The following is a 54598-nucleotide window of genomic DNA, read 5'->3' as shown; positions in this document are numbered from 1 at the left end:
CAACATATCTGCTACCCTGTTTCATCGTCAAGCCAGCATGGCCCGGAAGCACCATCAGCGGTTCCGGCGATCCGGCTTGACCGGCAAACCCGGCAACCCTAGGTGGACGCGCGGACGATAGGTCCGCCCCGTGGGGGCCCGTAGCTCAGTAGGTAGAGCAGCTGACTTTTAATCAGCGGGTCACAGGTTCGAATCCTGTCGGGCTCACCACGTTTTCAGATACTTATGCGGCTGCGAAGATCGCGAATGTTCTCGAGTTTACAGGCAGCAATCAGATAGCAATCAGGCCGACACCATTGGCGAATTTCCCGCGATTTCGATTGGCGATGATCTCCCCCCGTTGCAGTATGGACGAATCAAGATGGGGGGCAGATTATGGCAATGGTCAAATGCGGGGAGTGCGGCGGACAACGCCCGGATCGGCGGCTTCCGCGTCCCGTATCTGGCGGGCCTCGTGGATTTCTTTGTGCGAAAGGCCAATGTCGGCGACGGAAACCGCTTCTGTATTGGAAGTGGTTTTGGCGTTGTTCGCAGCCTTGACCTCCCCCCGCTCCTGCGCCGCGTCATATTCATCGGCAAGCCGACGCTTGGCGGCGCTTTCGATTTCCAGCGCATCTGCCTGTGCCCGGTAAACCGTGGTGATGATTTCATCATGCGCACAGCGACTTTCACCACTGGCGTAACCATGGGCTCATGGTCAGGCGTCTCGGGCACAATCTCTTGGGATGAGACTGCCCCGTACCGCTTCAAGGTGACGGGCCACGGCAAGCAGAATGTGCAGGGCGGGCAGGTCGTGGCGATGAACCTGTTCGATGAGGCCAATGCGAAGGCGACCAATGTAGTGCGCGAGATGGTCAGGCTGGCGGGTGGCCCGGCGGATGCTGTGCCGCAAGGCTCCTGCCTCGTCCTGCTGCTTGGTATCGGCGCATCCACCGTCGCGCTGGTCCACGCTGCATCCGGCATGATCTGACCCCTCACAACGGCGGCAAATGCTCTCTCCCTGCCAGCGAGCGGGATAGGGATTAACAACAGTTCCTGACAGTCTTGGACCTATCGGGATGGGCGAATCCTGAGTGTCGGAGCAAAAGTGACCCCACCGTCACTTTCGGCAGGGACGTTGGCAACGCGGACGGCGGTTTTGACTTGTCTTTGGGACATACCGGCATCGGCGGCGGCTTCGGAGCGGGTCGGGAACAAACGGTCGCCACCGCCCTTTTGTTTTGCGTTTTCCTGCCTCCCGTCGAACTGCTTGAGCAGTTCACCGCAGCGCCGGATCGCCCGAGCCTGAATGCGGTCGGCGTGGCAGAAAACGCGGGTCCTACCGGGGGAATTCTGGCGGCCAAAGCGCATCGAGACCGCTTTTTTCCACCCTGACGCCTATGCGGGGATTACCGATAGATAGAAGTTCCAGTCTTCATGGGCGACAATTTCACAGCGACAGGAGAGCAACGTGCATCAATCCATCAGCCCTGAAGAGTTGATCGGGAAGCTTCGGGCCATGGCGGCACGATGGCGAAATCTGGTGCTTGATGAACCGAGGCCCATCGCAAATGCTGGCCCCGAGGAGGCGAATTGGGATGTGTCCGCTCGTCCCACGAGCAACCCTTCCATGCCTTCTCTGACGAGCGTTATGGACGAAATCGAGGCTTTGCGAGCCGAGTTCCCCAAGGTCGCTTGGCCAGCCTGACTCTTCTCCAAGAAAAGGGGGCCGACTGCGATCCCTGCAGTCGGCCCCCGCCGGGCACCCGAAAGGACAAACAGTTGCCCGGCAACCTGGGCCTCAGGGCATGGACACGGTCTCCACGAACCTGAGCTTGAGTGCTTCACTCTTGCCATCTAGGCGACGGAGCACCGCGGCGACATCGGCCGGCACTTCCAAATCGCGGTGGTACTGGGCAATCTTGTGAGGCCATTCGCTCGTCTTGATGATCTCGCCAACCGCGCTCCGCTCGATCGCGCCGGCACCGGTTGAGATATTCACCGCTGCCATTGCCGCGTAAATCGATGCAAGCTTCTGCACCGCCTCACCTGCCTGAAGTGAGAGATCATCGATCAAAGGCTTCGCTGCGATACCAGCCTTGTGCTTTGCATCTCGCTCGATGGCTTGCCGTTCGCGATCAGCATCATCCAGCCGCCGCCGCAGTTCCACAATGCCTTGGCGAATACTTGCCCGCTCCGCCTCCATCGCTTCCACGGTCGTTTCGGCGAAGGTGGCGGTCGAACCGGCGAGAAGCGCGTCCGCGATCTCGGCACCCTTCGGCTTGCCCCCGTCGCGTATTGCGTTGCTGAGCGCTTCGAACCTCTCCTCGGCGCGGGCGGAAGCGGCTTCGAGTGTCGCCACGGTTGAGCGCACCTCTTCCAGCCGTTCGCATTCGCTCGAGGTGTCGAGCCGGTCGAACTCGATGCCTACCTGTCTGATAGTCGCGGCGTCCATTATGCCTGCCCCCCATTGAGCGAGCCGATTGCCCGATCCCATGCCGCTGCACTGGCGGCCTTGCTGGCAGCCGTGCTCGCGGCAGGGCTCGGCGGTTGGATGCCTTGGCTGCGAGCGATGGCCTGGCGCATCTCCTGTTGCGCATTCACGCTGCCATCGCTCGCACCGCCCGCCTGAAGCAGTTTCACGAGCCCGCTGGCCGGAACTCCGGCAAGTTCATCATCGGCGAGCATCTGCAACGCGAGTTCGGCCTTGCCCTTGCAGGCCTTGTCAGTCGCCACAGCCGACGCCACCGCCTGAATCCGGGTGCGAGGGCCTTGTTGCCGAAGCTTGGGCATCGAGACGCCGCATTCCTGAGCGAAGGCCTCGCGCTGTTCATCGTTCATTGCCGCGCCGATCTCATCGGCAGACAATTCCGACAGCGTGACAATGCTCCCATTGTGCCTAACCAGTTTCGGCGTTCCGGCGCGCGACTGGCGATCAAATTCCGCGGCCGCTTCTGTCGCGGGCCGGGCGCTTCTATCAGTTTTCATTGGTCTTCTCCGTTTGGTTTCGTTGAGATTGATGGAGTGGAAGAGGCGCGCATCACCAGCTTGCCTCCCTGAGTCCGAAGTCGAGGCTCCGGCTTCCGCCGCGGCCCTGGGCGAGCAGCGCGCCGAGGTTGGCATTCACTGCATCGAGGCGCGCGTTCGTCCCGTTGGCAATTTGATCCACGATACGATCCACGCCCGCGATGATTCCGGCGTTGTCGTTCGGCTGGATGCCGCCAGCCCCAAATGGGCTGTCACGATTGGAAGCGGCGAAGGCGGCGCCCTCCGCGCCATCAAGCGCAGATTGGCTCAGCCCGGTGACTTGATCCAGCCGCTCGAAATAATCCTGTGTCGAGCCGAACAATTCGCGTTCGATGTCGAGCAGCACCCGAGCCGCTTCCACGAAGTCATCGAAGGCCGTCGCATCCCCAGCCGCCACGCGCTCGGCCAGCGGATCGAAGTCGGCAACGGCCATTGACCGGCGGTTGCGCAGCGATAGCGCATCATTGCCCACGGTGATTTCATCGAGGAAGCCGCGAAGCTGGCCCAGCGACCGCTCCATTGCTTCCTTCACGATTTCATCGCGTTCCAGCCAGTACAGTTCTTCGAGGTCGGCCCATTCCTCAGTGCTCGCCCCGGCGCGTTCGAACAGGTCTTTCAGGCCCTCGAATTCGGTATCGAGTTCATCTAGCGCCGCGCCGACCGGATCCTTGTGGCGAGCCAGCCGGGTGAACACGTCTTCGAAGTCCAGAGCATCCTGCAAGGCGGCTTCGAGATCATCTCCGGCCAGCAACAGGCGCTGTGTAGATGCGCGGATGCCAGAGATCACGCCATCTCGAACGAGGTCCATCACCGCCGCGCGAACGGCGGCTTCGGCATCCTCGCCGAAATCCATCACCTCGGGATTGCCGCTCAGCTTCGTGTAGCCCCGGCCTGCACGGTCCACCCGGTAGTTCCCGTCGCGGATGCCGATGGAAACCCGGCCAGCGGATCGATTGACCTGCGCGCCCAGTTGGTCGGCGATGCTGTCGATGCCTTCGAACACGCTCCCGGCCAGCGTTCCGGCCGTATCCTTCCGGCTGCTGGAATTGCCGTAGTACCCGGTGATGCCGCCGCCATCCAAGATCGCAGAGCCGCGCTTTGAGCCGCCGAACAGCAGGTGCCCGGCCAGCCCGCCAAGGATGGGGAACTTTTCGATGAGGCTCCCACCGATGGAACCGACAAGGCTTCCCACCGGGCCGCCGAAGATCGAACCCACCGCGCCGCCCAGCGATGCGCCAAGGCCGGAAGTGTTGATGCCCAGAGCATTGCCCAGGCCGGAGATGAGGGTGCCGGTCTGCGCGCCCTGTAACGCCCCGCCAAGATAGGAATTCAGAGTGGTGGCAAGGTCTCGCCCGATCGCGCTTTCGCCGAATTGGGCCAGCAAACCCTGCGCACCGCCCAGGATGCCGCCGATCGGGCCCGCGGTGGAGAAGCCGTAGAAGGCCCCGCCAATGGCCCGCTCGAACTTGTCGAAGAACTGGGTGCCAAAAATGGCGTTGAGCTCATCAACGATCGGCCCGGCGATGGCCTGCGAGAGCATTGCCGCATATGGCTCCGGCGTCATGGCCGCGATTCCGGTTTCCAGCCGCCGACTGGTGCCATTGACCACAATCGTATTTTCAGCCGCGCCGAACTGCGCGTCGAAGTTGGCCTGAAATGCCGCATAGGCATCGGCGGCAGCGGGATTGTTCATCCGGTACGCCGCCGCGCTGGCTGCATCGGCCAGTTCGCGGAAGGAGAGGGTTGCCCGGTCCGCGCCGAGTTCCAGTTCGGTAACAGCGCGATCGAACTGAGCCTTCACGCTATCGTCCAACTCTTCAAGCGCATCGCCGAAGATCCGGTCTGTCAGGCTGCGCGCTTGCAGGTCGCGGAATATCTGCTGAAAGTTGCCGATGTCGCCGCGCCCGGCGAAGATGGCTTCGATCTCGCTGCGAACGCTCTTGGTGGCGCTGAGATAGCCGTCCTGCTCCTCGCGCAGCCGCTGGATGATTTCGAGCTCATCCTGTCGGTTTTCGACAATCTCCGCCACCGCATCGGCTTGTCGCGCAGACAGAGGGCCAAGCTGGCTTTCGATCCGCCATATCTCTTGCAGGATGGTGGCCTCGCGCTCGCGCCCGCCCAGCAGCAGGGACTCAATCTCGACCTGTCGCTGTCCGCTTTGTTCCAGTTCGGCGAAGGGGCGGACAAGGGCCTCATCGATTACGCCCCGTGCGGCTTCCGCGCTGGCGATGAGCGCTTCGAAATCCGGGGGGCGGCGCTCGGCCAGTTCCGCAATGATGGTCTCGAGTTCGCGAGTCGATCGCGCGGCCTGATCGATCAGTTTGGGCTGCCGGTCAAACTGCTCGTTCAATCGCGCAATTCGCTCGGCTGCTTGCTCTCCGAATGTGGCGAGACGTTCCGCTTCGCGCTCAGCGCGGCCCGCGCCGCTGCTACCGCCCCCGCGGCTGCTCGGCGGGCGAAGGAACTGGGTAAGGGCCGATCGATCACCATCCAGCGCCGCAAGGGCATCGGCGAAGACTGCTTCGTTCTCTGTGCCCAGCGCCAAGCTGGTGATGGCTTCAGCAGTGTCGAGCATCACCTGTTCGGTAATCCTCCCGGCTTCCTGCAGCCGTTCAAGTTCGCGCACCGCGGCGTCCGCTGTTCGATCCCCCGCAAGGAATTCCTCTGCGATGGTCTTCTCCGCGCCACCACGTTCGCGAAGTCGCCCGCGCAGTGCCGCGCCAAGGTCGAGCCCGGGCGCTTCGATGTCCTGCAACGCCGTGCGGGCCTCTGCCTGGCTTCGGCGCGCTTCAACCTGTCCAGCCAAGGCCTGCGCTCTGGCAAGGCTCAGGAGGGCTTCGCTCTGGGTGTTGATCTTCCCGGTGGTGAGATCGATCACGCTGCCAAGGATGTTCTGGGCATCGGAGAAACGATAGGTGGCGAACTCGGCTTCGCTGGTGGCCTCTTCGGCTTGCAGCAGCCCATAGACGAACGGGCCCAGGATGGCCGTCGCCGCGAATATCGCCGCGCCCCATGGGCCGGCCATGAAGGTCGCAAACCTTCCGATTGATGCCTGAGTCTTGTTCGCACTGTCAGCAAGCCCAGAGAGCGCAAATGCGGCCTGCGGAACCTGCTGCGCAAAGATCGTGAACGCATTCGTGCCCATCTGGGCCTGCACCGTCACGTCCTGCATCTGCTGCCCAAGTTGCACAAACGCTGTTCGCGATGCGCCCGATGAACGGGTTAGCGCACCCTGCGCGGCACTTCCCCGCGCGCTGGATCGAACGACCTGATCGGTTGCGGCGGCCGTCTGATTGAGTTCCGCCTGAAGCTGTTCGACTGCGGCGGCATGGGCGCGGGTCGCTCGTGCGGCTTCCTCCTCTTCGATCGCCAGCGCCTGCATCGCAGCGGCCGACAAGCGGGCCTGCTGGCTGGTGTCGCCTTCGGTTTGGCGAAGGTTCTCCATAGCCGCTGCAAGTTGCCGTGCCGTTGCAGCCCGCGATTCCTGCGCCTGGGCAGCCGCTCGCATCCCGGCAACGTCGAGGTCGAAACTGCCGCCAGCATTCCGCTGGACCGATAGTGCTTGGTCCACCAGCCGCTGGGCTTCGGCACTGAAGTTCTGGAATCTCTTTTCGGCAGGAGCGAGCGCACTGTTCACTTCCGCAAGGAAGCTGCTCTGGGCGTTACCGCCGGGCTGATGCTCAAGCCTGAGATAGGCGGGAAAGATGGTCGACACGGTCAGGTCTCCAATATGGCGAGCAGGCACTCAGCGCGGCTCATGACCGGCTCGCCTGTGGATTTCAGGGATGGATTGCCCAACGGCGGGCGATGCCCACTCCGCTTGGCAGGGAAAGTCAGCGCGTGGGCTGGCGCGTCCGCTCGACAGGGAACCGGAGCACAGTGGGCGCGTGAAGGGGCCGGACGTCGGCATGGTCGCGACCGATGGAAAGGATCCGTTCGGCGTCCCGAAATGCCATTCGTGGGGTCATCATTGAGCGGGCTCCCGGTGTGTTGACCATGTATAACACCATGCAGGTCGATCAGCAATCTCATGAGCGCATCCCCCCGGATGCGCACGTGCGAAGCACGGCATCGTGCATAGCTGACTCACTGGAAACATTGAGGTCACATTGAGGTATCGTTGAAGTCGCATTGAACTCGCATTGAAGTCTGCTTTTCGCCCGTTCCAGCGCATCCAATTTATCGCTGTTATGGCCGATAAGCACCTTCCGGAAGTAATCCTCCCACTCGCTGCAGTTCGCCATTCGATCAGCCATCCAGCGCTTTGCATTCTCCGTGCGGGCGCGAGCGCGCAGACGCGGGATGCCGATCAATGAAGCCTGTCGGTAGAGCCGGTCTGTGGTGAGCAGGTATCGACCGGGTTGGTGCCAATAACCGGGTGCCTCGCCACGTTCGGCGATCTCCACAGCCGCGGCTGTGGCGAATTGTCCGGTGAGGCTTTCTGGCTCCTGCAAAACAATCTTGCCGTGCCGCAGGATTGCTACGGGGTAGATGATTGTTGCGTTGTGCGCCTGGTCCTCGGCGAGCGCGATCAGCCATTCGATGGCGCCGGCATCTTCAAGTAATTGAACTCGCTCGAAGTATTTCTCCCCTCTACCTTCGCCTTTGCCACGGTGAGGGATCGTTTCAGTCGTCCAATTTACCCAGTCCCGCCCGCCTTCGAACTTCCATACGATCTTGTCTGCAGTGGCGAATACCTGCTCCTTGTCGAAGGTTTTCCGGAGAAGGCGACTGTCTACCCCGCCAAGGTGAGCGAGATCCTGAGCAGCATACAGGTGCGCCAACAGGTGGAAGGCCATGGCATCGCGCCCCTTCCGAATTCTCTCGATGATGCAGGGTGTTTCTGTCGCGATGCCTTTCCCATCGCCAAGAAGCGAGAGAGGTAGAAACGCTGCCACGATTTGTCGCTCATCGATCGCGCACCAGCCATCCTCTATCGAGGCCAGCCAACCCATGCCGCAAAGCCGAGAGGCTGCGCGAATTTCCGTGTCGCTTTTCGGGTGCATGCCCTCTTGGACTAGGTTCAGGACGCGGCCTTCGGCGACGGACGGCTTTTGGCGCGTTTCATAAATAGGCAGTTCCAGGCGCGCGCGCCGCGAAGATTTGGTTATCCACCTGACAAAGCCCCGATCGACCAAGCGGGCGACACATTCATCTGCTTTGCGCCAGTTGAAGCCAAGACGCGTTGCGATTGCCTCGCGGCTCCATGATGTGACTTTTCCGGCCCCTTGTGTCCCGGCGGCGAGCACCAGATAGGCGGCGGTCGCGTCCGGGTCCTCCATTTTGCAAACCGCATCGAATGTTGGCAGGTCGACAATGAAGAAGTGCCCCTGTTTCTTCATCAGGTGAACTCGACAGGGCTCAGGACGGCGCCAGCGCACATAAGCGCGCGCTCCGCATCATCCCTGCTTCGAAATGGTGCCAGCCGAGCAGCGAAGCGGCTGGATCGCACTCCCGGCTCGACATGGGCAACGCTCGGGTTCCAGGCGGCATAGAGATCGCCGAACTCGGCATGTGATGCGCGAAGGTGATGCGTCGTCATCAGTGCGCGCCCTTCGAAATGAAGCGGATGAGTATCGGCAAGCCGTGCATCATCGCGAGGCCTAGCGCGCGCTGTGTGGCCAATGCGGTATTCGGCTCATCGCCGGGCAATGTTGTATTCCATTGCTCAAGATCGCGGCGACCAAAGACCTCAAGACTGACCTCTCCCGGCCGCCCGGTGATGGTGATGAGCCCCGGCGCGATCCCGATGGCATCGGTGATTTCGCAGGCTTGGCGGCTGCTCATCTCGCCCGCGCGCGCAGCCATGTCAGGCGGCTTCGCTGGTGCTGCTTACGAGGCGGCTCTCGATCCATTCATCGAGATCGGCTTTGCGGTAGCGAACGGCACCGCCGAGCTTCGAAAAGCGGGGGCCATCCCCGCTGGTACGGTAGTTATTGAGGGTCGACTGGCCGAGCCGGAGATAGTTGGCGGCTTCGTCGGTTTTGAGGATGTCTGGCATTTTCTGGCCTCATCTGTGGTTTGATGAGGTCGGCATAAACGAGCGATCAGACCGAAAAACGGGACAACAGTTTCAGTTCTTCCGTGGTCGCCCTTTTTTATCGCTCAAACCATGCGCAGCCTCTTCAAAACTCACTTCGTTGAAACGGAGTGCCTGGGCGTCGAAGCGGAAAAGCGGCCGGCTTCGAAGCTGCTTTTTGAAGCGGCAAATTGACTTGTGGACACGCTCGTAATCCTTGGACGGATCACCAGCCGAATCCACCATCCTTTTGTAGTGATGAGTGAAGGAGGCAATCCATTCTTCTTCGGTCGCATCGGGTCCGACTTCATTAATGGTTTCGATGAAAAGGTCCGTCGCCGATGCGGCGCGCTCCATTGGTGTGTCGCGTTCGCCATTGAGCGGTAGGCTGAATTCGGCTCGTCGGAGCGCCGCGGCGATTAACGCGCGCTGCTCGCCAATCGGGATTTCGTCCGGTTCACGCTTCATCCCAGCATTCACCTCGGCTACGAGTGCACCTCTCCAAAGGGCGGCGATCTCGCCAAAGCCTTCTTGGTGTAAAATCTGCAGCAATCTCTCGAAGCGGATCAGCACTTGGTTCATTGTGGCGAGACATTGCCGGGTATCGGTCGGTGGTTCATCCGGCATGAGGTCGGCCGCTTGTGACAATTCAGAGAAAGCGGTCGCAAGTGCCACTGAAATCTTATTGCACAAGGTCCGCCTCCCTAGCGGTCCCAAAAAAGGCGACGGGCGGCGCGTGGGAAGCGCGCTATTCGGCCGCTAAGCCTAGCCCGTCGTTCGCGACTATCGCGCCGCTTATCCCAACTGGCAATCCTTGCCTTCTGGATTCAGTGTTTCGGCTGGTTGAATTGGCATCTCGAAATCCGCGTCTTCGTCGGCTGGCCCCCAATGGACCGTTCCAGCTCTCAAAAACGGTGCGCAGCCATCATCGCCAGCCGGGCACCCGTCCGGGTCGCTTATTGGGCAGCCTGGCCCCCGATCCCCGAGGAATGTTCGATCGCCAAGCAAGGTGTTCGCGCCATCCTCGTCATGGACGCCGGAAGGGTCATCATCCTCAAGATCGGCATCTCCGTCCAAGGCATCGACAATCTCAATGCCGATCGCAATGAAGGCAGACAATTCCTGTCGATCAAAGCCGCTCAGGACGCGCGCGACAACCGGGTTAATCGTGACGGGCTCTGAATTCGCCCCTATCTGTGTTTCAGCCATTCTGTCGACTCCTAGTGTCGGTGTTGGTTAGGGGGTCGGAGAAGTAGCCGCTTCTCAGACCCCCGCTTTGTACCGGCTTACGCCGATTTCTTGGCCTCGCTGATCGACACGACCTTGTTCGCATCGATGGGGGTGGCGAGGGAAGTCACATGATGCGCCCATGCATCGAGGGCCGTTCGCTTCTCGTCCTTCCACGTGTGGCGCTGATAGATCCCGGCAACGCCGCCTTTTGCGCCGCTCACATGGTTCAGGACAGCCTCTGTAACCTCGTAACGCACCCCGAGCCGTTGGAAGCCGGTGGCGAGGGTTCGGCGCAAGTCATGGATGCGCCAGCCGGGAATGGGCTCCTCGCAATCCTTCGCGATCCTGTCATCCAGAGCCGCCTTCGCTTTCGTTATGCCACTGATCGGAGTGATGCCGGTGGTGGTAAGCACGAGGCCTGTCTTGGGCCATTTCTCGGCTGGTTCATCGGTCTCGCCATGCTCGGCTCTGGATAGTCGATCGAGTTCGGCAACTGCGGCGGGAGCGAGTGGCACGATATGGGCGACGCCGTTCTTCGCTCGCGCGGCTGGGATCGTCCAAGTCGCGGTCGACCGGTCCAATTCGGCCCAGCCGATGCCTGCCACTTCGGAGCGTCGCTGGCCGGTGAGGATCAAGAGCCGGAAAAAGGCGCCGAAGGGGTTGGCTAGATCGCTCGCGCCCTGCCACACCGCTGCAAGTTCGAAGTCTGACAATACCCGGTCGCGGGCCTTTGGTGCATCGGGCTTCACCATGCCAGAAAGCGGGTTGGCTGCAATATCACCGCGCTTATGTGCCCAGCCGAACAGGACGGAGGCATAAGCAAAAACCGCCCTGCGCATGGCGCGCTGGCGAGCGGGGATGGCGTCGATAATCGGCTGAATCTCCTCGCGGTCAATGTGAGGCATCGGCTTGCCGGTGAGGACGGGCTTAAGGTGGCCATTCACTACCAGCTTGGCCAAGCGCACACTGGAGGGGCGGCGCTCCTTTTCGTGCTCGTAATGGTCGAGCCAGAGGTCCGCTATCCTTTCGAAGGCCAGTTCGCCTTCCAGCCGTGCATTGTCAAAAGCTTCGCGCTGGGCCTCATCCGCCGCCGCAAATGCATCGCGGTCCCGCTCGCGCGGACATATGCCGCAATCCACAAGAGCCGCCAGTTCCTTCGCGCGGCGGCGCGCTTGCTCCGGTGTGAGGCTCCCATGCCTTCCGATCGTGTAGCGGATGGGATGGGTTCGATCAGCTTCGCCGGGTCGCGCAATTCGATATTGGAAGACATAGGTCTTGCGGCCGGCTGGGGTCACTTTCAGCCCGAAACCCGCCGTCGCGGTATCCCAAACGAACTGGTCGCGCGGGCCTGGCTTGGCATCATCGACAGTTCGTTTCGAGATCAGCGCAGTTGCCATTGGACCCCTTTCAGCAATCAGATAGCAATCAGGATCGCTATAACTTCTCATAACGTTTTACAACAGGAGAGAAGAAGAATGCTTGAAAACCGTGGGTTGTGGGAGTGTGGTTGCTCCGCGCCCCCGGTAGCAATACTAACTTTTAATCAGCGGGTCACAGGTTCGAATCCTGTCGGGCTCACCACGATTTCCATGGCTTATGAGGTGATCCGTTGAAGTGATCTGAACAAGGCAGCAGATAAGTATCATCTGCCGAATGTTCCGCTTACGGAGGGGTGCCACCCTTTTCCGGGTCCAATTTTGCCTTCGCTGTGTCGATGGTCAGATTTCACACACTCGAGAATTTTTCGGTTATAGAAGACTAGGCCAAGGCAATTGTGCGTCGCCTCTGAACGTTCGCGATCCCGCGTGCTTGCCGTTGCGGCACAATGCTCTCCACCCCGGCTTTTCTCTAGCTGCATCATGCCTCGGACAGCTTTGTCCATCATGAGTTCTGATCAAGATAAGCGGAGGATGCCGCCGGTCTCGGGCAACCAACAAGTGAATTCGGCTTTTCGAACATCGGGTGGTCATAGCTCTCGATGGGTCCGCTCTATATTGGCCTCCCGGGCGCAATGAAACGCCACTGCAAGGTAAACCCATCCAGACATGCACCCCAGCTGAGTCTGCTGGGAGGAAAGAAGCTCCGCCGGAGCAGAATTTCACTTCTGATACCAGTCTAGGCTGAGGCGCAAGAAAGCAGCCCCGACCCAGCTACCGGCTCCCAGCAAACTCACGTAGCAGTTCATTGAGCCATCGCGAGGCACGCCGGTGATCTCCGGGTGTCGGATCTCCGAGCAACCGGGTGACGTGTCTGGACACGAATTGGCTGGGGCCAAAGTAGGCTAGGCTCCAATCGGGAAAGCGCCGTTCTTTGATCGGCATTTGATCGACTATCGCGACCTGTGCGTGTCTCGGATCGCGGTCGATGTTCACCATCAGTCGATCGACAGTACCCTTGCTGCCTTCGAGAACTTGCGCAAAATGCTCGCCCGCAAATAGCAGGGCTCCCGTTACCCCGGAGCCAGGATTTCGCGCGTGAGCCGTGGCGACAATCCGGGCAATCTCTTCCTCTGCTTCGGCCGAAGGGATGGTGCTTTTGCTGACATACAGGAGCGATGTAAGTGCTATGCAATCCTCCTTTTCCGTGCGTCGTTCGGCAGTGGGAAACGGTAAGATCATGCGGCTGCCCTTTTCGCAAACTGCGAAACGAGGAGGGGAACTCTTGCGCGGGGTTCTGCAGGGCTGAAAAGGTACCCTTGGCCCACGTCGCAACCATGCGTCCGCATGAATGCGGCCTGCTCGTTGGTCTCGATACCTTCGCCCACAGTTTCGATACCAAGGCTGTTCCCTAGGCCGATAAGCGCCCGCACGATTGCCGTATCATCCGGATTCTTCCCGATCCCCGCGACAAAGGTTCGATCGACCTTCAGCACGTCCACACGAAATTCCCTCAGATGGGTAAGCGAGGCGTAACCGGTGCCAAAGTCATCGAGTGCAATGCGCACGCCGGCCTGGCTCAGAAGGGAAAGAGCACGTGCCACATGATGGGAGCCCCGGCCAAGAAACACGCCTTCGGTAATCTCCACCTCGATCACGCTTGGGTTCAATCCGCGCCTCTCGATTTGCGCCAGCAGGCTCTCGGCAAAATCATCAGAAAGAAAGTCGGCAGCACCGGTGTTGATGGCGACATGCCCGAATTTTATTCCACGACTGACCCACCCGCAAACGTCATCGAGGACCCTGGCAACCATCTGCCGACTGATTTCGACGGCCAACTCGCGGTTTTCAAACGCGGGCAAGAAGCTTTCTGGCAGCATCGGTGTGCGTTCGCTGCTCCTACATCGGGCCAATGCTTCAAAGCCGACGAGTGTGCCTGAATTGAGGTCGATCTTGGGCTGATAATGGGCAATGACATTTTCTTCCGCCAATGCTCGCCTGGCAACTGAGAGCTTCTGGGTTTCGAGCTCGAATTCCTCGGTCATGTCGCGCCTGAAGGTTTCGGCACAACCGCGCGACTGTTTGGCCTCGCCAAGCGCAAGATCCGAACATTTCGTCAGGCCTTCGGCAGTGTCCGAATGGTCGGGATAAATGGCAATGCCGATGCTGGCCCTGCATTCAACCAGTCGCCCACGATGCGTGATCGGTTCGTGCAAGCGATTGATGAGCGATTGGACAATTTCGGTGACCTCCTCTTCTCGACTGAACTCGCCAAGCAGGATGCCAAATTCGTCTCCCCCAAGCCTTGCCACGGTATCGCTCTTGCGGACGGTGGAGCGAAGTCTTCTGGCAAAGCTGCGCAGGAGAGCATCGCCCACATCGTGACCCAGCGAGTCATTGATCTGCTTGAAGTGGTCGACATCGACCATCATCAATGCCACGCGACTCTCGTCTTGGTCCGCCTTCCGGATGGCATCCGCTAGCCGCTTCTGGAACAGTCCACGATTGGGCAATCCAGTCAGTTCGTCATGTTCAGCAACATGTCTTAGTCTTTTTGACAAGGCCGATTGGGCGATGACCTGACCATTGCGCTCCATCACCAACCGTCGCATTTCCAGCAGGACTTCGACCTGTGAGGCTAAAACTTTTAGCGTCCTCCTTTCCAGGTTTGTCAGCCCTTCCGGGCGGGCCTGTGGATCGAAGACACACAAGGCCGCGATCGGAATGCGGTCAGAGGAAAAAATGCGCACTCCGGCGTAGAACCTTACGAACGGTTCAGTTGTGACGAGCGGGTTGGTGGCGAAACGCGGGTCTGCCCGCGCGTCTTTGATCACCAGAATGTCGTCAACTTCGATGGTATGCGCGCAGAACGAAGCTGAGATAGGCGTTTCGCTTGGCTTTATGCCACACCTGGCCTTGAACCACTGTCGGTCGGTATCGACGAAGCTGATCGCAGCCGATTGCGTACCGAATATCTGGGCGACAAGCATGACGATGCTGTCGAATTCTAGCTCAGGGCCGCTGTCGAGGATATCGTATTCGGCAATCGCATTGCTGCGCTTTTCTGCCCTTGAGCGCAGGCTTGTATCCTGCTCGTGCGGTACATCGCGGACAGGGGAATCCACCGGACAATTCATCTAGCTTTCTCCAGCTATTCTCTTGAAAGTGCGTTTGGACGGAACGCGGCCCGTGCCGCTTTCATTCTCGGAAATCCCATATCTTCGGTCTCTCAGCGCTTAGATAACTGCGCAAAAGATGGTGCAGCCTCACAAACGGAGGCATAAGGTGCGCAGCTAGAGCTTCTTGGCGGATCCAAGTTCCTGCGGACTGAAGGGGTCTAGCAGCATAACGCCCGCAACGTCGTTCTTGGTCCAGCGCACTACCCCGCAACGCTCGAGGCCTGAAGGAAGCGTAACACTGACGCGCAGGCCCTCTACAAAGCGATCGTCGTGCCTGAGTTTCATACCACGTTGGGAGATGTCCTCGACCACGGTTCGGCGCAGCCCTTGCTCGCTGCGGATCACTGCTGGCAAGGAAATCGGCAACCTCACGGCGCGGCACGCACCGCTCTTGCTTTGGCTTGCCAGTCGCCCGAGCAAATCAGCGCAATCGATTTCTTTGTCGAAAACCAGGCCGCAATTGCCTTCCGTGGACCAAACTACCCGCCCCGACATCATCGCGTCGTCGGAAAGCTCGAGCGTCAACAAATCTCCAATTTCCACGGGAATTTGCAGTTGGAGGCGGGCACCCTGATTGGATAGGTTCCGAACCCGTACCAATCCCTCATCTCCTTCTGCAATCACGCGACCCACGCGCAGAACGGTTTGAATCCGAATTTCACTGCGACGGCCGGCTTCTTGCGAGAACTCCCCATCAACCGGATCAACTACTCTTCTCGAACAAACAATGCGCATAAGTGCCCTCCCTGGGCTCCAGATCGCACGGGTGGGGAGCCGACGGAAGTTGTTGAAACTACTGGAATGTTATTAACCTATGTAAATCCGATCCAAGCTGGAGGGCCGGTTCGCGGACCCAATGCATGTGCCAGCTCGCCCTCAAGCGCCGGAGAAGCACCGACGCACGCCGCCTAATTTGATGCCCGAGCTTCCCTCGACCCAAACAGTGCATCGCGCATGATGTAGAAGATCGTGTGCTGCTCCAACGTGCCGCTGAAGAGGCGCGCGCCCGGACCGGAGGCCCGCACCACGACGTCCTCACCGCCATGGGTCTCGCTGGAAAGCGGGATAAGAGCCTGCTGCCGGTAATCGATCGCCCCGGTATCCTCGTGGGCCGGGTCTGAACGTGTCTGACCGACTTGAGAGCCTGGCCCGTTGGCATAAGCCAGCGTGGTGTAGGCCATGCCATCGCGCGCAAGGATCGGCTCGCCGAAGGCCACGGTCCCCATGATCGAATTGCCGCGTTGGGGGTAGCCACTCATGGTCAAGGTGTGGCTATGGTCGGCTGTGGTGACGACGAGGGTATCGTTCAGATCCACCATGCCCATCACCCTGGCGACGGCTTCGTCCATGGCTACCGCATCGCTCAAGGCGCGATAGGCGTTTCCGGCATGATGAGCATGGTCGATCCGTCCGCCCTCGATCAGCAGGACATACCCTTGGGGGCCGTTTGAAAGCCGCCGCACGGCGAGCTCCACCATGTCGGCCAGCGATGGTTCGCCAGCAGGGTCTGCCGACCGGTCGGCTTCGTATTGCATGTGGCCTGGCTCGAACAGGCCCAGCAGGCTCTCACTTCCAGCCACGTCGAAGCCGGACAACTGCGCGGCGTTCCAGGCAAAGGTTCCGCGCGGATTGGCGGCCTGCCATTGCGCGACCAGATCGCGTCCGTCACGCCGATCACCGGACCTGTCTGCATATTCGGGATCGGCCACTGTTGCCGACATGAATGCGCTGCGACCGCCGCCCAGAATCACCTGAAGCCGGGAGCCGACCGGTCCTTCGACGAGCTGGCGGGCAATATCGACGCATCCTTGCTCCAAGGCTTCGGCGGGCATACGCGCATCGGACTCCCAGTCGCGTTGCGGGGTGTGTGCATAACCTGCGGCCGGGGTCGCGTGGGTGATCGACGTTGTCGTGACGATACCGGTAGCGAGCCCTGCCTCCTGCGCCATGCCCAGCAGCGACGGCACCCGGTGTGCCATTCCCGAAGCGCAGTCGTCCACCACGGCTTCCGGTCCCAGGCCGATCACACTGTTGCGCGTCTTGACGCCCGCCAGGATTGCTGTCGCCGTTGGAGCGCTGTCGGAGACCTGCCCGTCATGCGAATAGGTTCGCACCATCGCGGTGTGTTCGAGCTCGTCCATGGCGGTGATATAGGACTCGCCATCGACCCCGGCCTGCTGGCCAGCGAGGATGCGCGCGGCGGTGATGGTGGAGACTCCCATCCCGTCGCCAATGAAGATGATCACATTGCGCGCCCGATCCGGGCGGCTCGCTGCTGCACGGCGCGCTTCCAGTTCCGCTTCGCCCTGCTGGCGATAGGTCTCGGTATCCGTCGCTTGCTGTGCGGCAAGGGGGCCGGGAACGAGAAAGAGAAGCGGCAGGGCCAGCTTCATGAATGGATGCTTCAAGATAAGGACTCCATGTGGGATGGCGACTTCGTCACTTTGCCGATCGACTAGCGGGCTGCTGCGGCTCATTTATGACTCCTCGCTGCGCCGAGCCTGCGGGAAAACGAATCTATGACCGATCGGCGCTACTCCCGGACCAGTCCGGCCGCCTCGACCTGCGTCTCGACGGGCTGGTCCTTGTCCTTGCGCTCCGAATACCGATCGACGAGCTGGTCGGCGTGGGGGCGAAGTAGCACGGTGAAGCGGACCAGTTCCTCCACCACATCCACGATGCGATCGTAGTAGCTCGACGGCTTCATGCGTCCGTTCTCGTCGAACTCCTCATACGCCTTGGCGACCGAGGACTGGTTGGGGATGGTGAACATGCGCATCCAGCGGCCGAGAATGCGCAAGGTGTTCACGCTGTTGAAGCTCTGCGATCCGGCGCTTACCTGCATCACTGCCAGCGCGCGGCCCTGTGTGGGGCGGAGGCCCTTGTAGGCCAGCGGCAGGTGGTCAATCTGCGTTTTCATGATGCCGGTGATCTGACCGTGGCGTTCGGGGCTGCACCAGACGTGCGCCTCGGACCATAGCGAATGCTCGCGCAGCTTGCGGACCGCAGGGTGGTCATCGTCCTTGACCTGATCGGGCAAGGGAAGATCGGATGGATCGAAGATGCGGGTCTCGCAGCCGAAGTATTGCAGCAGGCGCGCCGTTTCCTCGACTGCCAACCGCGAATAGGACCGCTCTCGCAGAGACCCATATAGCAGCAGCACGCGCGGCGACGGATCGAGCGGGCCGAGCCCGACAGCAGGTCGCCGATAGGCATACTCCGGCTGGAGCGCAGGCAAGTAGTCGGCATCGGCAAGCGTGCGAAGGCGCTGCCCGCTGTGTCCAGCACTCATGCCGCTCCTCCCGGAAAGCGGGCGCGCGTGTGGTTGGCGTAAGCAACGAGCGAGAGCATCACCGGCACTTCGACCAGCACACCCACTACCGTTGCCAGCGCTGCCCCGCTCGAAAGCCCGAACAGGCCGATCGCCACGGCGACGGCCAACTCGAAGAAGTTCGATGTTCCAATCATGGCGCAGGGCGCAGCGATGTTATGCGGGACTTTCCAGGCGAAGGCCCAGGCGTAGGCGACGGCGAAAATGGCATAGGACTGGATGATGATCGGGACGGCGATCAGCGCGATCAGCAGGGGATTGGAGACGATGATGCTCGCCTGGAATGCAAACAGCAGCACCACGGTGGCCAGCAGCCCGATTACCGACCACGGCTTCAGCTTCGCGGTGAACATATCGACCGCCGCCGCGTCCCCGCCATGCGTGGCGATCACCCGCCGCCGGACTAAGGCACCCGCGACCAGCGGAATCACCACATAGAGCAGGACCGACAGCAACAGCGTTTCCCACGGCACCACGATGTCGGTCACGCCCAGCAGCAGGGCGACAATCGGCGCGAAGGCCACGATCATGATCAGGTCGTTCACGGAGATCTGCACCAGCGTATAGGCGGGATCTCCCCTGGTCATCTGCGACCAGACGAACACCATCGCGGTGCAGGGGGCTGCGCCGAGCAGGATCAGCCCGGCAATGTATTGCTGGGCATCGTCTGCCGGGATGAAGCCGGCATAGAGGTAATCGAAGAACAGGACCGCGAGTGCCGCCATGGTGAAGGGCTTGACCAGCCAGTTGATCACCAGGGTGATGACCAGCCCCTTCGGCTTGCGACCGATGTCCCTGATGCTGGCGAAATCGACGCCCACCATCATCGGGAAGATCATCGCCCAGATCAGCACCGCAACCACTAGGTTGACCGAGGCATATTCAAGGTCTGCCAGCACGGTCACGGTGCCGGGAGCGAGCAGGCCAATGGCCAAGCCCGCAAGGATGGCGAGCATCACCCAGAGCGAGAGGAAGCGCTCGAAAGTGCCGAGCGGGGATGCAGCAGGTGCAGCGGCTGCGGATGCCTGGCTCATGATGGCATTCCCCACTGGCTTCGGATCACCCGGCGACTTTCGCTTACGTCGCTGCCCATTGCGCGTCCTTTGCTAACGTGCTCGCGCCTTGCTCACGGCCGATCGCCGCCAGCTTTCCGCGCATCGCCATGTCGTCGATTCTCGCATAGGGGAGCATCAGGAACAGCTCGATCCGGCGCTTCAGATAGCCCAGCGCATCAATAAACGCCTGCCGCTGGCCATCGCCTTCGACGGCGGCGGGATCTTCCAGACCCCAGTGCGCGGTGAGGGGTTTTCCGGGCCAGACGGGGCAGCTTTCTCCCGCCGCGTTGTCGCATACGGTGAAGATGAAATCGAACTCCGGCGCGCCCGGCTGGGTGAACTCGTGCCAGTTCTTCGAGCGCAGCTCGGCGGTCGGATAGCCGAAGCTGTCGAGCACCTCGATCGTCATCGGATGGACTTCGCCCTTGGGCTGGCTGCCCGCGCTGTAGGCGCGGAAACGTCCTTCACCCATGGCGTTCATCAGCGCTTCGCCAAGCACCGATCGGGCCGAATTGCCGGTGCAGAGAAACAGCACGTTGTAGGAAGTGCTCATGCCGCCACCTGCCCGCAGCAGGTTCCGCTATCTGCGACAGCAGCGAGATCGCTGGTGTTCCCGTAAACGGTCGAGCCGCCGGTGGTATGGAACGCCTCCCACAAGACCCCGTCAGGATCGGCGATCCAGCTTTTCTCCGACCTGGCATAGCAGCAGGTCGTGCAGCCTTCCTCGATCACCGGCCGGTCAGCGGACTTGAGGCGGCCGTAGACTTCGGCCAGTTCTTCGCCGTCGTCCACCTGGATGCCGAGATGCTCGATACCCTTGGTGACATTGCTTGCCGAGATCGCGAAGTTCACCCGCGGATCGTCGAGCATCCACTTGGCGTAATCGGGCTTGGTCACGGTCGGCCCGGTGCCGAACAGGGTGGAGTAGAAGCCGATCGACCGGCTGATGTCGGTCACTCCGACGTGGACGTGCAATCGCTTCATGCGGTTTTCCTTCCCGATTGTGATGGCTGGGCCTCGCTGTCAGCCGGTGAAGCGCAATCTTCCCCGCCGCAGCAGTTTTCCATGAGAAATCCAACGAGGGCATTCATGGCCGCATAGTCGGCAGTGTAAATCAGTGAACGCCCCTCCCGACGTTGCTGGATAAGTCCAGCCCGCGCGAGGTGGGCGAGATGAAACGAGAGCGACGAGTTGGGAACGTCGAGCGCCGTCGCGATCGCGCCTGCCGCCATACCGTTCTCTCCGGCCTGAACGAGCAACCGGAACAGCTTCAGGCGGTGTTCCTGGGCGAGAGCGGCGAGGGCTTCGACCGCTGCTGATGATTTTATTTCCATAAGAATCGAAATATTCCCAGACCCCCATCTCGTCAAGCGATAATTCGACAATAGTCGAAATAAAGCGGTGAGGCTTCGAGGACCTCGGCGCTGCGGATACGAGCCGTTCAGGGACCCGTTGGATAATGGGGATACCCTAGTCCCCCACGCGCTCATAATTGCCGTGGCCGGATCCCTTGCCGTGCGGGCCCGAAAGCGAGAGCGAGCCGATCCCAGCGTCGGCGAATGCGTAAATTGCAATGCCCACCAGATGGCCGAAAGATCCTGCCTTGACCGCGCTGCCTCCCCTGCGTAACTGCGCTGCTTCGCAGCACAGGGGCGGTTAGCTCAGTTGGTAGAGCATCTCGTTTACACCGAGAGGGTCAGCGGTTCGAGCCCGTTACCGCCCACCAGTTTCGACTGCACGAAACCGTCCGGGGGACGGTTTCGAGTCGAAACTCCCGAGCGCCAGCGAAGGGTTACTTCGAGCTTGGTCCCTAGCCGTTGAGTCCCCTTTCCATCGCTATCGCCGGATGCGGCATCGGCGGACTGGCTGCCGCGCTGCTGCTGGAGCGGCAGGGGCATCGGGTCACGCTCTACGAGCGATTCGCCGAACCGCGCCCGGTCGGTTCCGGGCTGATGCTGCAACCCACCGGCATGGCGGTACTCGCCGCTCTGGGATTGGCGGAAGCGGTGGTCGCTAGGGGCGCGCCCGTCGATGCGCTGCTGGGGCGCAACACCGAAGGCGAAGCGGTGCTGGAGGCGGCCTATGCCGACCTGCCAATCCCGGATGCCTTCGGTCTCGGTATTCACCGCGCCAGCCTGTTCGGGACGCTGTTCGATGCGGTGCAGGCCAGCGGGGTGATGATCGTCACGGATCACGAGGTTACGGGCTCTGCCTGTGTCCCCGCTGGGCGATACCTCACCTTCGCGGACGACACGCAATCGCCGCCGCACGACCTGGTGATCGACGCGCTCGGCGTAGGCTCGCCGCTGGTGCCGCACCGGGAGGCGACACTGCCCTTCGGCGCCCTGTGGGCGACGGTGGACTGGCCGGGCGGCGGCGCATTCGATGCGCGCCTGCTCGAACAGCGATACCGTCGCGCCGATCGCATGGTCGGCGTGCTGGCAGTCGGTGAGGGAAGGGCGGCCTTCTTCTGGTCGCTGCGCGGGGACGAATATCCGGGTTGGCTTACCGCCGGAATGCCGGGATTTCGAAGCGAGGTGTGCCGCCTGTGGCCCGCGTGCGAGGCAGTCTGCGACCAGTTGACCGATCCCCACCAGCTCACCTTCGCCCGCTACGCTCACCGTACCAGCCCCGCTGCTACGGGCGAGCGCACCGCGCATGTGGGTGACGCCTGGCACGCCGCAAGTCCGCAGCTAGGGCAGGGCGCGAATATGGCGCTGCTCGATGCCTTTGGACTGGCCCGAGCGCTGGAGCAGGCAGACACGCTCGATGTCGCGCTCGCCCGATACGTCTCGCTGCGCAAAGAGCACGTGCGACTCTACCAGTGGCTGACCTGGGGCTTCACTCCGCCGTTCCAGTCGAGCTCGATCTGGCCCGCGCTGTTCCGCGATCTGCTGATGGCTCCCGGCTCGCGCATTCCGCCGGGGCCGAAGTTGAAGGCCCATCTGGTGGCCGGGCTGGCGGGTGCGCGGCTGGACGAGCTGGGACTGGGCCTGCCCGACTATTCCGCGCTGGCGGCAGTGTCGGCCGTCAGTGCTTCATCGATGACCGCTCGCGCTTCTTCGCCATCCCATTCCCACGCGCCGATCACCCGCCAGACTTCGCGCCCCTCGGCATCGTAAAGCACTGTCAGCGGCAGCAGGGAGCCACCACCGAACGCCCCGGCCAGCGCATTGTCCGAGTCGATCCAGCGCGGGAGGTTTTCGAGATCATTCTCGGCGAAGAAATGCTCCACCGGCTCGGCGCCGAATCCGTCCTCGTTCACGGTGATGACCTGCAAACGCCCCTCGTAGTCGGCAGCCAAGTCGTCCAACAGCGGCATTTCGGTGACGCAGGGCACGCACCAGGTGGCCCACAGGTTGAGCAGCACCGGCCCCTCGACTTCCGCCAACGCCAGTTCTGCGCCAGCGGGGTCGACCAGTGTCACCGCGGGGATCGCCTCGCCCGCCAGGATCGGATCGGGCTCGCCCACAAGCGGCACATATTCGCTTGTTGCGCCCGCAGCGGGGGTTTCTTGCGCTTCCCCGCCCGCGCCGTTATCGCACCCCGCCAGCAGGACCGCCGCTGCAAGTAGGGAAAGACGCATTTTGGCCACGGACAATTCCTCCAATGCCCAAGCGGGCAACAAGATGTGGGGCGGCAGGTTCGCCGAAGGACCTAGCGCGATCATGCGCGAAATCAACGCCTCTATCCCGTTCGACAAGGCGCTGTGGCGGCAGGACATCGACGCGAGTTGTGCGCATGTTGCCATGCTGGCGGCTTGCGACATCGTGAGCGATGCCGATGCCGAGGCGATCATTGCCGGGCTCGAGAAAATCGCCGAGGAATATCAGCGAGATGGAGTTCCCGAAAACTGGGACCTCGAAGATATCCACATGACCACCGAGGCGCGGCTGGCGGAGCTGATCGGCCCCGTCGCCGGTCGCCTGCACACCGCGCGCAGCCGCAACGACCAGGTGGCAACCGATTTCCGCCTCTGGGTGCGCGACACGATTGAATCTACATTACAGGGACTTGCAGCGCTTCAACGCGCACTCGTTACCCGTTCGGCAGAGCACGCGGGCAGCATCATGCCCGGTTTCACGCACCTGCAGGTCGCCCAGCCGGTGACGCTCGGCCATCACCTTATGGCGTACTACGAGATGCTTTCCCGCGACGTATCGCGCTTCAGCGACGCGCACAAAAGGCTCAACCAGTGCCCGCTCGGCTCTGCCGCACTTGCCGGCACCGGCTTCCCGATCGATCGCGAAATGACCGCGCAGGCATTGGGTTTCGCCGCTCCGACTGCCAACAGCCTCGATGCCGTATCGGACCGCGACTTCGCGCTCGATTTCCTTGGCGCCGCCAGCATGTGCGCGCTGCACCTGTCGCGGCTGGCGGAGGAATTCGTGATCTGGGCCAGCCAGCCGTTCGGCTTCGTGCGGATGCCCGATGCGCTCAGCACCGGTTCGTCGATCATGCCACAGAAGAAAAACCCCGATGCCGCCGAACTGGTGCGCGGCCATGCGGGGCGGATCGTCGGCTGCCAGGTGGCGCTGATGGTGACGATGAAAGGCTTGCCGCTCGCCTATTCGAAGGACATGCAGGACGACAAGCCGCCGGTGTTCGAAGCGGCGGGGCTGCTCCACCTCTGCCTTGCGGCGATGGAGGGAATGGTGGCAGGCGCCGACTTCCGCACCGAACGGATGCGGCAAGCGGCCGAACTGGGCTATGCTACCGCCACCGATCTGGCCGACTGGCTGGTGCGGCAGGCGGACATTCCGTTCCGTGAGGCGCACCACATCACCGGCGCAGCAGTGAAGCTGGCCGAGAGCCGGGGCGTGGCGCTGGAGGCCTTGCCGCTTGCTGATTTGCAAGCCATCGATGCGCGGATCGACGAACGGGTGTATCAGGCGCTGTCGGTGGAAGCATCGGTGGCGGCGCGCAGCAGCTACGGCGGCACCGCGCCCGCCGAAGTGAAGGAACGCGTAGCCGAAGCGCGCAAGGCATTGGGAATGAACGCATGACGAAACGCACTCTCGCCGTAATCGGTACTGCGCTGCTGCTTTCGGCCTGCGCCCAGCGCACGCCGCTGCAGCCGGTCGCCCCGCAAGCGCTGCCGCCCGCTCCCTATGGCGCAAGCGAGCCGCTGACTGCAGACGAACTGCTCGCCATCGATCCGCAGGCTGCGCCCGAACGCAGCGTGGAACTGCGGCGCGAGAGCGAGGAACGCGCGGACGATCCCTTCGATCTCCCGCCGGAAGAGTAAACCGTGGACCATTTCCATCTCACCGAAGGCGAACTCCACGCCGAAGACACGCCGCTTTCGCGCATTGCGGAGGAGGTCGGCACACCCGTATACGTCTATTCGCGCGCCACACTGGAGCGGCACGCGCGGGTGTTCCGCGAAGGGCTGGCACCGATTGCGGCAGCGTCCGGCCGCGAGCCGCTGATCGCCTTCGCGGTCAAATCGAACCCCAACCTTGCCGTGCTCAAGGTGCTGAGCCGTGAGGGCTATGGCGCAGATGTCGTTTCGGGTGGTGAGCTGATCCGCGCGCTGACGGCGGGGGTTCCGGCTGACAAGATCGTGTTCTCCGGCGTCGGCAAGACTCGCGCAGAGCTGCTGCTCGGACTGGAAAAGCGGATCGGCCAGTTCAACATCGAATCTTCCGAAGAAGGCCGCGAGCTGGCGGAACTCGCCGCAGCACAGGGCCGCGAAGTGGCGGCGACGCTGCGGATCAATCCCGATGTCGATGCCAAGACCCACGAAAAGATTTCCACCGGCCGCGCGGAAAACAAGTTCGGCATCCCGCTGGTGCGCGCGCGGGAAACCTTCGGCGAACTGGCCGCGCTCGAAGGGCTGAACCTGCGCGGGGTGGCGGTGCATATCGGCAGCCAGCTGCTCGATCTGGCGCCGCTCGAAGCCGCTTTCGTCAAGGTGGGCGCGCTGGTGGCGGACCTGCGTGCTGACGGGCATACCATTACCCATGTCGATCTCGGCGGCGGGCTGGGCGTGCCTTACAAGGCGGGCGAGAACCCGCCATCGCCTGCCGAATACGGGGCGATGGTGGCGCGCGTTACCGCCGACTGGGACGTGCACCCGACTTTCGAGCCGGGGCGCGTGATCGCGGGCAACGCCGGGGTGCTTCTCACCCGCGTGGTGCGGGTGAAGCGCGGCGGCAACGGCCCGCCATTCGTGATCGTCGATGCGGCGATGAACGATCTTGCTCGGCCAGCACTCTACGGCGCGTGGCACGATTTTGACGCCGTGAATCCCACGGGCGAACGGATGACGGCCAACATCGTCGGCCCGATCTGCGAGACCGGGGATACCTTTGCGCGCGACCGTGATTGCGACGCGCTGCAATCGGGCGACCTCGCGGTGTTCCGCACCGCCGGAGCCTATGGCGCGACGATGGCCAGCAGCTACAATTCGCGCGGGTTCGTGCCCGAAGTGCTGGTGGATGGCGCACGGTTCGCGGTGGTGGCGGACCGGATTCCGGCGGACGCGATCATGGATGCCGAGCGCGTGCCCGACTTCCTGCTCGACTGATCCTGCTGTCATGCAATCGCTGCCGCTCTTCCACCAGATCACCGGACAGCCGGTGATCGTTCTGGGCGAGGGGGGCATGGCCGAACCCAAGCGGCGGCTGGTCGAACGCGCTGGTGGGCGGGTGGTGGCCGACATGCAGGAGGGGCTGGACCTCGGTGCACGGCTCGCCTTCATCGCGCATGACGATCCGGCGATGTGTGAGGCCGATGCGATCCGCCTGCGCTGTGCCGGGCTACTGGTGAATGTGGTGGACCGGCCAGAACTTTGCGATTTTACCACGCCGAGCATTCTCGATCGTGATCCGGTGCTGGTGGCGGTGGGAACCGGCGGGGCTTCCGCCGGCCTTGCCAAGCAATTGCGGTTGCGGCTCGAAAAATTGCTGCCTGCCGATCTGGGTGCGCTGGCGGACCGTCTTTCGACCGCGCGAGACGCCATCCGCGCCCGCTTTCCGGACATGCCCGAACGCCGCCGCGCGCTCGATGCGGCGCTGGGCGAGGGCGGGGCACTCGATCCGCTGGTCGAGGGCAATGCGGAGCGGGTGGATGCTTGGCTGGAGGCGGCGGGCGAGCCGGAAGCGACGCAGGTCCACGAATTCACCCTGGCGAGTGACGATCCCGAAGACCTTACCCTGCGGCAGGCGCGGCTGCTCGGCACGGCGGACGCCGTGATCGCCGATCCGGCGGTCAATCCCGCCATCCTCGCCCGCGCCCGCGCTGATGCCGAGCGGCTGGCACTGCCGCACAGCGGGAACTATCCGGCAGGGATCGTGGTTGTGCTCAAGACCCAGACATCATAATAACTAACTGTATTACAATAATTTAATTTCCTGCCTGTGCTTGCACAAGCCATGCTCTCCAGCGGATCGACATTCGCGTCGCATCCCTGGAACGGAGAGCAATCGATGAAATTCCCAAAGCTCGATCTGAGCAGCCTGCCCGATCTCGAAACGCTGACCGGCGTGTTCGGAACCACTACCACGCCGGGCGGCCCCGGCCACAACGACACGATCATTATCCTCGCCACGCTGGTCTATGACAGCGCTCCGCCGACCGGCGGTCTGCTGTAACATTCGGGTCGAGCGAGGATGGAACTGAACCCTTTCATCGCAGCGTTGCGGACCGATCGCGGTCCGCAACGCCAGGCCCAGACCGCAATGGACGCGGCGCGGACCGCGTGGCGTGCGGAACCGGGCGGTGAGCAATTGGCGGAGGAGCTTTACCGCTACGGCAAAGGTGCTCCGCTGGAAATGTGCCCGCTGCTCGAAGCCATGTTCACCGAGGTGGGCGAGGCCGAGCGACTGATCGCGTTGCTGGTGCGGCACTATTGCGCAGCGCTGAAAGCCAATCCGATCGGTCACCCGCCGTTCCGCCACGGTTTTGACGGTGCGGCGGGCACGCTGTTGCTAGCGCGATCAGGCCGGGTGCAACTGATGATCCAGGCGCGCGAGCCGGGGCGGCTCGATCATCGCACCTATACATTCTCGGATGCCAGCCGCTTCGATGCAGTGCTTGCAGGCGAGGGGCAGGCCCGGATCGTGCGGGCGCGACCGGCGGGCGGGACGGCGGTGCAGTTCGATCGCGAGGCGCTTTCCTTGCGAGGCGGGGAGCGGATCGCGCTCGATTCGGCGAGCGAGACGCTGGTGGTCGATTCGGTCGAGCGCCGACTGGTGGTGCTGCGGCTGATGCGCAGCGCCGCCGAGCCTGAGCCGGGGCGAGAATATGATGCGCAGTCCGGAGCGCTGCTTTCGCAGAGTGCGGGCACCATTGCCACCAGCCGGCAGGAAATGATCGTCGCGCTGCTCGGCCGCATGGGCCGCAGCGATGCGGCTCCGGAAATGGCGTGGCTGGCTACGGGTGAAGGCGATAGATCGCTGCGCTGGCAGGCGCTGCGCGAGTGTCTTGCCCTCGATAGTGCAGAGGGCTTCGCGGCGCTGGGCAATATGGCGCGTGCCGCCAATGATCCGCTGGCGGCGAACGCCGGGGCACTGCGGGCGCAATTACTCGAAAACTATCCTGAATTCGCCGAACTGGGAGCCACAGGATGCCGCGCGTAGTCGATTGCCTGGACCAAGCCGCTTGTGAACTCGGGGACTGCATCGAAGCCCTGCACGCCAGCGGTTTCCACCCGTGGGAAGAGGAGAGCCTGCTCGGCGCGGCGCACTGGCTAAGACGGCTGGGCAACAACCGTGACTTTCTGGGCGATATGCTGCTCGATGAATTGAAGCGCGGGGTGAAGGCAGCCGAAGATGCGAGTGATTACGGGCCGCAGGTCATCATGCTGTCTACGCTGGGTAGCGAATTCTACATGCGCGCCAATTTTTGGCCGAGCGTCGATGAACACATGTTTCGGGCAAGCGGCAGGGGGGCCTTCAGCTACGAATTGCCGCACGATCACGACTTCGATTTCCTCACCTTGGGTTACTTCGGACCGGGCTATGCCAGCGACTACTGGGAATACGATTACGAGCGGGTGGCGGGCGCTATCGGCGAGGCGGCGGGGCTGCAGTTTGTCGAACGCTCGACGCTGACGCCGGGCAAGCTGATGCATTACCGCGCGCATCTCGACGTGCATTCGCAGCTGCCGCCCGAAAGCCTCTCGGTGTCGCTCAACGTGATGCACGCTGGCGGGGCGCAAGGGTGGCTCGACCAGTACCGATTCGATGTGGAGAAGAATGAAATTGCGGGTGTGATCAGCCCCGGCGGGAGCGAGACGTTCCTGCGGGTGGCGGTCGGTCTGGGGGGCGAGGAGGCGCGCGATCTGGCGCACCACTTCGCCGGGTCGCACCCCAGCGACCGGATGCGGCTGACTGCGCTAGAAGCGCAGGCGGGGGTGCTTGGGCTGGCGGAGCGGGATGCGCTGTGGCGGCGCGCGGAAGCATCGAGCAGCAGGCTGGTGGCGTTGGAAGCGGCGCGAAAAAGGAGAATACTCGAATTCAGTTCATAACTTCGTCATTGCGAGGAGCCGAAGGCGACGTGGCAATCCATCTCCTGCGCTTTGCTGAAATTCCTACGTCAGGGAATGGATTGCTTCGCTTCGCTCGCAATGACGAGAGGTTACAAAATCCCCCCCGCCAGCCGGTCGATTGCGCCTTGCAGGATCACGGCGGCGGCGTGACTGTCGATCATCGTCGCGCGCTTGGCCCGGCTGAAATCCTGCGCGATCATGTCCCGCTCGGCGCTGGTGGTGGACCAGCGTTCGTCCCACAGCAGCACCGGCAACCCCAGTTGCAGCAGGTTGCGCGCATAGCTGCGGCTCGCCTGCGCGCGCGGGCCGCTGGTGCCGTCCATGTTGAGCGGCAGGCCGATAACGATCCCTTTGACCCCGCGTGTCTTGCAGATCGCTTCGAGCGCGGAGCGGTCGGCCCCGAACTTGCTCTTCGCCAGCGTCTTGCCTGCCGTGGCGAAGGACCATCCGGCGTCGGCTATGGCAATGCCGATGGTCTTGGTGCCGAGATCGAGCCCCAGCAGCACGCCGCCATCCGGCAGCGCATCGCGGAACTCCCCTGCATTCTCGGTCAGGAGCGGCCCTATTGACGATTGGCGTTCCATGCTTCCACCCGGCGAACGACGTCTTCCTGCAGGTTCCGCCAGAACAGCGGGATATCGTAGACGTGATAATTGTTGCCCGGCAGCACATACTGGCCAAGCTCGGGCGGGTCGCCCACCAGCAGCAGGCCGTTGCTGCTGCATCGCGCCGGGACGGCCCCCGCCACCAGTTCGCCGGACGACAGGTCGTTTTCGGGCACAAGCGTGCCGAGGTTCTGCGCCATATCCGCCTCGCCGTTCAGCACCCCGCTGAGCGGATTGACGCACAGGATGGCATCGTCGCCCCGCGGCTCGCCGTCGTTGCCGGGAATCGCGGAATAGCGGCGCAGGAACTGACCGGGATCGGCGGGTTCGGCAAAACTGGCCCAGCTGACAATGCAGCCTGCCTGCTGAGGCGAGCCGCAGGCGGGCAGACCGAGGGCGGGCAGATCGTGTTCGATGGAGATCGGCCAGCCAACCGGGTAGGCCATCGCCACCCGCTCTGCCAGCGGGGTTCCCGCGACCCGCTCCTGCAACAGCCGGGTGACGTGATAGCCACCCTGGCTGTGCCCGGCGAGCACGATCGGCATGTCTTCGGGGATCGAATCGAGGAAGAAGGTGAAGGCCTGATCGATGTCGCGGTAGGCGGCGTCCAAGGCCTGCGTCGCTTCGGGCATGTCGGTGATGAAAGCGCCGAAAGTCGCCTGCCGGTAGCGCGGCACCCAGATCTCGCTCGCGCGGTTGAAGGCGCTGGCCATGCCGCGCACCATCAGCCGGGCGCGGTTCTGCGATTCCTCGTCGGCGAGCGGGGCGTTCCATTGCCGCGCGTCGTAAAAGCTGGTCGGGTGAATGAAGAACACCGCGAATCGGGGGGTGTTTCCGGTAGTAGCAGGCTCGGCTGCCTCAACAGGAACTGTCGCCGCACTGGCAGACCCGACCGGCGCCACTTCCGCCGCGAAAGCCGGTTGCCAGCGCGCCGGATCGTTCGCCACGCCGATGCCGGGCCTGCTGAACCACATCGCCGGGTCCTGATAGGCATTGGTGTCGAGCGGGTCCTGCTCGACGAATTCGGCGCTCGGCACCAGCGCGATCTCGGTCAATTCCTCGCCGAAGGTGCGCAGCGCGAAAAGGCCGGCGATCACCAGCACGATCAGGAACACGATGGTGTAAAGGAACTTACGCAGGGGAATTCTCCATTGCCGGACTGCCGGATGCCTCCTCGTTTCCGGCATCCTCCTCATTATGGCGCGCCCGCTGTTCCAGCGCCACCTTGATCATCGCCAGCAGCGGATCGGCAAGGAACAGGCCGAGAATGCCGAACAGGATGCCCATCACCAGCTGCATTGCCAGCACCAGCGCGGGGGCGAGGTCGACGGTCTTGCGGGCGATCATCGGGACCACGATGTAGCCATCGATATTCTGCACCAGCAGATAGACGACGATGGTGTATATCCCCATCTGCGACCCGCCTGAAAAGCCCACCAGCACCATCAGCACGCCGGAGATGATCGCCCCGATGTTCGGCACGAAGGCGAGCAGGCCGGTGAGGATCGCCAGCAGCGCAGCCATCGGGATTTCATCGCCGGTCACGAGGCCGTAGCCCACGAGTGCGGCGTAAGTGAAAATCCCTTCCACCACCATTCCGACGATCCGCCCGAACATCAGGCGGCGCATGGTGAAGCCCATGCGGCTGGCGGTCTCGTAGAATTCGCTCCGCCGCGCGGTGGGCAGCATCCATGCAACGCCCCGTTCGTAAAGCCGCGGTTCGAAGGCGACGTAAATGCCGATGATTGTTATCAGCAGCAGGGTGGTCAGCCCGCCGAGCAGGCCGCCTAGCGCCCGCGTCACGGTGCCGAAGCCGCTCGCGGCTTGGCTGAACATCGATTGCACCATGCCCATGTCGATTTCGAAGCCTTGCGCCTGCATCCACCCGAAGATGCTTTGCGCCTGCTCCTGCACGATCTGGGGAAACTGGGCAGCTTCCTGCGAAATGCTCGACCCGGCGAAAATGCCGAGCCAGACGAGGAATGCGGTGGTTGCGATAAGCACGATGCTGACGCGCCACACCCGAGCCAGAGGTAGCACCCGCCCCAGTAATCGCGCCCCACCGTCGATCATCGACGCGAACACCAGCGCACCGAAAATCACCAGCAAGCTTTGCGATATATAGACCCCAAGGATGATTAGTCCGATTACCGAGGCCCACACCAGCGCGCGCCACGCTTCGAACCGTAACGCCGGATTGGCAATGCGGGTAGGGCTCGCGCCCAGCGCCTCGTCGCTCAAGTCGGCGTCATCGCTCGTGCTCATGGTACCGGCCTGATTTCAGGTCGCAGGCTCGTCCACGCGCGCCCACCGCGTAGCGCGTCCCACCATGTCAGCGGGTTGAAGGTGGAGCGGCCATCGAGCGAGAAAGTAATGAATTCCGCTCGCCCGCCGACACTGGACAGCGGCACAGGGCCGCCAAGCCCATTGCCGAACGGCGCGGCATCCGCGCGGCTGTCTGCCGAATGGTCGCGGTTGTCGCCCATCAGGAAGACATGGCCATCGGGCACGGTTACCGGTTCCATGTCATCAAGCCCCTGTTTGCGATGATCGATGATGAGGTAACTCGCGCCATTGGGAAGAGTTTCCCGGTAGGTCGGTGGCTCGTAAACCTGAGTGCCGTCTTCCAGCGTAACGCGGTAGGGTTCGAAATCGTCGAGGCACGGGCTGTCGAACCCGTCACCGCGCGCGCAGAGGTTGTCGTTTTCGGCGGGCAGGCGCACCGGCGGTTCCATATCCTGCGGTACGGGCTGGCCGTTGAGGACGATCTGGCCGTCTACCATGGCAATGGTATCGCCGGGCAGGGCGACTACCCGCTTGATGTAATCCTCCGCCCGGTCCGGCGGCACGACGATCACCACGTCGCCATATTCGGGGGTAGCGGGGGCAATCCGCCAGCTTTCGCGCGGGAGCACGTGGAAACTGGCCGAAACCCAGCTCCAGCCGTAGGGATATTTGCTCACCACCAGCCGGTCCCCCACCAGCAGGTTGGGCACCATGCTGGCGCTGGGGATGTAGAACGGCTTGGCAATGAAGGTGTGGAAGGCCAGCACCGCGAGCAGCATCAGCGCCAGCCCGCGGGCCTCGGCCCACCAGTTGATGCGCTCCTTGCCGTCCGGAGCCGGAGTGCCGCTCATGCCGGGTGCACTTCGATAATCACGAAGGCCTGGGCCCACGGGTGATCGTCGGTCAGCGTGACGTGGATCGTCGCCACATGCCCGGCAGGCGTCAGTTCAGCCAGCCGCGCCGCCGCCCCGCCCGTGAGCGCGAGCGTGGGCGCGCCGCTGGGGGCGTTGACCACGCCGATATCCTTCATGAACACCCCGCGCTTGAACCCCGTGCCGACCGCCTTGGAGAAAGCTTCCTTGGCGGCGAAACGCTTGGCATAGGTACCCGCCATCGTGTGCGGACGGCGCGCGGCCTTGGCGTTCTCGACATCGGTGAACACACGCGCCCGGAACCGCTCGCCCCAGCGGTCGAGCGAGTTCTGGATCCGCTCGATATTGCACAGGTCCGAACCGAGACCGACGATCATGCCGCTGTTCTCACCGCGCCAGATCCATCAGTTCGCGCATTTTCAGTACGGCCGGTTCCAGCCCTTCGAAAATCGCCTCTCCGATCAGGTAGTGGCCGATGTTGAGCTCCGCCAGTTGCGGGATCGCGGCGATCGGCTGGACGTTTTCGTAGGTGAGGCCATGACCCGCGTGCGGCTCGATGCCGTTCTTGGCGGCGAGCGCGGCCATTTCGGCGATGCGCTTGAGTTCGACCGCGCGCTGCTCGCCTTCCGCATGGGCATATTCGCCGGTGTGGAATTCCACCACCGGCACGCCGAGCCGCAGCGCGGCATCGAGTTGCAGTTCACTCGCCTCGATAAACAGCGACACGCGGATGCCTGCGTCCTTCAGCCGGGTGACGATCGGCTGGAGATGGTTGTGCAGCCCCGCCGCGTCGAGCCCGCCTTCGGTGGTGCGCTCCTCGCGCTTTTCGGGGACGATGCAGGCCGCGTGCGGCATGTGCGCCAGCGCGATGGCGAGCATTTCCTCGGTCGCGGCCATTTCCAGGTTGAGCGGCAGGTCGGTCGCTGCCTGGATGCGGCGCAGGTCGTCGTCACGGATATGCCGCCGGTCTTCGCGCAGGTGCGCAGTGATCCCGTCCCCGCCGCAGCGCGCGACAATCTCCGCCGCGCGCACCGGATCAGGATGATCCCCGCCGCGCGCATTGCGGATCGTGGCGACGTGATCGATATTGACGCCGAGCCTCAGGTGCTTTGTCATGGCGTTACTTCCGACTCCCCGGCTTGGTCACCGGGATCACGGCCAGTTCGGGCGGCACTTCATCCTCCGCGTAGGTCGGGAAATCGATGTCGATCAGCGGGAAGAACGGCACGCCCAGATCGACCGTGCCGTTCGAACGGTCCACGAGCGCGACTTCGGCCAGCACCTTGCCGCCCTCGCGACCCACGGCGGCGATCGCTTCGCGGCTCGACAGGCCAGTGGTGACGACGTCCTCCACCATCAGCACCCGCGCGCCCGGCTTCAGTGCAAAGCCGCGGCGCAGGTGGAACTCTCCATCGGGCCGTTCGAGGAACATCGCATCGAGATGCAGCGCGCGGCCCATTTCGTGGCCGATGATGATCCCGCCCATCGCCGGGCTGGCCACGGCATCGAGCGAATCGAGAATGTGCCCCGGTATCCGCGCCGCCAGCGCTTCTGCCAGCATGGCCGCGCGGTGCGGGTTCATCAGCACCCGTGCGCATTGCAGGTAATGCCCCGAATGGCGGCCCGAGCTGAGCTTGAAATGTCCTTCGAGCAGCGCACCGCTGGCGCGGAATTCGGCGAGAACTTCGTCGGTGGTCATGGCGGTCTGCGCAGGGCCTTTGCAACGCTGGGGGGATACGGGACGAAGGGCCGCATGGACCCGGTGGAAAAAAGTCCCTAGAGCCGCTTGAGACACGGAGCAAGCGTGCGTATAGGCCCGCGCAAGGCGCTGGCTCCGGGCCGGCGCGGTCGCCCGTGACCGGGTTCAAGATGGGAAGTATCGTCGCAATGAATTTCGCCGACCTTGTCCGCAGGAAGCTGCAATTCCTCACGCTGGCGCTGGCCGCAGTAGGCCTTTCCGCTGCGCTGGTGCCCTCGGCTGGCGCGCAGGACCTGAACGACAATCCCTCGCTTGTGGAAACGAATGCTCCCGATCAGGCTGGCGCTGCCGCTCCCGGTGCAGACACCAGTGTGACAGCGGATGCGACCGTGACCGAGTCCGCTCCGGCCTTCGAATACTTCGGCCCGGGCATGATCAAGGGCCAGCCCACGCCCTATGAAGAAGATGCGATGGCGTCGCTCACCTTCCAGGATCAGTACACCGCCAACGGCGACTATGCCTTGTCGATGCACGACGCGATCCTGATGCCGATCATCACGGTAATTTCGCTGTTCGTCCTCGCGTTGCTGCTGTGGGTGATCGTGCGCTACAACCGCCGCCGCAACCAGGTGCCTTCGCGCACGAGCCACAACACCCTGATCGAAATCGTCTGGACGGTTGTCCCTGTCATCATCCTGGTGGTGATCGCCGTGCCGTCGATCACCCTGCTGGCGCGCCAGTACCAGGCCCCCCCGGCAGACGCGATCACCATCAAGGCCAATGGCTACCAGTGGTACTGGGGCTACGAATATGTCGACAACGGCGGGTTCGAAGTGATTTCGAATATGCTCGACGAAAGTGCCTCGCTTGATGCCGGTGAACCGTTCCAGTTGGCGGTGGACAACCGCATGGTTGTGCCGGTCGGCGTGCCGATCCGCTTGCAGACCTTCGGGTCTGACGTGATCCACTCGTTCGGCATCCCCTCGCTGTGGTTCAAGCTCGACGCGGTGCCCGGTCGCATCAACGAGAAGATCCTCGTGATCGAGGAAGAGGGCATCTACTACGGCCAGTGCATGGAACTGTGCGGCGCGCGCCACGGCTATATGCCGATCGCTATCGAAGCCCGTTCACTCGAAGACTACAACGCCTGGGTGCAGAGCCAGCCGGGCGGGCAGACCCGCGCGCAGATCGAAGCGGCGGAAGCTGCTGCCGCTGCGCCTGCTCCGGCCCCTGCCGCCGCCACCGATGCCGAAGCGCCCGCAGCCGATCCCGCTGCGCCCGCTCCTGCCGCCTGATTTTGACTGACGAATAGAGAACAAGGTCCGATACGACATGGCCACCACCGCCGACAACTTCGTCGCTCACAACGATACCCATGACGCGCACCATGGTGCCGATCACAAGCCGGGCTTCTTCGCCCGCTGGTTCATGTCCACCAACCACAAGGACATCGGCACTCTTTATCTGATCTTCGCGATCATCGCCGGGATCGTAGGCGGCGGCATTTCGGGCGCGATGCGGCTCGAACTGGCAGAGCCGGGCCTGCAATGGCTGGGCATGTTCGTCGACTGGCTGGGCGGGGACGGCTCCAGTTTCGACCAGCAGGGCCACATGTGGAACGTGCTGATTACCGCGCACGGCCTGATCATGGTGTTCTTCATGGTCATGCCCGCCATGATCGGCGGCTTCGGCAACTGGTTCGTGCCGCTGATGATCGGCGCGCCGGACATGGCCTTCCCGCGCATGAACAACATCTCGTTCTGGCTGACCGTGGCGGGCTTCATGTCGCTGCTGTTCTCGCTGTTCGTGCCCGGCGGCACGGGCATGGGTGCGGGCGTAGGCTGGACGGTCTATGCTCCGCTATCGACCACGGCCTCGCAAGGCCCGGCGGTCGACTTCGCGATCTTCTCGCTCCACCTCGCGGGCGCAGGCTCGATCCTGGGGGCGACCAACTTCATCACCACCATCTTCAACATGCGCGCGCCGGGTATGACCCTGCACAAGATGCCGCTATTCGTCTGGTCGGTGCTGGTAACGGCCTTCCTGCTGCTGCTCGCGCTGCCGGTGCTGGCTGCGGCGATCACCATGCTGATTACCGACCGCAACTTCGGCACCACCTTCTTCACCGCAGCGGGTGGCGGCGATCCGGTGCTGTACCAGCACCTGTTCTGGTTCTTCGGCCACCCGGAAGTCTACATCATGATCCTGCCGGGCTTCGGCATGATCAGCCAGATCGTGGCGACTTTCAGCCGCAAGCCGGTGTTCGGCTACCTCGGCATGGCCTATGCGATGGTCGCCATCGGTGTGGTCGGCTTCATCGTCTGGGCGCACCACATGTACACTGTGGGCCTCGACGTGAACACGAAGATGTACTTCACCGCCGCAACCATGGTGATCGCGGTGCCGACCGGCATCAAGATCTTCAGCTGGATTGCGACGATGTGGGGCGGTTCAATCGAGTTCAAATCGCCGATGGTATGGGCGATGGGCTTCATCTTCCTGTTCACCGTAGGCGGCGTAACCGGCGTCGTGCTGGCCAACGGCGGGATCGACGACAATCTGCACGATACCTACTACGTGGTGGCGCACTTCCACTACGTGCTGTCGATGGGTGCGGTGTTCTCGATCTTCGCGGGCTTTTACTACTGGTTCCCGAAGATGAGCGGCCGCTGGCATTCCGAACTGCTCAGCCACGTGCATTTCTGGCTGTTCTTCATCGGGGTGAACGTGGTGTTCTTCCCGATGCACTTCCTCGGCATGCAAGGCATGGCGCGCCGCTATCCGGACTTCCCGGCGGCCTATGCGCACTGGAACGAAGTGGCGAGCTACGGCTACCTGATCGTGCTGGCATCGGTGGCGGTGTTCTTCATCAACCTCGCCTATGCCTTTACCGTGGGCAAGCGCGCTGCGGGCAACTACTGGGGCGAAGGTGCAACCACGCTCGAATGGAGCCTGTCCAGCCCGCCGCCGTTCCACCAGTTCGAAACGCTGCCGGTGATCGAGGATCACCACAGCCACGACGATCACATCAGCGAGCGGCCCGCGACCGCCTGACGGCAGCGACCCTCGCCTGAAAGACGACAAAGGGGAGGGGCGCGCCGGAAACGGAGCGCCCCTTCTGCCAAAAGCAATTTCAGTAACAGGACCATGACCACCATTACCGCCCCTTCAGCCGACGAAGTTTCCCGCACCGCAGTTGCCGTGAGTCCGGTGGCCGCTGGGGTGGTGACCACGATGCCGGCGGACTGGCGCGATTTCTTCGCGCTGACCAAGCCCAAGGTCATGCGGCTGGTGGTGTTTACCGGCCTGTGCGGCCTGCTGGCGGCACCCGGCTCGATCCATCCGGTAATCGGCTTCACCGCCATCCTGTGCATCGCGTTGGCTGCGGGGGGCGCGGGTGCGCTCAACATGTGGTGGGAAGCCGATATCGACGCCAAGATGAAGCGCACCATGCGCCGCCCGCTCCCCACCGGGGCGATCCGGCGCGAGGATGCGCGCGATTTCGGCCTGCTGCTATCGGGCGCGTCGGTAATGGTGATGGGGCTGGCGGTGCACTGGCTCGCCGCCGCGGTGCTGGCCTTCTCGATCTTTTTCTACGTGGTGATCTACACCATGTGGCTCAAGCCGCGCACGCCGCAGAACATCGTGATCGGCGGAGCCGCCGGGGCCTTTCCGCCGCTGATCGGCTGGATCGCGGTGACGGGCGAGATCACGCTGATGCCGGTGCTGCTGTTCGCGATCATCTTCATGTGGACGCCGCCGCACTTCTGGGCGCTCGCGCTCTGGGTCAAGATCGACTACGCCGAAGCGGGTATTCCGATGATGCCAGTGGCTGCGGGTGAGGTTTCCACCCGCCGCCAGATACTGCTCTATTCGCTGCTGCTGCTCCCGCTCGCTGCCGTGCCCTGGTATATCGGCGGGACCGGCGCGATCTACGGCGGGGCGGCGCTAGCGCTTACGGGCCTATTCTTCGCCTTGTCGGTTCCCGTCGGTCTTCGCCGCGCGGTGGAAGGCGATGGCATGAAGCCCGAAAAGCGCCTGTTCGCCTATTCCATATTCTATCTCTTCGCGCTGTTCGGGGCGCTGGTGGTCGACAATTGGGTGCTCGCATGACGCCGCAGGACGAGGAAGAATTCAAGCGCCGCCGCAAGGCCAGGAACCTCGTGTTCATGCTGGTACTGTTCGGCTTCGTGGCGCTGTTCTACGCCATTACCATTGTCAGGATGGGTGACTGATGACGACTGCTACCCTCGAAGATCGCAATCGCCGCACCATGTTGATGGCCTTTGCCGGGGCGTTGGCCATGCTCGGCCTCGGCTTTGCCGCAGTCCCGCTTTACGATCTGTTCTGCCGCGTCACCGGCTTCGGTGGAACGACCCAGGTGGCGACCGAAGCCGAGGCAAACCTGGCCGAGCGGCTGGGGCTCAGTTCCGGCGGTCAGACCTATTCGATCCGCTTCGATGCCAATACCGCGCGGGATATGCCGTGGCACTTCCGCCCGGTGCAGGTGACCGACACCGTTTCCATCGGCCAGCGCGACATGGCGACCTATATCGCCCGCAACAATTCCAGCGTGGCGATCACCGGCACTGCCACCTTCAATGTCGAACCGGAAGCGGCGGGGCGCTATTTCAACAAGATCCAATGCTTCTGCTTTGTCGAACAGACCCTGCAACCGGGCGAGGAAGTCCGGATGCCGGTACTCTATTTCGTCGATCCGGCGGCGCTGGACGATCCCAACATGCAGGGGGTGGAGCAGATCACGCTGAGCTACACCTTCCACCGCGCTCTCGAACAACCCGAAGTCAACCCCGAACCCACCGAAGAAGCAAGCTAAGCCTCTGGACCCGCGGCAAGGCGGGTATTAAGGGCCAGACAAACGCAAGGATCAGGACTGTATCATGGCCGGCGCCAAGAACCACGATTACCATATTCTCGAGCCCGATATCTGGCCGTTCATCGGCGCGCTTTCGGCGCTGGTTTTCACCAGCGGCATGGTGCTGTTCATGCACGGCGATGCGGGCGAATTCGGCGAAACCAGCTGGCGGATCGTGCTCGGCCTTGGCATCGCCGGGCTGATCGCCACGTTCTTCGCCTGGTTCACCAACATCGTCAAGGAAGCGCAGCGCGGCGATCACACGCCGGTAGTGCAGCTGCACCTGCGTTACGGCATGATCCTGTTCATCGCTTCGGAAGTGATGTTTTTCGTCGGCTGGTTCTGGTCCTGGTTCGATTTCGCGCTGTTCCCCGCTCCGGTGCGCGAAGTGGGTGACAATATCTGGGAAAACATCATCGGGCAGGAAGGCGCCGCCGCGCTGGCAACTTTCCCCGCGCAGGGCATCCACGTGCTCGATCCCTTCGCGCTGCCGCTGCTCAACACCATCATTCTGCTGTGCTCCGGCACCACCGTCACCTGGGCGCACCATGCGCTGATCCACGGTGATCGGGACGGGCTGAAGAAGGGCCTGTGGCTCACCATCGCGCTGGGCGTGCTGTTCTCCGCGATCCAGGCCTACGAATACAGCCACGCCAGCTTCGGCTTCGGCGGGGTGAACTATTCGAGCGCCTTCTACATGGCGACCGGGTTCCACGGCTTCCACGTGCTGGTCGGCACCATCTTCCTCTCCGTGTGCCTGTTCCGCGTGTACAAGGGCCACTTCACCCCGCGCCAGCACTTCGGCTTCGAAGCGGCAGCATGGTACTGGCACTTCGTCGACGTGGTGTGGCTGTTCCTCTTCGTCTCGGTCTATGTCTGGGGCGGCTGGGGTGCCGAAATCCACTAGGAACTTCCGGTGACGGCTGAAACGCCAGCAAAGAAGGGGCAGCCTCCCACGGGTCAGGCTGCCCTTTTCGGTTTGTGCCCGCGCTGCGGCGAGCGAACCCTGTTTGCGGGCTGGGTAAAATTCGCCGACCGCTGCACCGCCTGCGGGCTGGACTATGCGAAGTTCAACGTGGGAGATGGCCCGGCGGCCTTCCTGACCTTCCTGATTGGCGCACCGATTGTCGCGCTGGCGATCTGGCTGCAACTGACCGTCGCGCCGCCGTGGTGGGTGCATGTGCTACTGTGGCTGCCCTTGACCATTGGCGGCGTCATCGGCGGGCTGCGGCTGGTCAAGGGCTGGCTGCTTGTGAGCGAATATCGGCGCGGGGCGGCGGAACACCGGCATGACGGGAGTGATCTGTCGTGAGTGCCAATAACGCGGGGCGCAAGGTGCCGATTGTGCCGACGGTCGTGGTGGTGGCCGCTGCGGCGGTGATGGTCATGCTGGGGTTCTGGCAGCTTGGGCGGGCAGACGAGAAGGCGGTGATGATTGCGGGCTTTGCCGATGCGCAGCAATTGCCGCCGGTGCGGCTGGAGAACCTCCGGACTACCGAAGAGCTGTTATATCGCAATGTGACGATTTCCTGTAGCCGTCCATTCCAATGGCAAGCCGTCGCTGGGCGGAACTTGGCTGGTCAGACAGGGTATGTCCACCGCTATACTTGTTTGCAGCAATCGATGCCGCCTCGCAGTGAAGGAGGGCCACTCCGTGAGATTTACGGTGTCATTGGCTGGTCCCAATCGCCTCAGCGGGTGGATTGGAACGGGGGCGAACTTGTGGGCGTTCTCGCGCCGATGGGGGAGCAATTCAAGGTAGTCGCCACGACGCCGCAGGCCGGACTAGAGCCTGCGGCAGTCCCCGATCCCAACGACCTGCCCAACAACCACCTCGCCTACGCCGGGCAGTGGTTCTTCTTCGCGCTCACTGCGCTGGTGATCTACTGGCTGGCGCTGCGGCGGCGCTGGCGGGAGAGCAAATAGCACTTGTCAGCCCGGACTTGTTCCGGGCCAGTGCTTCCCTTTTCCACCGTTAAAGGAAAAGCACCGGGCCCGGAACAGGTCCGGGCTGACATTTATACCAGCTCTTGAATGGGTCGCCAGCCACGAGCTTTCTTGCCGCAGGCGGCCTAGGCCGCTAACGCGCACCGCCATGCGATACGTCTCCACCCGCGGCTCTGCCCCGGCGCTCGATTTCAAGGGCGTCACCCTTGCCGGCCTTGCCAGCGACGGTGGGCTTTACGTCCCCGAACGCTGGCCGCGCTTTACCGAGGCCCAGATCGCGGCAATGGCGGGCCTGCCCTATGCCGAACTGGCAGTGCGGGTGATGACCCCTTTCGTTGCGGGCAGTCTTACCGAGGACGAACTGCGCGATCTGTGCACCGCCGCCTATGGCCGCTTTTCGCACGCCGCCGTCACCCCGCTCACCCAGTTCGACCAGCAGCACTGGCTGCTCGAACTGTTCCACGGCCCGACGCTGGCGTTCAAGGATGTGGCGCTGCAACTGCTCGGGCGGCTATTCGAGCATTTCCTGAAGGGTAGCGACGATCACCTGACCATCGTCGGCGCGACCAGCGGGGATACCGGCAGCGCCGCGATCGACGCAGTAGCGGGGCGCAGCCAAGTCGATATCTTCATGCTGCATCCACACGGCCGAGTGAGCGACGTGCAGCGCCGCCAGATGACCACGGTGCTCGCACCGAATGTCCACAATATCGCCATCGACGGCAGCTTCGACGACGCGCAGGCCACGGTGAAGCGGATGTTCGTCGATGCCGAGATGACCGGCAAGTACCGCATCAGCGCGGTCAATTCGATCAACTGGGCGCGGCTGATGGCGCAGGTGGTCTATTACTTCGCCGCCGCCCTGCAACTGGGTGCGCCGCAGCGGCGGGTGGCCTTCAGCGTGCCGACCGGCAATTTCGGCGATGTCTTCGCGGGCTATGTCGCGCACGCGATGGGCCTGCCGGTCGAGCGGCTGATCGTGGCGACCAATATCAACGACATTCTCCACCGCGCACTTTCCAGCGGCGACTATTCGGCGGGCCAGGTCACTCCCACCGACGCGCCGAGCATGGACATCCAGGTGTCGAGCAATTTCGAACGGCTGCTCTACGATCTCGGCGGGCGCGATGGCGCGGCCTTGGCGGAGCAGATGCGCGGGTTCGAGGCGAGCAAGGCGATGCAGTTGACCAATGCGCAGCGGCAGGGTGCGGCGGCGCTGTTCACCAGCGCGCGGGCTGATGCCGATGAAATGGCGCGGGCGATGGCATGGGCTGCGGAGAAGTGCGGCGAGATCATCGATCCGCACACTGCCATCGGCCTCCACGCCGCGCGGGTTGCGGGGATCGATCCGGCAGTGCCGGTTGTGACACTGGCGACCGCGCACCCGGCCAAGTTCTGCGACGCGGTGGAACGCGCCACCGGCCACCGCCCCGCGCTCCCCACGCGTGTGGGCGATCTGTTTGAGCGCGAGGAGCGTTACGACAGCTTGCCCGGCACCTACGAGGCGGTGCGCGACTACGTGGCGGAGCGCGCCACTCTTTCGTCGTGATGCGCCCAAATGGCTGACCTCGCCCGGCAACCCCTCGTCATGGCGGGCGAGGCGTGGTCCGATTACGGGCTGATCGACTCGGGCAATGGCCGCAAGCTCGAACGCTACGGGCCGTTCCGCTTCATCCGCCCCGAACCACAGGCGATGTGGCAGCCGCGATTGTCCGAAGCCGAGTGGCAGGCGCACGGCGAGTTCATTCCCGGCAGCGACGAGGATGGCGGCGGGCGCTGGCATTTCACCAAGGCGGTGCCCGATGCAGGCTGGCCGCTGGCCTGGAATGAGGCCAAGTTCACCGCGCAATGCACGCCGTTCCGGCATCTCGGCTTCTTTCCTGACATGGCCCCGGTGTGGGAATGGATGCGCGGGCAGCTCGCGGGCCGGGCCGAAGCGACAGCACTCAACCTGTTCGGCTACACCGGCGTCGGCTCGCTGGCGCTGAGCGAATGCGGGCCCGTTACCCACGTCGATGCGAGCAAGAAGTCGGTGGCGCAGGCGCGCGAGAACGCTGCGCTGTCGGGCATGGCCGATCGCCCGATCCGCTGGCTGGTGGACGATGCGGCGAAGTTTTCCGCGCGCGAAGTTCGGCGGGGAAAGCGCTATGACGGAATCATCCTCGATCCGCCCAAGTTCGGGCGCGGGCCGGAAGGCGAGGTCTGGCGGCTGGAAGAAGGCCTGCCGCCACTGATCACCAACTGCCGCCGGTTGCTCGATACGGACAGCCGCTTCCTGTTCCTGACGGTCTATGCCGTGCGGATATCCTCGCTCGCTATCGGCGGGCTGCTGGCGGAAGCCTGCGCGGGCCTGCCCGGCAAGGTCGAACACGGCGAACTGGCGATCCGCGAGGAAGGCGAGGGCGGGCGGTTGCTGCCCACCGCCATTTTCGCCCGCTGGAGCAACAACGGGAAGGCCTGAGCGGGGTATGCATTACCGCTTTGAGCGACTCCGTGCCTGGTCTTATACTGGCCCCGGTTTCCGGAGAGCGATGCGATCCGTTTGACGCGCGCTCCCTGGCAAATGGGGGGAAAGATCATGCGCCTTGCATTCCGCACCGTGGCCGGCCTTTCGCTGGCATCCGTCACATCGTTGCTCGCTTTTGTGCCTCTGGCTGCACAACAAAGCGAACCGCCGATCGCCCGCTACACCGTGGACGCGGGCACCCTATCGGGCATGGCGGCGATGATGCAGGGCGGCGGCGGGCTCGGCTCGATGATGTCGATGATGAACGGCGGCGGGCAGTCGGCGCACGAACTGGTGCTACGGCTGGGTTCCTTGCGCACGCCATCGGGCGGCGAGGCGGATGCCGATCACTTCATGCCCGAAGGCGCGGGCCTTGGCCGCTCGGTGCCGCTGACCTATCGTCCGCAGTCGGGCAGTCCCGGTGCGCCGGGCACGGCCGAAATGCCGCGCGGACGGCTGCTGCTGTTCTGGGGCTGCGGCGAGAATGCCGGTCCGGGCCAGCCGGTGGTGATCGACTTCGCCAGTCTGGCGCGTGGGGAGATCCCGCCGGGCCTCTATGCGCAGGGGCTCAACCTGCCCGATGACTGGAGCGTGCGGCCGGACAATTCGACCACCTATGGCCACTGGCCCAATGGCGAGGATGGGCGCTCGGTGCCCGCGGGGGCATCGCTGCTCGGCCAGCACCGGATTGCCGCCAACTACGCGCCGGAGATCAACTTCACGCTGGCCGAAGACTTCATGCCCGCGCTCAATCCATCGGGCAGCGCCATGCCCAGCGGGGCGATGGCGCTGCGCTGGAACGCGCTGGAACGGGCGACAGGATACTACGCCTGGACCATCGGCGCGGGCCGCAACGAGCGCGACATGGTGTGGTGGACTTCGGCTTCCAGCCAGCAGTTTGGCGGGCCTTTTGCCGACTGGATTTCCCCCTCCACCGCGCGCCGCTACGTCGAGGCGGGCACGCTGTTGCCGCCGACGCAGAGCACTTGCACCATTCCCGCCGAAGTCACCGAAGCGGCGGGCGAAGGCTATGTGACCAGCGTCTATGCCTACGGTCCGCAGGTCGATTTCGCCTACCCGCCGCGTCCCGCAGACGCGCGCGCAACGTGGCGGCCCGAATGGATTGCGCGGGTGCGGTATCGCTCGATGGCGATGGTCATCCCCGGCATGGACATGGGGATGGGCGGCGAAATAGGCGGCGGCGAACAGGCGCAGACCCCCGCTGAACCGGCAGGCCTGCCGCGCTGCCGTGGTGGTTTGCGGGGCCTTGCCGAGCGCGCTGCGGGCTTATGCCAGTAGTGCTTATACCGCCTGCAAATCGGCAAGGAATTCACGGATGCGCGCGGCGTTGTAGCCGACATCGCTTACGCCCACGCGGCTGACGCTGCGCATATCCACCCGCGTGCTGCCATCGGCGACTGGCGTTACCATCAGCACCACATCGTCATAAAAGCGCACGTAACCGGCGGTTGCCGTCGCTTCGAGCCGACCTGCTGCGGCATCGTAGGCGGCTACTTCCCAGCCGCGATCTTCCATCAGCGCCTGGGCATCGGCCAGCACCACTTCGGGCGCTTTGTCGATCAGGATCGGCTGGATATCGGCATAGGCACCTTCATGGAACGCGCGCCATTCCTCCTGGCTGAACGGCCCGGTGCTGACCGGCGGGCGATCCAGTTCCACGAACTGCGGTGGAGTGTTCAGGTTGGTGGTGATGTCGTGAATCGGCGGCACCTTGCCGGCCGGAATAACCAGCAGAACGTAGACCGCCACGGTCAATCCGCCCGCGAGGATCGTGCCCAGCGCCAGCTTGCCGCCGCCGCCGGTCTTGCGGACGAAAGCGATAATCAAGGCGACGATGCCGATCACGGTGAGCGCGCGGGCCGGATTCAGCGAAAGGTAAAAGGGACCAAACCCCGCCAGCTTGTCGATTATGTCGAAACGCGCAAGTGTCGCTGCCACCAGTACGATCGTCACCAGGATCAGCGCCCCACCAAGAACGAAATTGCCGGTCCATCGAATCAGCTTCGATCCTTGCGGCGTGGCAGGGCTGGTGGCCGGGGCCGGTTCGCCCGCAAGTGTCTGGTCGTCCATGGTGATACTCCCCGAAGTTTTGCGCGGTTTGCACCGCTCCGCAGGCAAAGGTCAACCAGGACCGAGGTTCCCGGCACCACTCCGCCCGCTGCCAAGCCCGCTTGCCAAGTGAGGCGTGCGCTGCCATTTCCGCGCCCATCATGGCAGACAGCCTCTATCTCGAACTCGTGGATTTCGAACACGATGTCCACACCGGCATCTATTCGGAAGAAACCGGTCGCCCGCAGCCGCTGCGGTTCAGCGTCCGCGCGCGGCTGAAGGCACAGCGGTTCTTCGATGCCGATACGCCGTTGGATGCCAGCAAGAACTACATGGACCTGAAATTCGCCTGCTCACAAGCGCTGGGCACCACGCATTACAAGCTGATCGAGGCGGTGGCCGATCACGTCTGCGAAACGCTTTTTCTGCAGGATGCACGGGTGGAAGAGGTGCAGGTGAAGATCGTCAAGCTGGCGCTGAGCGAGGCGAACGAGCAGATCGGCATTACGCTCACACGCGAGCGGCGCTGATGGCGAATCAGGGGATCATTGAGGTGGAAGGCCTGCCCGAGCATCCGCTCGACGCAGCGGCGCATTTCCATACCGTGTTCGTGCCGCGCGTGCGCTCCATGGCGACCACCGGTGGCGTGGTGGTGATCCTCCCCCACGCCGATCACACCCATTCCGCATGGCGGCTGGCGGCGGTGCAGGAACTGGCGCGCGAGGCGGTGCCCAACCGGGTCAACGCGGTGGAAGGCGAGGAGGAGGCGGCAGTGTCGGACACGCTCTTTTACCTGCAATCGGCGGACGGGGTGACGGGGCAGGTCTTTACCCTCGCATAGGCAGCATTGATTGATTCTGTCCGGCACCCTCGCCATAGAAGGGGGGTCATGTCCTGCGCCAAGCCCCTCGTCGATGCCTTCCAGCGCCGCATATCCTATCTGCGGCTGTCGGTGACCGATCGCTGCGACCTGCGCTGTTCGTACTGCATGCCCGAACGGATGACCTTCCTGCCCAAGGCGGAAGTGCTGAGCCTGGAAGAGCTGCACAAGCTCGGGCTCGCCTTCATCGAACGCGGGATCACCAAGATCCGCCTGACCGGGGGCGAGCCGCTGGTGCGGCGCGATGTGATCGAACTGGTGCAGGCGCTGGGGCGCAAGCTGGGTGACGGGCTGGACGAACTCACGCTCACCACCAACGGCACCCAGCTGGAGCAGTTTGCGGAACCGCTGTTCGCGGCGGGCGTGCGGCGGATCAATGTCAGCCTCGATACAATGGACGGCGCGCTGTTCGAACAGCTTTCGCGGCGCGACCGGCTGGTGCAGGTGCTGCGCGGAATCGCTGCGGCCAAGGCGGCGGGGTTGAAGGTCAAGATCAACACCGTGGCGCTCAAAGGGCTGAACGAGGAGGAAATCCCCTTCCTCGTCGAATGGGCCCACGCCAATGGCCACGACCTGACGCTGATCGAGGTGATGCCGCTGGGCGAAGTCGATGGGGAGCGAGTCGATCATTACCTGCCGCTGCCCGCCGTGCGGGACCGGCTCGAAGAACGTTTCACGCTGGAGGAGATCGGCGACAACACCGGCGGCCCGGCGCGTTATGTGCGGGTTGCGGAGACCGGCGGGCGGCTGGGGTTCATCACCCCGCTCAGCAACAATTTCTGCGCTACGTGCAATCGTATCCGGGTGACCGCGACCGGCCAGCTCTATGCCTGCCTCGGCGGGGCGGAGCAGGTCGATCTGCGCGCCGCGCTGCGCTCCGATTCGCCTGACGAGCGACTCTCCGCTGCGCTGGACGAAGCCATGCGGATCAAGCCCGAACGCCACCATTTCCATATCGCCGAAGGCGCCGCGCCTGCGCAGCCACGGCATATGTCGGTGACGGGCGGCTGATGACGGTGACGGTGGTCTTCCTCGGCAAGCTTGCCGATCTCTCGGGTCAGGGGGAGCGGCTGCTTCCTGCTCCGCTCGACTGGCCCGGTCTGCTGGCAGCATTGGATGATGAACTGGCCGAAGCCGTGGGGGGTGAGAAGGTCCGGCTGGCGGTGGACGGCGAACTGCTGGCGGACAAGACCACGCTGGCAGCGCTGGACGGGTCCGAAGTCGCGCTGCTGCCGCCCGTTTCCGGCGGCTGACATGGCGATCACCGTCCGCCTGCTCGATTCGCCGTTCAATCCGGGCGCCTTCGTCGGACCATTCACCAATGCCCATCCGGGTCTTGGTGGGGTCTGCACATTCGTTGGCGAAGTGCGCGGGGACGCAGATGTCGAGGCGCTCGAGTTGATTCACTACGAACGCATGACACTGCCCGCGATGGAGCGACTAGCTATGGCAGCGGTGGATCGATTCGCGCTGATGGGACTGCTGCTTGTCCACCGAGCGGGGATAATGCACCCTGGTGAGCCGATCGTGCTGGTATCGGCCTGCGCAAAGCATCGGCGCGGGGCGATCTATGCGGTAGACTTTTGCATGGATCACCTGAAGTCGGACAGCTGGTTCTGGAAGCGCGAGAAGCGGGGAGACGGCTGGCACTGGATCGAGCCGCGCGAGGACGATCACCGCGATCTCGCCCGCTGGGAAAAATAGCTCATTTGACGGGGATCAAGGTTCGCGCCGTCGATTCGCGGCAATCCTTCTGCAACTGGAAGGAGCTTTCCGATGGCCGAACAACTTACCCGCGAGCAGATTGCCCTTAGCGCCGATATTCACGTGCAGCTTCCTGCTGTCACACGACAGGCGCCGACGGACCGGACATTCGAACTGCCGACCGGTCTGTTTGTCGCCACGGCGGGATTTTACCTCGGCTTCGTGGCACTGATGGCGGTGACTTTTACCCATCTCGAACTGGCGATTCCGCTGGCGGTGATTGCGCTGTTCATCGTCGGCTTTTTCGGCCTGCCGCTGGTTTGGACCCGGCTCGCACCCCCTACGACGAGCAAGGCGAGCACCTGGGACCGCTTCCGGCAGAACGGGATCATGACCGCCTATGGCCGCACCACTGCACGTGACGCCACGGTCCAGGTGCTGATCCTGCCGACACTCATCTTCGTCTGGGGAATTGTCGTGGTGGTAATCGCCGCGCTGGTCTGACGGGAACTCGATCCTCCCCTCAGCCGCTCCCCTCACGCGCGCGCGGAGTCCGGTAAAACGGGTTCCGCGCGTTGCCGTTTATCGCGCCAGTCGGGCCAACAAGTCTGCGATCAGCGCGCTTTCTTCCTCCACCATGGCCGCAACGGCATCGCGCTCGTCAGCCACCGGGGCAATTGCCTCGCCCGCGTTCGATGTCTCGGCATAGATCAGGTCCAGATCGGCCAGCGCCACCATCACCCGGCTGCGCCGCGCTTCGAGATCGGCCACGGCCACCTGCGCCACGGCCCAACTGTCGCTTCCCACGCTCGCTCCTTGCGCGGCTGATACCCGGCTCCGCACATTTGGTGCGGCGGCGAGGAATTCGGCATGCAGGCTGCGGGCTTCCGTCACCAGTTGTGCAGCGCGTTCGAGCGTCGGGACGCCCGGCGGGACGGGGACGTAAGGCTCTGCCTCGCCCGCTGCCATCGTGCCGGTCCACCGCTCGGCATCGCGGACCGCAAGTGAAGGGTATTCTGCACTCGGGCTGGCGCAGGCTGCCAAAGGCAGCAGCAGGGCGAGGAGAGGCAAGCGCGCTTGGATCATTACCCGCTCGCCCTACATCGTGGCATCGGCGCAATCCAGCGCACAAATGGACACTCTGCCACGCATCGGGGAGTTGACAGCCACGGGAGCTTGGCTTAACGGCGGCGTTCTTGACGGTGCCCCCCTCGGGCGCCCTTTTTTGTTGTTGCCCCGGTTTTCCGGGTGCGGGAACACCGGATAAATGGAAACGAACACCATGTTCGCAGTAGTGCGCACGGGCGGCAAGCAATATCGCGTCGCCGAAGGAGACAAGATCGCGGTCGAGAAGCTGGCGGGTGAAGCCGGCGATACGATCGTGCTCAACGATGTTTTGCTCGCCGGTGAAGGCGACGATCTGGCCGATGCCTCCAAGATCACGGTTTCGGCCGAAGTGATTGCCCAGGCCAAGAGCGAGAAGGTGATCGTTTTCAAGAAGCGTCGCCGCCACAACTATCGCCGCAAGGCGGGCCACCGCCAGCAGCTAACCCTGCTGCGCATCGTGGGCGTTGGTGAAGCCAAGAAGGCTGCCCCGAAAAAGGCCGCTGCGGTGAAGGACACGTCGGAAGAGCCTGCCGCTGCCGAAACGCACAAGGCGGCACCGGTGAAGGACGCTGCGGAAGCAAAGGCTCCGGCCAAGAAGCCCGCCGCCAAGAAGGCCCCGGCCAAGAAGGCCGCCAAGGCTACCGACAGCGAATAATCCCGGCCAGTCCGGCAGCAGATGAAGACGGAGTAGTACACAATGGCACATAAAAAAGCTGGCGGTTCGTCGCGCAACGGTCGCGATTCGGCCGGTCGTCGCCTTGGTGTGAAGAAGTTCGGCAGCCAGGAAGTGATTCCGGGCAACATTATCGTGCGCCAGCGCGGCACCAAGTTCTATCCCGGCGTCAATGTCGGCATGGGCAAGGACCACACGCTTTTCGCGCTCGAAGCCGGCCTCGTGCGATTCCACGATGGGAAGCAAGGCCGCAAATACGTGTCGGTAGACGCGATGGCGCAAGCTGCCGAATAACCGGATGAACCGATAAAGGGCTCATCCACCGTGGTGGGCCCTTCCGGAACCTGATGTCCGGAAAGCTGGAAGGAGATGGGCCCGCCCCGTCTCCTTTTTTGATTCTCCTTTCGCTGTTTTGACACACCGGCTGTCCACTGGAGGCGGGCACCCGGCATGAGGGAGAATACCCATGTTCATGCGTACCCAGCGGCTGTTCCTGCGGCCTATATTCGAGGAGGATTGGCCAGAGGTCCTGTCCTGCCTCGGCGATTTCGATGTGGTGCGGATGCTGGCGAATGCGCCTTGGCCCTACACTGAGGAACTTGCCCGCGCGCATTGCCAGTCGGTTCTGGCCGAAGGTGAAATCCGCCTGGCCATTACCGTGCCCGGAAAGTTGGGCGCGCCTGTCATCGGCAATATCGGACTGCGACCGAACCCGTCCGGTGTCCATCAACTCGGCTTCTGGCTGGGGCGCGAGTGGCATAGGCGCGGGTACGGAGCAGAAGCTGTGCGCGGCATCGTGGCACTGGCCGATGCGCTTGGAATTCCGTGCATCGAATCAGGTCACTACCTGGAAAATATTGCCAGTGGCAAGGTGTTGCGCAGCGCGGGCTTTGTTGCAACGGGCGAGCTTTCCCCGACGCGCTGCATGGCACGCAACGGCGAAGTGCTTTTGGCTCGCCGCTACCGGCGTCAGCTTCCCGGCGCTGCGACCATGGAGTGCCCGGTGGCCGCCTGAACCGGACCATGCGCCACCGCCGCCTGCTCGCCATCCCAATGCGCGATCAGGTGGCGGTCATCGTGGTCCCACGGGTGGAAGCCTGGGCGGAAGTAGCCGAGCCAGGCGGGGAATATCTTGCGCAGGATGCCGGGCTTGCCGAACAGGTAGGCGAACACGCCCCGCTTGGCGCGCCAGCCGGTAATGCCATCCTGCGCCAGCAGTTCCAGCGCGTCGCTGGTGCGGTTCTTCAGGAAGCGGAAAGTGACCAGCACCATGATGATCGAGCGCATCCGCCAGCGCTTGGCCGCGCTCCAGTTGCGGGTGGCGTGGAGGAAGGTGTCGTAGGCGACCGCCTTGTGCTCGATTTCTTCGACCGCGTGCCAAAGCCATAGCTGCGGATCGCCCATGCCTGCGGTGGCGAGCGAGGAGGGATTCTTGAGGAACTGATGCGCGAACATGGCGGTGAAATGTTCAAGCGCACAGGTGATCGCGAGCTGGACAATGGCGGGCGCGGCCTGGGTATCCGCGACAAGACCCTTCACCCGCGCGTCAATTTCGGTGAGATCGTACCCGGCTTCCTCCACCGCGCGATTAAATGCGATATGCTCGCGCGAATGGTTCACTTCCTGGCGGATGAAATCGCGGATCTCGGTGGCCAGTTGCTCGGGCACACCCTCGCGGTGCGCCTTCACTGCGTCGATGAACATCGCTTCCCCGCGAGGGAAGCTGGCGGAGAGGGCTGCGAACCACGCCGAAGCCACGGGATCGACTCCGCGCTGGCGGCGCTGGTCTCGCGCAAAGCGGCGGTCGCGCACTGTCAGCGCATGATCGACGGGGGTGCTCGCTTGCCAGTGGGGGTGGGCGGTCATAGACGTGTCCGATTGCCTGTGGTGTGTCCGACGGCAGCAAGATGGGATGAACTGACACTCATGTCAATAAGAAAGCGCCTGAGCCCCGAAGAGAGCCGTTCTGCCGCCTTGGGCGCCGCGCGCGCGCTGCTGATCGAAGCGGGGCCGCAGGCGGTGACGCTGAAGGCGGTAGCAGCGCGAATCGGGCGCACCCATGCCAACCTGCTCCACCATTTCGGCAGTGCCTCCGGTTTGCAGAAGGAATTGGCCGGGCACCTTGCGCGCACGGTTTGCGATTCGATCGGCGACGCCGTGCGTGCCACGCGGGCCGGAATCGGTAGCCCTCGCGAAGTGGTGGATCTGACTTTCGACGCCTTCGGGCGAGAGGGCGGGGGGCCGTTGGCGAGCTGGATGCTCGCCTCGGGCAACGAGGATGCGCTCGATCCGATTGTCGAGACGATCCACGCGCTGGTGCATGACCTGCAGCCCGAGGAAACCCACGCGGGCGCCGACATGCGGATGCACGAGACGACCTTCACGCTGGTGCTGCTGGCGTTGGGCGATGCCCTGCTGGGAGAACAGCTGGCCGAATCACTTTCCGTCAAACGCTCTGTCGCGCGGGACAGGGCGGAAGCGATGCTGGTGGCCGCTTTTGTGGAAGCGGGTTAATCCGCGCTGTTGAAGAGGTTCATCCACCCCGGCACCAGATCGGCGGGAATATCTTCCACCCGCAAGTGATCGACTGCCAGCCCCAGTGAGGGATATTCAGCCCTGCGCCGCTTTGCGTCCGAGCGGTCGAGCGGGACCACCATCAGCCGCCGGTTGATCTTCGCCCGCCAGTTCATCCGCGCGGTGTTTTCCTGCCCGATATAGCAGCCCTTGGTGAAGCTGACGCCGCCCAGTTCGGCGGCATTGGTTTCGAGCCACAGGATGTCGCCCTGTTCCGCCACGCCTTCCGCGACACCTTGGGTTAGCCGGTGGGCAAGGTATTGTTCGTCGACGGCTTCGATGCCGTCGAGGTACTCGGCCACCCGCCGGAAACCCATCGCAGCCAGGCGCGGATCGGGAGTGTAGCCATCCACCGGATCGAGACTCCAGAACACCCCCAGCAAGGGATCGACCGCAATCTCCAGCTTGCGGCGCAGGCGATAGAGCGACAGCCGCCTCGCCAGCGCCTCTGCCTGATCCGCCTCGCAGTCGAGCAGCATCGATTCGCCGTCGCGCCACACGATCATGTCGAACATCGCCTTGCCCTGCGCAGTCAGCAGCGCGGCATAGACGGGGAGGGCTCCGGTCACGTCGTTGGTGAGAAGGCCCTGGAGGAAAGCGGCGGCATCCTCGCCTGCATCGGTCGGGGAAACGCGCACCACGGCGCGGCTGTTCAATCGGCCCATTGTCATGGGTGACAGATAGGGCGGGGCGCGGCATAGGCAATGGCATGACGACGAGCCTCACCATCCGCCGCCCCGACGACTGGCACGTGCACCTGCGCGATGGCGCGATGCTGGAGGCGGTGGTTGGCCACACTGCGCGCCAGTTCGCCCGCGCGATCGTGATGCCCAATCTTTCGCCGCCGGTAACAACCGTGGCGGCGGGGCGCGCCTATCGGACACGGATCATCGCGGCACTGCCGGCGGACATGGACTTCACTCCGCTGATGACCTGCTATCTCACCGACAATATCGACCCCGAAGAAGTGCGGCGTGGGTTTGCCGAAGGCGTGTTCACTGCCGCCAAGCTCTACCCCGCCGGTGCAACGACCAATTCGGACAGCGGCGTGACCGATATCGCCAATATCCGTGCCGTGCTGGAAGTGATGGCGGAGATCGGCATGGTCCTGTGCGTCCACGGCGAAGTGACCCATGCCGAGATCGACATTTTCGACCGCGAGGCGGTGTTTATCGAGCGGGTCCTGCGCCCACTGCTGGCTGAGTTGCCGACGCTCAAGGTGGTGTTCGAGCACATCACCACCAGCGAAGCGGTGGATTTCGTGACCGAAGCACCTGCAAATGTCGCCGCGACCATCACCCCACAGCACCTGCATATCAACCGCAACGCCATGCTGGTCGGGGGCATCCGCCCGCACGCCTATTGCCTGCCCGTCGCCAAGCGCGAAAAGCACCGGCTGGCGCTGCGCCGCGCCGCCACATCGGGCAGCGCCAAGTTCTTCCTCGGCACCGACAGCGCACCCCACGCGCGCGAAGCCAAGGAAAGCGCCTGCGGCTGCGCGGGCATTTTCAACGCGCCCTATGCGCTCGAAAGCTATCTCGCGGTGTTCGAGGCGGAGGATGCGCTGGAGCATTTCGAACATTTCGCCAGCCTCCACGGCCCGGCCTTCTACGGCTTGCCCGTGAACGACACCACGGTGACGCTGGAGAAGCGCAAATGCACCGTCCCCGGCAGCATTCCCGCCGCCGGAACCGAACTCGTGCCCTTCCACGCCGGGGAAACGCTCGGCTGGACTTTTGTGGACTAAACCGGAACCGCCGCCTCGGCTGCCCGCGCCGCGCGGGCATTGCGCCACATATCCCAGCTGAACAGCGCCACCGCGCTCCAGATGGCAATGAAGCACACCAGCTTTTCCGTGCTTAGTTCCTGGCCGAACACGAACAGGCCGATCAGGAAGACCACCGTGGGCGAGATGAATTGCAGGAAGCCGATCAGCGTATAGGGCAGCGCCCGCGCGGCACTGGCGAACAGGATCAGCGGAATCGCCGTCATCGGCCCGCCCATTACGATGGCGAAAGTCTCAAGCCCGTCGCGCCCGAAAGCCAGCCCTTCGCCCGCCGCGCCAAGCCACAGCAAATAGCCCCCCACGAGCGGCAGCAGGATGAAC

61 protein-coding genes and 2 tRNA genes (1 of these 63 cut by a window edge) are annotated in these 54598 nt (G+C 63.3%); 34 read left to right on the top strand and 29 right to left on the bottom strand.

The features are described 5' to 3' along the window. Positions 1-134: 134 nt before the first annotated feature. The 3 genes from JY451_01720 to JY451_01710 all read left to right on the top strand — a co-directional run bounded on the left by JY451_01720 (position 135) and on the right by JY451_01710 (position 1374). Positions 135-210, top strand: a tRNA-Lys gene (locus tag JY451_01720). Positions 211-361: 151 nt separating this feature from the next. After that, the gene (locus JY451_01715) at positions 362-970 is read left to right on the top strand and encodes a hypothetical protein (GenBank protein QZH75369.1); all 609 of its coding nucleotides are present in this window, start codon (positions 362-364) and stop codon (positions 968-970) included. Positions 971-1143: 173 nt separating this feature from the next. Then, positions 1144-1374 carry a hypothetical protein gene (locus tag JY451_01710; GenBank protein ID QZH75368.1) on the top strand — a complete coding sequence of 77 codons (231 nt, stop codon included), beginning with the start codon at positions 1144-1146 and terminating at the stop codon, positions 1372-1374. Positions 1375-1780: 406 nt separating this feature from the next. On the opposite strand, the gene JY451_01705 is transcribed toward JY451_01710, so the two are convergent. The 7 genes from JY451_01705 to JY451_01675 all read right to left on the bottom strand — a co-directional run bounded on the left by JY451_01705 (position 1781) and on the right by JY451_01675 (position 9718). Beyond that, complete coding sequence (locus JY451_01705; protein QZH75367.1) at positions 1781-2434, bottom strand: hypothetical protein; 654 nt, start codon at positions 2432-2434, stop codon at positions 1781-1783. Further along, positions 2434-2967 (bottom strand): hypothetical protein, encoded by a 534-nt coding sequence (locus tag JY451_01700; protein QZH75366.1) that lies wholly within the window; start codon positions 2965-2967, stop codon positions 2434-2436. The genes JY451_01705 and JY451_01700 overlap by 1 nt, the downstream gene beginning before the upstream one ends. Positions 2968-3019: 52 nt before the next feature. Next, the gene (locus JY451_01695; GenBank protein ID QZH75365.1) at positions 3020-6721 is read right to left on the bottom strand and encodes a hypothetical protein; all 3702 of its coding nucleotides are present in this window, start codon (positions 6719-6721) and stop codon (positions 3020-3022) included. Between the two features lie 313 nt (positions 6722-7034). After that, on the bottom strand, positions 7035-8348 hold the full coding sequence (locus JY451_01690) for a hypothetical protein (GenBank protein ID QZH75364.1): 1314 nt from the start codon (positions 8346-8348) through the stop codon (positions 7035-7037). A 199-nt stretch (positions 8349-8547) separates the two neighbouring features. Next, positions 8548-8814 (bottom strand): hypothetical protein, encoded by a 267-nt coding sequence (locus tag JY451_01685; GenBank protein QZH75363.1) that lies wholly within the window; start codon positions 8812-8814, stop codon positions 8548-8550. Between the two features lies 1 nt (position 8815). Beyond that, a complete protein-coding gene (locus JY451_01680; protein QZH75362.1) occupies positions 8816-9007 on the bottom strand; it encodes a helix-turn-helix domain-containing protein in 192 nt (63 codons plus the stop codon). Positions 9008-9079: 72 nt separating this feature from the next. After that, on the bottom strand, positions 9080-9718 hold the full coding sequence (locus JY451_01675) for a hypothetical protein (GenBank protein QZH75361.1): 639 nt from the start codon (positions 9716-9718) through the stop codon (positions 9080-9082). Between the two features lie 195 nt (positions 9719-9913). On the opposite strand from JY451_01675, the gene JY451_01670 reads away from it, so the two are divergent. Beyond that, positions 9914-10207 (top strand): hypothetical protein, encoded by a 294-nt coding sequence (locus JY451_01670; protein QZH75360.1) that lies wholly within the window; start codon positions 9914-9916, stop codon positions 10205-10207. A gap of 104 nt (positions 10208-10311) precedes the next feature. Here the strand turns inward: JY451_01670 and JY451_01665 are convergent, their stop codons facing one another. The 10 genes from JY451_01665 to JY451_01620 form a co-directional block, all read right to left on the bottom strand. Next, the gene (locus JY451_01665) at positions 10312-11652 is read right to left on the bottom strand and encodes a site-specific integrase (protein ID QZH75359.1); all 1341 of its coding nucleotides are present in this window, start codon (positions 11650-11652) and stop codon (positions 10312-10314) included. A gap of 753 nt (positions 11653-12405) precedes the next feature. Beyond that, on the bottom strand, positions 12406-12873 hold the full coding sequence (locus JY451_01660; GenBank protein ID QZH75358.1) for a BLUF domain-containing protein: 468 nt from the start codon (positions 12871-12873) through the stop codon (positions 12406-12408). Beyond that, positions 12870-14756 (bottom strand): EAL domain-containing protein, encoded by a 1887-nt coding sequence (locus JY451_01655; protein QZH75357.1) that lies wholly within the window; start codon positions 14754-14756, stop codon positions 12870-12872. Before JY451_01655 ends, JY451_01660 begins: the two co-directional genes overlap by 4 nt. A 168-nt stretch (positions 14757-14924) precedes the next feature. Beyond that, the gene (locus tag JY451_01650) at positions 14925-15545 is read right to left on the bottom strand and encodes a PilZ domain-containing protein (protein ID QZH75356.1); all 621 of its coding nucleotides are present in this window, start codon (positions 15543-15545) and stop codon (positions 14925-14927) included. A 173-nt stretch (positions 15546-15718) separates the two neighbouring features. Beyond that, complete coding sequence (locus JY451_01645; protein ID QZH75355.1) at positions 15719-17218, bottom strand: alkaline phosphatase; 1500 nt, start codon at positions 17216-17218, stop codon at positions 15719-15721. A gap of 125 nt (positions 17219-17343) precedes the next feature. Further along, positions 17344-18102 carry an arsenical resistance protein ArsH gene (gene arsH, locus JY451_01640; GenBank protein QZH75354.1) on the bottom strand — a complete coding sequence of 253 codons (759 nt, stop codon included), beginning with the start codon at positions 18100-18102 and terminating at the stop codon, positions 17344-17346. Beyond that, positions 18099-19175: an ACR3 family arsenite efflux transporter gene (arsB, locus tag JY451_01635; protein QZH75353.1), complete on the bottom strand. Its 1077-nt coding sequence runs from the start codon at positions 19173-19175 to the stop codon at positions 18099-18101. Before arsB ends, arsH begins: the two co-directional genes overlap by 4 nt. A 43-nt stretch (positions 19176-19218) precedes the next feature. Further along, positions 19219-19749 (bottom strand): arsenate reductase ArsC, encoded by a 531-nt coding sequence (locus JY451_01630; GenBank protein QZH75352.1) that lies wholly within the window; start codon positions 19747-19749, stop codon positions 19219-19221. Next, positions 19746-20180 (bottom strand): VOC family protein, encoded by a 435-nt coding sequence (locus JY451_01625; protein QZH75351.1) that lies wholly within the window; start codon positions 20178-20180, stop codon positions 19746-19748. Before JY451_01625 ends, JY451_01630 begins: the two co-directional genes overlap by 4 nt. Next, positions 20177-20524, bottom strand: coding sequence for a helix-turn-helix transcriptional regulator (locus tag JY451_01620; GenBank protein QZH76497.1), 348 nt, complete (start codon positions 20522-20524; stop codon positions 20177-20179). The genes JY451_01625 and JY451_01620 overlap by 4 nt, the downstream gene beginning before the upstream one ends. Before the next feature lie 322 nt (positions 20525-20846). Here JY451_01620 and JY451_01615 point away from each other — a divergent pair. The 9 genes from JY451_01615 (at position 20847) to JY451_01575 (ending at position 28671) form a co-directional block, all read left to right on the top strand. Then, a tRNA-Val gene (locus tag JY451_01615) sits at positions 20847-20922 on the top strand. Between the two features lie 91 nt (positions 20923-21013). Beyond that, positions 21014-22318 (top strand): FAD-dependent monooxygenase, encoded by a 1305-nt coding sequence (locus JY451_01610; protein QZH75350.1) that lies wholly within the window; start codon positions 21014-21016, stop codon positions 22316-22318. A 507-nt stretch (positions 22319-22825) separates the two neighbouring features. Continuing rightward, positions 22826-24202: an argininosuccinate lyase gene (gene argH, locus JY451_01605; protein ID QZH76496.1), complete on the top strand. Its 1377-nt coding sequence runs from the start codon at positions 22826-22828 to the stop codon at positions 24200-24202. Next, positions 24199-24444: a hypothetical protein gene (locus JY451_01600; GenBank protein QZH75349.1), complete on the top strand. Its 246-nt coding sequence runs from the start codon at positions 24199-24201 to the stop codon at positions 24442-24444. The genes argH and JY451_01600 overlap by 4 nt, the downstream gene beginning before the upstream one ends. Before the next feature lie 3 nt (positions 24445-24447). Further along, positions 24448-25728, top strand: a complete 1281-nt coding sequence (gene lysA, locus JY451_01595) for a diaminopimelate decarboxylase (GenBank protein QZH75348.1) — start codon at positions 24448-24450, stop codon at positions 25726-25728. A 10-nt stretch (positions 25729-25738) separates the two neighbouring features. Continuing rightward, complete coding sequence (locus JY451_01590; GenBank protein ID QZH75347.1) at positions 25739-26524, top strand: siroheme synthase; 786 nt, start codon at positions 25739-25741, stop codon at positions 26522-26524. Between the two features lie 105 nt (positions 26525-26629). Further along, positions 26630-26794 carry a hypothetical protein gene (locus JY451_01585; GenBank protein ID QZH75346.1) on the top strand — a complete coding sequence of 55 codons (165 nt, stop codon included), beginning with the start codon at positions 26630-26632 and terminating at the stop codon, positions 26792-26794. 18 nt (positions 26795-26812) lie between these two features. Then, a complete protein-coding gene (locus JY451_01580) occupies positions 26813-27781 on the top strand; it encodes a hypothetical protein (protein ID QZH75345.1) in 969 nt (322 codons plus the stop codon). After that, positions 27769-28671 (top strand): transposase, encoded by a 903-nt coding sequence (locus JY451_01575; protein ID QZH75344.1) that lies wholly within the window; start codon positions 27769-27771, stop codon positions 28669-28671. Before JY451_01580 ends, JY451_01575 begins: the two co-directional genes overlap by 13 nt. A gap of 110 nt (positions 28672-28781) precedes the next feature. Here JY451_01575 and ruvX read toward each other — a convergent pair whose 3' ends face one another. Genes ruvX through JY451_01540 form a run of 7 tightly spaced genes read right to left on the bottom strand, consistent with a single transcriptional unit; the run spans position 28782 to position 34154 of the window. After that, the gene (ruvX, locus tag JY451_01570) at positions 28782-29276 is read right to left on the bottom strand and encodes a Holliday junction resolvase RuvX (protein ID QZH75343.1); all 495 of its coding nucleotides are present in this window, start codon (positions 29274-29276) and stop codon (positions 28782-28784) included. Continuing rightward, entirely contained in the window at positions 29255-30484 is a 1230-nt protein-coding gene (locus tag JY451_01565; GenBank protein ID QZH76495.1) for a DUF3089 domain-containing protein, read from the bottom strand. The genes ruvX and JY451_01565 overlap by 22 nt, the downstream gene beginning before the upstream one ends. After that, positions 30429-31562: an AI-2E family transporter gene (locus JY451_01560; GenBank protein ID QZH75342.1), complete on the bottom strand. Its 1134-nt coding sequence runs from the start codon at positions 31560-31562 to the stop codon at positions 30429-30431. Before JY451_01560 ends, JY451_01565 begins: the two co-directional genes overlap by 56 nt. Next, positions 31559-32434 (bottom strand): signal peptidase I, encoded by an 876-nt coding sequence (lepB, locus tag JY451_01555; GenBank protein ID QZH75341.1) that lies wholly within the window; start codon positions 32432-32434, stop codon positions 31559-31561. Before lepB ends, JY451_01560 begins: the two co-directional genes overlap by 4 nt. Further along, positions 32431-32832 (bottom strand): holo-ACP synthase, encoded by a 402-nt coding sequence (locus JY451_01550; protein ID QZH75340.1) that lies wholly within the window; start codon positions 32830-32832, stop codon positions 32431-32433. Before JY451_01550 ends, lepB begins: the two co-directional genes overlap by 4 nt. A gap of 10 nt (positions 32833-32842) precedes the next feature. After that, on the bottom strand, positions 32843-33571 hold the full coding sequence (locus tag JY451_01545; GenBank protein QZH75339.1) for a pyridoxine 5'-phosphate synthase: 729 nt from the start codon (positions 33569-33571) through the stop codon (positions 32843-32845). 4 nt (positions 33572-33575) lie between these two features. After that, complete coding sequence (locus JY451_01540; GenBank protein QZH75338.1) at positions 33576-34154, bottom strand: orotate phosphoribosyltransferase; 579 nt, start codon at positions 34152-34154, stop codon at positions 33576-33578. Positions 34155-34342: 188 nt separating this feature from the next. Here JY451_01540 and coxB point away from each other — a divergent pair, with 188 nt between their 5' ends. The 10 genes from coxB (at position 34343) to JY451_01490 (ending at position 44782) form a co-directional block, all read left to right on the top strand. Next, positions 34343-35449 carry a cytochrome c oxidase subunit II gene (gene coxB / locus JY451_01535; protein QZH75337.1) on the top strand — a complete coding sequence of 369 codons (1107 nt, stop codon included), beginning with the start codon at positions 34343-34345 and terminating at the stop codon, positions 35447-35449. A gap of 37 nt (positions 35450-35486) precedes the next feature. Next, positions 35487-37208, top strand: a complete 1722-nt coding sequence (gene ctaD / locus JY451_01530; protein ID QZH75336.1) for a cytochrome c oxidase subunit I — start codon at positions 35487-35489, stop codon at positions 37206-37208. A 180-nt stretch (positions 37209-37388) separates the two neighbouring features. Continuing rightward, positions 37389-38267 (top strand): heme o synthase, encoded by an 879-nt coding sequence (locus JY451_01525; protein QZH76494.1) that lies wholly within the window; start codon positions 37389-37391, stop codon positions 38265-38267. 121 nt (positions 38268-38388) lie between these two features. Then, entirely contained in the window at positions 38389-38991 is a 603-nt protein-coding gene (locus JY451_01520; protein ID QZH75335.1) for a cytochrome c oxidase assembly protein, read from the top strand. A 64-nt stretch (positions 38992-39055) separates the two neighbouring features. Further along, positions 39056-39937 (top strand): cytochrome c oxidase subunit 3, encoded by an 882-nt coding sequence (locus JY451_01515; protein ID QZH75334.1) that lies wholly within the window; start codon positions 39056-39058, stop codon positions 39935-39937. 9 nt (positions 39938-39946) lie between these two features. Beyond that, on the top strand, positions 39947-40342 hold the full coding sequence (locus JY451_01510) for a DUF983 domain-containing protein (protein QZH75333.1): 396 nt from the start codon (positions 39947-39949) through the stop codon (positions 40340-40342). A gap of 68 nt (positions 40343-40410) precedes the next feature. Beyond that, positions 40411-40956, top strand: coding sequence for an SURF1 family protein (locus tag JY451_01505; protein QZH76493.1), 546 nt, complete (start codon positions 40411-40413; stop codon positions 40954-40956). A 169-nt stretch (positions 40957-41125) separates the two neighbouring features. Continuing rightward, on the top strand, positions 41126-42526 hold the full coding sequence (locus JY451_01500; GenBank protein ID QZH75332.1) for a threonine synthase: 1401 nt from the start codon (positions 41126-41128) through the stop codon (positions 42524-42526). Positions 42527-42535: 9 nt separating this feature from the next. Continuing rightward, the gene (locus JY451_01495) at positions 42536-43438 is read left to right on the top strand and encodes a class I SAM-dependent methyltransferase (protein QZH75331.1); all 903 of its coding nucleotides are present in this window, start codon (positions 42536-42538) and stop codon (positions 43436-43438) included. Positions 43439-43555: 117 nt separating this feature from the next. Then, entirely contained in the window at positions 43556-44782 is a 1227-nt protein-coding gene (locus JY451_01490; GenBank protein ID QZH75330.1) for a hypothetical protein, read from the top strand. Positions 44783-44785: 3 nt separating this feature from the next. Here the strand turns inward: JY451_01490 and JY451_01485 are convergent, their stop codons facing one another. Continuing rightward, a complete protein-coding gene (locus tag JY451_01485) occupies positions 44786-45574 on the bottom strand; it encodes a DUF1499 domain-containing protein (GenBank protein QZH75329.1) in 789 nt (262 codons plus the stop codon). 140 nt (positions 45575-45714) lie between these two features. Here JY451_01485 and JY451_01480 point away from each other — a divergent pair, with 140 nt between their 5' ends. The 6 genes from JY451_01480 (at position 45715) to JY451_01455 (ending at position 48641) form a co-directional block, all read left to right on the top strand. Beyond that, positions 45715-46083 (top strand): dihydroneopterin aldolase, encoded by a 369-nt coding sequence (locus JY451_01480; GenBank protein QZH75328.1) that lies wholly within the window; start codon positions 45715-45717, stop codon positions 46081-46083. Further along, positions 46083-46394 carry a hypothetical protein gene (locus JY451_01475; GenBank protein ID QZH75327.1) on the top strand — a complete coding sequence of 104 codons (312 nt, stop codon included), beginning with the start codon at positions 46083-46085 and terminating at the stop codon, positions 46392-46394. The genes JY451_01480 and JY451_01475 overlap by 1 nt, the downstream gene beginning before the upstream one ends. A gap of 48 nt (positions 46395-46442) precedes the next feature. Beyond that, on the top strand, positions 46443-47444 hold the full coding sequence (gene moaA / locus JY451_01470; GenBank protein ID QZH75326.1) for a GTP 3',8-cyclase MoaA: 1002 nt from the start codon (positions 46443-46445) through the stop codon (positions 47442-47444). Then, positions 47444-47686 (top strand): MoaD/ThiS family protein, encoded by a 243-nt coding sequence (locus JY451_01465; protein QZH75325.1) that lies wholly within the window; start codon positions 47444-47446, stop codon positions 47684-47686. The genes moaA and JY451_01465 overlap by 1 nt, the downstream gene beginning before the upstream one ends. Position 47687: 1 nt before the next feature. After that, positions 47688-48137: a molybdenum cofactor biosynthesis protein MoaE gene (locus tag JY451_01460; protein ID QZH75324.1), complete on the top strand. Its 450-nt coding sequence runs from the start codon at positions 47688-47690 to the stop codon at positions 48135-48137. A gap of 72 nt (positions 48138-48209) precedes the next feature. Further along, complete coding sequence (locus JY451_01455) at positions 48210-48641, top strand: hypothetical protein (protein ID QZH75323.1); 432 nt, start codon at positions 48210-48212, stop codon at positions 48639-48641. A 78-nt stretch (positions 48642-48719) separates the two neighbouring features. Here JY451_01455 and JY451_01450 read toward each other — a convergent pair whose 3' ends face one another. Continuing rightward, positions 48720-49223 carry a hypothetical protein gene (locus tag JY451_01450; protein QZH75322.1) on the bottom strand — a complete coding sequence of 168 codons (504 nt, stop codon included), beginning with the start codon at positions 49221-49223 and terminating at the stop codon, positions 48720-48722. 196 nt (positions 49224-49419) lie between these two features. On the opposite strand from JY451_01450, the gene rplU reads away from it, so the two are divergent. The 3 genes from rplU to JY451_01435 all read left to right on the top strand — a co-directional run bounded on the left by rplU (position 49420) and on the right by JY451_01435 (position 50932). Next, the gene (gene rplU / locus JY451_01445) at positions 49420-49899 is read left to right on the top strand and encodes a 50S ribosomal protein L21 (protein QZH76492.1); all 480 of its coding nucleotides are present in this window, start codon (positions 49420-49422) and stop codon (positions 49897-49899) included. Positions 49900-49941: 42 nt separating this feature from the next. Next, positions 49942-50211, top strand: coding sequence for a 50S ribosomal protein L27 (gene rpmA, locus JY451_01440; GenBank protein QZH75321.1), 270 nt, complete (start codon positions 49942-49944; stop codon positions 50209-50211). A 172-nt stretch (positions 50212-50383) separates the two neighbouring features. After that, entirely contained in the window at positions 50384-50932 is a 549-nt protein-coding gene (locus JY451_01435; protein QZH75320.1) for a GNAT family N-acetyltransferase, read from the top strand. Here the strand turns inward: JY451_01435 and JY451_01430 are convergent. Further along, positions 50887-51783: a metal-dependent hydrolase gene (locus tag JY451_01430; protein ID QZH75319.1), complete on the bottom strand. Its 897-nt coding sequence runs from the start codon at positions 51781-51783 to the stop codon at positions 50887-50889. The genes JY451_01435 and JY451_01430 overlap by 46 nt on opposite strands. Before the next feature lie 60 nt (positions 51784-51843). On the opposite strand from JY451_01430, the gene JY451_01425 reads away from it, so the two are divergent. Continuing rightward, complete coding sequence (locus JY451_01425) at positions 51844-52431, top strand: TetR family transcriptional regulator (protein QZH75318.1); 588 nt, start codon at positions 51844-51846, stop codon at positions 52429-52431. On the opposite strand, the gene JY451_01420 is transcribed toward JY451_01425, so the two are convergent. Next, a complete protein-coding gene (locus tag JY451_01420) occupies positions 52428-53162 on the bottom strand; it encodes a folate-binding protein (GenBank protein ID QZH75317.1) in 735 nt (244 codons plus the stop codon). The genes JY451_01425 and JY451_01420 overlap by 4 nt on opposite strands. Before the next feature lie 38 nt (positions 53163-53200). Between JY451_01420 and pyrC the strand changes: the two genes are divergently transcribed. Continuing rightward, positions 53201-54238: a dihydroorotase gene (gene pyrC / locus JY451_01415; protein ID QZH75316.1), complete on the top strand. Its 1038-nt coding sequence runs from the start codon at positions 53201-53203 to the stop codon at positions 54236-54238. On the opposite strand, the gene rarD is transcribed toward pyrC, so the two are convergent. Continuing rightward, on the bottom strand, positions 54235-54598 hold the final stretch of the coding sequence (gene rarD, locus JY451_01410; protein ID QZH75315.1) for an EamA family transporter RarD. Its footprint extends 554 nt past the window's final position; 364 of the gene's 918 nt are visible here — the last part of the coding sequence; the start codon falls outside the window, past its right edge — the gene reads right to left on this strand; its stop codon occupies positions 54235-54237. The genes pyrC and rarD overlap by 4 nt on opposite strands.

Source organism: Erythrobacter sp. (assembly GCA_019739335.1).
Classification (GTDB): domain Bacteria; phylum Pseudomonadota; class Alphaproteobacteria; order Sphingomonadales; family Sphingomonadaceae; genus Alteraurantiacibacter.
The sequence above is the reverse complement of the archived record's forward strand: the minus strand, read 5'-3'. Positions and strand labels throughout refer to the sequence as shown.

What these genes read in the sequence shown, in the direction of transcription:
- moaA (QZH75326.1), top strand. Translation starts at nt 46,443, where the DNA reads ATGTCCTGCGCCAAGCCCCTCGTCGATGCCTTCCAGCGCCGCATATCC.
- JY451_01455 (QZH75323.1), top strand. Translation starts at nt 48,210, where the DNA reads ATGGCCGAACAACTTACCCGCGAGCAGATTGCCCTTAGCGCCGATATT.
- pyrC (QZH75316.1), top strand. Translation starts at nt 53,201, where the DNA reads ATGACGACGAGCCTCACCATCCGCCGCCCCGACGACTGGCACGTGCAC.
- ruvX (QZH75343.1), bottom strand. Translation starts at nt 29,276, where the DNA reads ATGGAACGCCAATCGTCAATAGGGCCGCTCCTGACCGAGAATGCAGGG.
- JY451_01700 (QZH75366.1), bottom strand. Translation starts at nt 2,967, where the DNA reads ATGAAAACTGATAGAAGCGCCCGGCCCGCGACAGAAGCGGCCGCGGAA.
- JY451_01670 (QZH75360.1), top strand. Translation starts at nt 9,914, where the DNA reads ATGGACCGTTCCAGCTCTCAAAAACGGTGCGCAGCCATCATCGCCAGC.
- JY451_01430 (QZH75319.1), bottom strand. Translation starts at nt 51,783, where the DNA reads ATGACCGCCCACCCCCACTGGCAAGCGAGCACCCCCGTCGATCATGCG.
- JY451_01680 (QZH75362.1), bottom strand. Translation starts at nt 9,007, where the DNA reads ATGCCAGACATCCTCAAAACCGACGAAGCCGCCAACTATCTCCGGCTC.
- JY451_01565 (QZH76495.1), bottom strand. Translation starts at nt 30,484, where the DNA reads ATGCCGGAAACGAGGAGGCATCCGGCAGTCCGGCAATGGAGAATTCCC.
- JY451_01560 (QZH75342.1), bottom strand. Translation starts at nt 31,562, where the DNA reads ATGAGCACGAGCGATGACGCCGACTTGAGCGACGAGGCGCTGGGCGCG.
- JY451_01540 (QZH75338.1), bottom strand. Translation starts at nt 34,154, where the DNA reads ATGACCACCGACGAAGTTCTCGCCGAATTCCGCGCCAGCGGTGCGCTG.
- JY451_01600 (QZH75349.1), top strand. Translation starts at nt 24,199, where the DNA reads ATGACGAAACGCACTCTCGCCGTAATCGGTACTGCGCTGCTGCTTTCG.
- arsB (QZH75353.1), bottom strand. Translation starts at nt 19,175, where the DNA reads ATGAGCCAGGCATCCGCAGCCGCTGCACCTGCTGCATCCCCGCTCGGC.
- arsH (QZH75354.1), bottom strand. Translation starts at nt 18,102, where the DNA reads ATGAGTGCTGGACACAGCGGGCAGCGCCTTCGCACGCTTGCCGATGCC.
- JY451_01580 (QZH75345.1), top strand. Translation starts at nt 26,813, where the DNA reads ATGGAACTGAACCCTTTCATCGCAGCGTTGCGGACCGATCGCGGTCCG.
- coxB (QZH75337.1), top strand. Translation starts at nt 34,343, where the DNA reads ATGAATTTCGCCGACCTTGTCCGCAGGAAGCTGCAATTCCTCACGCTG.
- JY451_01690 (QZH75364.1), bottom strand. Translation starts at nt 8,348, where the DNA reads ATGAAGAAACAGGGGCACTTCTTCATTGTCGACCTGCCAACATTCGAT.
- rpmA (QZH75321.1), top strand. Translation starts at nt 49,942, where the DNA reads ATGGCACATAAAAAAGCTGGCGGTTCGTCGCGCAACGGTCGCGATTCG.
- JY451_01665 (QZH75359.1), bottom strand. Translation starts at nt 11,652, where the DNA reads ATGGCAACTGCGCTGATCTCGAAACGAACTGTCGATGATGCCAAGCCA.
- JY451_01505 (QZH76493.1), top strand. Translation starts at nt 40,411, where the DNA reads ATGGTCATGCTGGGGTTCTGGCAGCTTGGGCGGGCAGACGAGAAGGCG.
- JY451_01435 (QZH75320.1), top strand. Translation starts at nt 50,384, where the DNA reads ATGTTCATGCGTACCCAGCGGCTGTTCCTGCGGCCTATATTCGAGGAG.
- JY451_01660 (QZH75358.1), bottom strand. Translation starts at nt 12,873, where the DNA reads ATGATCTTACCGTTTCCCACTGCCGAACGACGCACGGAAAAGGAGGAT.
- JY451_01460 (QZH75324.1), top strand. Translation starts at nt 47,688, where the DNA reads ATGGCGATCACCGTCCGCCTGCTCGATTCGCCGTTCAATCCGGGCGCC.
- JY451_01425 (QZH75318.1), top strand. Translation starts at nt 51,844, where the DNA reads ATGTCAATAAGAAAGCGCCTGAGCCCCGAAGAGAGCCGTTCTGCCGCC.
- JY451_01475 (QZH75327.1), top strand. Translation starts at nt 46,083, where the DNA reads ATGGCGAATCAGGGGATCATTGAGGTGGAAGGCCTGCCCGAGCATCCG.
- lepB (QZH75341.1), bottom strand. Translation starts at nt 32,434, where the DNA reads ATGAGCGGCACTCCGGCTCCGGACGGCAAGGAGCGCATCAACTGGTGG.
- JY451_01650 (QZH75356.1), bottom strand. Translation starts at nt 15,545, where the DNA reads ATGCGCATTGTTTGTTCGAGAAGAGTAGTTGATCCGGTTGATGGGGAG.
- JY451_01715 (QZH75369.1), top strand. Translation starts at nt 362, where the DNA reads ATGGGGGGCAGATTATGGCAATGGTCAAATGCGGGGAGTGCGGCGGAC.
- JY451_01465 (QZH75325.1), top strand. Translation starts at nt 47,444, where the DNA reads ATGACGGTGACGGTGGTCTTCCTCGGCAAGCTTGCCGATCTCTCGGGT.
- JY451_01515 (QZH75334.1), top strand. Translation starts at nt 39,056, where the DNA reads ATGGCCGGCGCCAAGAACCACGATTACCATATTCTCGAGCCCGATATC.
- JY451_01585 (QZH75346.1), top strand. Translation starts at nt 26,630, where the DNA reads ATGAAATTCCCAAAGCTCGATCTGAGCAGCCTGCCCGATCTCGAAACG.
- JY451_01500 (QZH75332.1), top strand. Translation starts at nt 41,126, where the DNA reads ATGCGATACGTCTCCACCCGCGGCTCTGCCCCGGCGCTCGATTTCAAG.
- ctaD (QZH75336.1), top strand. Translation starts at nt 35,487, where the DNA reads ATGGCCACCACCGCCGACAACTTCGTCGCTCACAACGATACCCATGAC.
- JY451_01420 (QZH75317.1), bottom strand. Translation starts at nt 53,162, where the DNA reads ATGACAATGGGCCGATTGAACAGCCGCGCCGTGGTGCGCGTTTCCCCG.
- JY451_01485 (QZH75329.1), bottom strand. Translation starts at nt 45,574, where the DNA reads ATGGACGACCAGACACTTGCGGGCGAACCGGCCCCGGCCACCAGCCCT.
- JY451_01520 (QZH75335.1), top strand. Translation starts at nt 38,389, where the DNA reads ATGACGACTGCTACCCTCGAAGATCGCAATCGCCGCACCATGTTGATG.
- JY451_01575 (QZH75344.1), top strand. Translation starts at nt 27,769, where the DNA reads ATGCCGCGCGTAGTCGATTGCCTGGACCAAGCCGCTTGTGAACTCGGG.
- JY451_01525 (QZH76494.1), top strand. Translation starts at nt 37,389, where the DNA reads ATGCCGGCGGACTGGCGCGATTTCTTCGCGCTGACCAAGCCCAAGGTC.
- JY451_01705 (QZH75367.1), bottom strand. Translation starts at nt 2,434, where the DNA reads ATGGACGCCGCGACTATCAGACAGGTAGGCATCGAGTTCGACCGGCTC.
- JY451_01480 (QZH75328.1), top strand. Translation starts at nt 45,715, where the DNA reads ATGGCAGACAGCCTCTATCTCGAACTCGTGGATTTCGAACACGATGTC.
- JY451_01685 (QZH75363.1), bottom strand. Translation starts at nt 8,814, where the DNA reads ATGGCTGCGCGCGCGGGCGAGATGAGCAGCCGCCAAGCCTGCGAAATC.
- JY451_01550 (QZH75340.1), bottom strand. Translation starts at nt 32,832, where the DNA reads ATGATCGTCGGTCTCGGTTCGGACCTGTGCAATATCGAGCGGATCCAG.
- JY451_01490 (QZH75330.1), top strand. Translation starts at nt 43,556, where the DNA reads ATGCGCCTTGCATTCCGCACCGTGGCCGGCCTTTCGCTGGCATCCGTC.
- JY451_01545 (QZH75339.1), bottom strand. Translation starts at nt 33,571, where the DNA reads ATGACAAAGCACCTGAGGCTCGGCGTCAATATCGATCACGTCGCCACG.
- JY451_01625 (QZH75351.1), bottom strand. Translation starts at nt 20,180, where the DNA reads ATGAAGCGATTGCACGTCCACGTCGGAGTGACCGACATCAGCCGGTCG.
- JY451_01630 (QZH75352.1), bottom strand. Translation starts at nt 19,749, where the DNA reads ATGAGCACTTCCTACAACGTGCTGTTTCTCTGCACCGGCAATTCGGCC.
- JY451_01495 (QZH75331.1), top strand. Translation starts at nt 42,536, where the DNA reads ATGGCTGACCTCGCCCGGCAACCCCTCGTCATGGCGGGCGAGGCGTGG.
- JY451_01450 (QZH75322.1), bottom strand. Translation starts at nt 49,223, where the DNA reads ATGATCCAAGCGCGCTTGCCTCTCCTCGCCCTGCTGCTGCCTTTGGCA.
- argH (QZH76496.1), top strand. Translation starts at nt 22,826, where the DNA reads ATGTGGGGCGGCAGGTTCGCCGAAGGACCTAGCGCGATCATGCGCGAA.
- JY451_01590 (QZH75347.1), top strand. Translation starts at nt 25,739, where the DNA reads ATGCAATCGCTGCCGCTCTTCCACCAGATCACCGGACAGCCGGTGATC.
- rplU (QZH76492.1), top strand. Translation starts at nt 49,420, where the DNA reads ATGTTCGCAGTAGTGCGCACGGGCGGCAAGCAATATCGCGTCGCCGAA.